Source organism: Clostridioides sp. ES-S-0108-01 (genome assembly GCF_020662285.1).
Taxonomy (GTDB): Bacteria; Bacillota; Clostridia; order Peptostreptococcales; family Peptostreptococcaceae; genus Clostridioides.
In genome coordinates this window covers 230,685-288,355 of sequence record NZ_JADGMN010000002.1, presented here as the reverse complement: position 1 = coordinate 288,355, position 57,671 = coordinate 230,685, and the positions used below count along the sequence as shown (strand labels likewise).

The following is a 57,671-nucleotide window of genomic DNA, read 5'->3' as shown; positions in this document are numbered from 1 at the left end:
CCATATTCAGGCCAGGTATGTATTGTCAAATGAGATTCAGCAATTATAACAGCTCCTGAACCCCCCCAAGGATTAAAATGGTGGAATACAGAATCAACGATTGTAGCTTTTGCACTTAGTGCTGAATCATTCATAAAATTTTCTATAAGATGTGGGTCTTTAAGTATGTTTTCATCACAATTATAGTATTCTACTAGTATATGTCTTCCTAGTGTTTCAAATTTCATTTCAATCCCAACTCCTTTATATTTTTAATAAACTCTATTTAATAAACTTTTAACCTTTCAAAATAAAGTAATTTATTTTATTACTAGTATTCTATCTAAGTTTTTATCTTGTACATCTGTCAGATATGCATTGCTATTTTTTAAGAAAATAATATACTCCATAATTTCTTCTGTTATCAATTCTCCTGGAGCAACAATTGGTATACCTGGTGGATACGCCATTATTGATTCTCCACAAATTCTACCTATACAAGAATTAATTTCTACGCTTTCTTTTGGTGCATAAAAAGCTTCTCTTGGATTAAGTTTAATGGTTGGATTTATTTGTTCCAATAGACACAAGCGCCAGAATATTGTACGAATCTCCTAACTCTACTTGAATTGAAAAATTTTTATATAATAAATCGTAAACTTCAAATCCAGTCAAATTTAATTCTTTTACATTTATACACAATTTTGTTTCGTCTATAAATTTAACACCTTTTTGTTTCAATATTTCAGTAGATAAGACTTTTATTCCATCAATTTTGTTCAATCTAGATTTTGCATACCTAGATAGATTTAATGCTTTTGATAATTGCTTTTCCCCATTTTCAACTAGATTAACTCTAGCACCATCTATACTTGCCATAAGCAAATAAGATGCAGATGTTGATTGTAGCATATTGATTGATTGGAGAACCTTTTCAGACCTTACATTATTTCTATTCAATAAAAGTGCTGAAGATTGTGTCAACGCTCCTCCAGTTTTATGTATACTTACAGCCACCATATCAGCTCCCAAACTTATTGCAGAAGGAGGTAAATCTAAATCCTGTGCATTTCTTATAACTCCATTTGGAGCAGATACATTGTCCATAGTTGGTGATGAATTTATATCCATTTTCATGATACTTTCACCTAGATATTTATTTAATATATCTACACCTCTATTTTTTACATGTCCAGACACATCAAAACAAGCTATATCTTTCTCTGAGTATTCCTTTAATGACTCTAATAATGGAGCACACTCATAGCTTAATTCAACTGCATTTGCAAACTCACTATCCATGATTTTAAATTCATCCCCTCTCTATATTCAAACATTTTTAATATTTATTATTTATTATTTCTATTTTTTATTTTTACTTTTATTAAACTTATGATATTTATTATATTAACATTTCAATATTTTTACAAGTATTTTTTTAAACTCACTCAAAAACATATACCTTAGTTATATCAATATTTATAAACTTTTTTGTTTTTTATTGTTTATATTAATTTTTTTAAAAATTAGTATTTATAAACTTTTTTTTTATTTTTTCAATATTTTTCTTTTTTTTAGATTTAGTAAGCTTTTGAGTTTACTTTTTTTAATTTGTAAGTATTTTATTACTAAACTTTTATATTATTCTTAGTCCATATATCAAAATTCTTAGTTTAGTTAGACTAAATAATTTTCCTATTTTCGTATTTTAATTTTATATTAAAATTTATTAAATTTTTTTAATTGATAAAATAAATTCTATATTTATAATATTGAAATCCTATAAACTTTTTGATTTACGTACGTTTGTTTTAATATACCTATTCTATCATAGTATTTTAGGGTTTCTATTCGTATTTTAAATTAAATTAATTCTTATTTTTATTTTAATAATTAGCAAAAAATAATAAAATTATATAAAAAATAAAGAGAAACTTTATAGAAGCTTCTCTTATTCCATATCTGATATAGGTATCGTTTTCCAATGCTCTTTCAAAATTCTTTCAACATTTACTAAATCATTCTCTCTCATAAATTTTACTACCTCAATATGTTGATTATTACTGTATTCCAGCATTTTATATAACGCATTTTCATTATCACTAGTATATGACTTTGACATAAAATTATATCTTAAAGAGTTCAATAGATTTATTAACACTTGATTATCTGATTTAGTTATGTACATATCGTGAAATTCACTACTTAATTTTAAATAGTTATTGTAATTTTTATACTTTATAGAGACCGTCATCATCTCTGTTAATTCTTCCATTTTTGTTAAGTCTGATTCAGTTAAATTTTGTAATGCTAAAGAACCGGCTAATGCATCCAATACTCCAATTACAGAGTAGGTGTCTAATTTTTCCCTTTCTTGAAATTCTTTTACTACAAATCCCTTATTAGGTATCTTTTCTAGTAAATTTTCACCCGCCAACCTCGTTAATGCTTCCCTTGCTGGTGTTCTACTAACTCCGATAGATCTACAAATCTCAGATTCAGTAATTCTTCGATTTGCTTCATACTCTCCATTTTGGATTTTCTTTGATATATAGTCATATACTTGAGTTGTAAGTGGGTCTACCTTCATAAGATGTTCCGTTACCAAAAATCTATAAATTAAAGATTCCTGTTTCTTTTCTACTTCATAGTGTCTTATTTTGCCTAAGCTACTATAATTTGCTATAACACTCCATAGACTTTTTATACTACCACAATTGCTACACATTTTACTTGAAGGATAGAATGTTGGAACTTGAACGAATTTTATTCCTTTCCACTCTCATTCATATTTTATTTTCTCTATAAATGTATAAAATCCTTGTTGTTGAATTGATTTAGCTAAATGTCTACTTTTCATTATATTCTTAACCCCTCCATCACTACTATTGACGGTTTGATTCTCACCATCTTATTAGTAACTTGGTGCATATGATTTAACCTAATATTTTTAACTTTTCTATGAAGTTTTTTAATCTTTAATTCAATTTTTGAAATGTTCTTAGTTTTTTGGTAACACCCTCCTTTCCTATTATTTTCATATTTTCTTGAATATTGTCTTTGTCAATCTTTTTAATTCATAAAATCTTATCTTATCATATCTACTATAGAGAATATTAAATACCATCAATGCTAAACTTTGAGAAAAATTACAACAGTACTCAAAAGAAATTCAAATACCTACATCTAAATTACTAGATAAAGCTATATCTTTATTATTAAAATCTACTAAAAAATAGTAGCTTCTTTTAGATTTTTACATATTTATTTTAACTGTTTCATCCCTCCATATTAAGATTATAAAAATCTCCCTATAATTTGGGTAAAGAGGTTACGTTTTATCTAACTAATTTATATAATATCACAATTATGACATTTTTTACACTTATTTGTAATATTTTGGAATACTAAAATTCTAGAGATGATTTACACAAAAAAATATAGAAAGATTTTGATAATTCGAAATTTTTCTATATTTTCTGTTTTCTATTTATTTTTTCCAAACTCATATATTTAATTTACTTTAAAAACTCCAAATGATTTAGAGTCTAAATCTACTTTCAATTCATTATTTTTAATTTGTATAGTATTATTTATATTCTTAGGACTATACTTTATAGGTATTTCCTCAATAAAACTACCCTCTATATTTAATGATATATTTTCAATATTATCACTTCTATTTACTAAAATTAATATTCTATCATTATCTTCATTAAATCTAATAAATGCAAATACAGAATCAGTTGTAGTATATACAAATTCTGTACCTCCAGAGCTTAAAAGTTTATTTTTATTTCTAATTTTTATAATATCCTTATAGAAGTTAAGCATATCTTCATCTTCATTTTTCCATGGATATGTCCTCCTATTATCTGGGTCAACGCCTCCACAAAGACCTGCTTCATCTCCATAGTATATATATGGTACCCCCTCAAATGTCATCTGTATAGCTACAGCAAGCTTCACTAAGTCTACATCATCATTTAATTCAGTTTTAACTCTTGTAACATCATGTGTTCCAATTAAATTTAAATTAGACTTAAATGATTCTTTTGGATAATTTTCTTTAATCTGCATATATCTATTACAAAGTTCACATGAATTAATTTCTCCTTTTAAGAAAGAAAACATATTATTTCTAAAAGGATACCCCATAACAGAATCTAATTCTTCACCTAATAGATAGCTTCTTCTTTGCCCATAGCTAATCTTATTTGATGCATCTTCCCATACTTCACCTATAAGAATTGAGTCAGTATCAGCCTTTTTTAGTTCTTTTTTTAGCTCTCTTATAAACTTAGTTGGTAGTTCATCTGCTACATCTAATCTCCATCCCTTAACGCCCATGTTTATCCATTTATTTATAACACTATCTTTATCATATATTATATAATCCATGTAACTATTTTCTAATTCATTTATATTTGGCAATGTCTTAACATCCCACCAACTTTTATACTTTTGAGGAAATTCTTCAAACATATACCATGAATAATATCGAGATTCTTTTGATTGATATGCTCCTAAGCTATTATAATTTCCATACATATTAAAATATTTACTATCTGCTCCAGTATGACTAAAAACTCCATCCAATACTATTGATATACCTTTTTCTTTTGCCTTATTAATAAGTTCTTTAAATGTATCTTCATCCCCAAACATTGGGTCAATTTTCTTATAGTCACCTGTGTCATACTTATGATTACTAGAAGCTTCAAATATAGGGCTTAGATATAGTATAGTTACACCTAATTTTTTTAGGTATCCAAGTTTATTGATTATTCCTCTTAGATTTCCACCATGGAAATCCCATCTTATAATATCTCCTTGACTATCCTTTATGTACATAGGTATATCTTCCCAATTTCCATATATGAAACTATTTTTTTTAGGATTATCAACCTTACCATTACGATTCCCATTATTGAACCTATCTACAAATATATGATAAAGTATTCCTTCTTTGTACCATATTGGTACTTTAAAATCTTTGTAAACAGTAATTTGATATTTATTAATATTATTATAATCATATTCACAAGAGCATCCATTCTCTCTATTCTTTCCATAAAGTATAGTCTTTTTGTGACCATCCATTTCAACATCAACTTTAAAATAATAAAAATAAACACCTGTACCATCAAACTTTTCAATCTTACCACAAAAGCACTTTCCAAGTTTATCATTATTTAATTCTTCATTTAAAGTTATTGTTCTCATTTCTTCTTCTCTATTTATTTCTAGGGAAATAGACTTGACATTGTATCCCTCATTCACTTTAACATAAATGGTCAATTCTTCATCAAATTTTAAAGCTCCAAACGGAGCCTTAAAATTTTTATCCCAAGAGTTATATTCTATTACACTTTGCATTTAATCACACCCTTTTAAACCAAATGTCTTTTGCATACTCAGAAATTGTTCTATCAGAAGAAAAAAATCCAGAGTTAGCTATATTAACTAAAGACATTTTATTCCATTTTTCTTTATCTCTATATAACCTGTTTATATCTGCTTGAGCTTGACCATAATTTTCAAAATCTCTCAATACAAAATACTCATCATTGTAAGTAGTGAGTGAATTATAAATACTTCTTCCTTCTTCGCCAAGATTAGGAATAAATCCATTTATTAAATCATCTACGACCCTTTTTATATTCATATTAGAATGATACAAGTCAAGTGAAGAATATCCACCATACTTATTATAATTCAAAACTTGTTCTGCACTAAGCCCAAATAAAAACATGTTTTCTTTACCCACTTGTTCACATATCTCCACATTTGCACCATCAAGTGTAGCCAAAGTTATGGCACCATTCATCATAAACTTCATATTACTTGTTCCAGATGCTTCCTTTGTTGTAGTTGAAATTTGCTCACTAACATTTGCTGCTGGTATTATTATCTCTGCTAGTGATACCCCATAGTTCTCTAAAAATACTACTTTTAACTTGTCCCTTACTCTAACATCATTGTTTATAGTACTTGCAACAGAATTTATAAATTTAATTATACACTTAGCTAAATAATATCCTGGTGCAGCTTTTGCACCAAATATAAAAGTTCTCGGGTCAATATTTAAATTAGAATTATCAAGCAACTCATGATACATATGAAGCACATTAAATATATTCAACAATTGTCTTTTATAAGCATGTAATCTCTTAACTTGAACATCAAATATTGAACTTGGGTCGATATTTAAATCGTATTTACCTTTTATAAACTTTGCTAAATTTGCTTTATTATCGTATTTTATATCATCAAGTTTCTGTAAAACAGAAGAATCATTTTTAAATTTTTCAATATTCTTTAATTGTAAAGTGTCTTTCTTCCACGAATCACCAATCAAATCTGTAATTAAATTGCTAAGTTGAGGATTTGAACTTATAAGCCATCGTCTATGTGCAATTCCATTAGTCTTATTATTAAATTTATTTGGCTCATCTTTATAGAAGTCTTTCAATACCTCAGTTTCAAGAATCTGAGTATGAAGTTTAGCAACCCCGTTTACACTGTGACTTGTTACAATACATAAATTTGCCATGTTGATGTTGTCCCAGTGTATTATACTCATTCTATTTATTCTATCTTGGTCATATCCTTTATTATTTAACTCCTCTACATATCTTCTGTTTATTTCTTCTATTATCATATAAATTCTTGGTAATAGCTCTTTCATCATACTTACTGGCCATTTTTCCATAGCTTCTGACATTATAGTATGATTAGTATAAGATACTGTTTTTTTAGTTATTTGCCATGCTTCATCCCAAGATAGGTATTCTTCATCAAGCAAAATTCTCATAAGCTCTGGTATACATAACGTAGGATGTGTATCATTTATATGGATAGCTACCTTATCAAATAAATTATTGATATTCAATTTATTCTTTTTGTATTTTCTTATGATATCTTGTATCCCTGCACTTACAAAAAAGTATTCTTGTTTTAACCTCAATAACTTGCCTGCGTAATTTGAATCATCAGGATATAGTACCTGTGATATTTCCTCAGTATAGTACTTATGTTTTAAAGCCTCTTCATAGCTACCAGAATAATTTAGAGCATTTGAAGTAAGTTCACCAAAATCTCTCTTTGGTATTTCACTCTTAAACAATCTTAAAGTATTTATACATTGATTTTGGTATCCGATTATTGGTATATCATAAGGCATTGCCATTACAGGAAGATAGTCTTTATGGATTACTTTTAAGTGACTACCTTCCCTGATTAATTCCACCTCACCACCAAACTTCACCATTGTTGCTTCATTTGGTCTTACAGTTTCCCACGCATATCGTCCTTCTGTAAGCCAGTTATCAGGCACTTCTACCTGATAACCATTTACAAATTTTTGTTCAAAAAGACCATATTTATATCTTATTCCATATCCTTGACCACTTATATTCAAAGATGCCATAGAATCTAAAAAGCAAGCAGCTAATCTACCAAGCCCACCATTTCCTAAGGCTGGGTCTACTTCAGCTTCAATTAAATTATCTAAGTTAATTCCTAATTCTGATAAACCTTCTCTAACTTCTTCTTCAATATTTAAATTTAGTAAGTTAGATTTTAATTGCCTTCCTATTAAAAATTCTAAACTAAAATAATAAACTTCTTTTTTCTTATCTAACTTTGTAGCAACCCATTTTTTTGCTATTTCATCTTTCAGTAGACTACATAATACATTTAACAATTGTTCATCAGTAGCTTCCTTGATAGATTGTGCATATAAGCTATACATTTTTACTTCAAATTTTTGCTTAAACTTCTTTTTGCTTATTGTTACCAAAAAAACCACTCCTTTAATCACATATGTCTCTATACGTTTCTATATACTCCTTAGCTGATTTTTTCCAACTATTATCTGTGTTCATTGCATTTTCAACTAATTTCGTCCATTCTTCTTTATCTCTAAACACTTTGATTGCATTTTGCAAACAGAAAAACATCTCATGAGCATTGTAATTTTTAAAACTAAATCCATTACCTTCGCCAGTAAATTTATTGTAAGGTATTACAGTATCCTTAAGTCCTCCAGTCTCTCTAACTATTGGTAAAGAACCATATCTCATAGCCAACATTTGCCCTATACCACAAGGCTCAAATAGTGATGGCATTAAGAATATATCACTTGCAGCATATATCTGTTGAGCTAATGATGTATTAAAAGTAATTCTAGCTGATACTTTATCTGAGAAATTAGAATCATAATAATTGAACATTGATTGATATTGATGTTCTCCAGTTCCTAAAACGACAATCTGTAAATCTTCTCTCATAAGTTCAGGCATCATATATGCTATTAAGTCAAATCCTTTTTGAGAAACTAATCTTGAAACTATCCCTATCAATGGGATAGATGAATCTTTTTTAAGTCCCAATATATCTTGTAATCTCAATTTGTTTTCTACCTTTTTATCAATAGAATCTACATCATAATGAACAAATATATCTTTATCTTTTGCAGGGTCGTTTAAATCATAATCTATTCCATTTAATATACCTTTTAATTTGTCTGATTCTTTTCTAAGCAATCCATCTAATTGCTCACCATAAAAAGGCGTTTGTATTTCATTTGCATAAGTAGGACTAACAGTTATAATTTTATCTGCAAAATTTATTCCAGCTTTCATAAAATTTATTGAACCATAATACTCTATATCTCCGTTATCAAAGTATTTTTGTGGTAAGCCCAATACATCATCTAAAATATACTTATCAAACACACCTTGATATTGGAGATTATGTATAGTATACATAGTTTTTATATTTTTATACCCCTCAAGGGTTGCATATCTTTCTTTTAGAATTAATGGTAACATACCTGTATGCCAATCATTTATATGTATTACATCTGGGTAAAAATCAATTCTACTTATAGCTTCTAAAACAGCATCTGTAAAGAAAGTATACCTTTCTGCATCATCTCCATATCCATAGATACTCTTTCTTTCATCTTCTCTTCTAAAATAAAATTCATTGTCTATAAAGTAAAATTTTACACCATCTAGTTCCATTTCTAAAAGACCACAGTATTGATTTCTCCATCCAACACGTACACTAAACACAGCAATTTCTTTTAGTTTATCTTTTAAATAACTTGGTATAGTTGAATATTTAGGCATTATAACCCTTACATCTACACCTTCTTTTTTTAATTCTTTAGGCAATGCATAAGAAACATCTCCTAATCCTCCAGTTTTTGCAAAGGGCCAACACTCTGCTGTTACATAAAATACCTTCACTAGTTATTCCCCCTTCTAAAAAATATATTTATATATTTGTATTCTTTTCTACTACAAGAGGATATTTTTCATCTCCTCTTAACTCTTTTCCATTTGATATATTTGTATTTTTATCTAATATTGCATTATATAATTTTGCATTTGACTTTATTACACAATTTTGCATTACTATTGAGTTTTCTATAACTGTTCCTTTTTCAACATTGACCTTTCTAAATATAATACTGTCTTTTACAGTACCTTCAATTAAACAACCTGATGCTATAAAGCTATTTTCTACTTTAGCACTATCTGTATAAATTGTAGGTGATTCATTCTTTTCTTTTGTAAATATCTTTCTTTCAGAATATAATAATTCGTCAGCAACTTCTAAATTTAATAAATCTTTGCTCATTTCAAAATATGATTCAACAGAATTTACACATTTTAAATATCCTGTATACTCATAAGCTCCTACTTTCATATTTTCTGCTTCTTCAATAATGAATTCTTCTAAGTAACAATAATTTCCTTTATTTACAATATTATATATACATTCAACAAAATCTTCACGTTTCATAATATACGTTTCCATACATATATTTGCTCTAGGGAATTTACCTAAATTATTTCCAACATTTATCACCCTATTGTTACTATCTAAATTTAGAGTTAAGTTACCCGCAAAATCTTTATTTGCATTGTTTACATTTTTATATATCATAGTTATATCATTATGAGATTTTTTATGGTATTCCAAGGCATGAGAATAATTTAAATTGCATAGCATATAGCTTGGAGCTATTAAAATATATTCTTCTTCACTCTTTTCTATATAATCCAGATTAGCCAAGATGGTATATATGTCACCTTCTCTATGTGAGTAAGTGTTTCTGTACTTAGTGTTTTCTGGACTAAAAATTGATAGGCCACCTTTTTTTCTACTTAAATCCCAATCTTTACCACTGCCTATATGGTCTGTCAATGATCTGTATTTTTCCTTTGCGAATATTCCAACTTTAGTGATTCCTGAATTTATCATATTAGATAAAGCAAAATCTATTATTCTATATCTTCCAGCTATTGGTGTAGATGCTATTGGTCTTCCATAGTTAAGTTTGTTTATTGCTGGGTCTCCTTTTTTGTTTAAATTTATTATTCCTAAACATTCATTACTCATCTTAAAGACCTCCTTCTATCAATACGCATCTAGGTTCTATATTTTCATACTCAGAAACTACATTTATTTCATTATTTACATTTTTTATCTGAACATTATCATTTATAGTTGCACACTCACCTATCATAGCTTTTTCTATAGTTACATTTTCACCTATTACAACATTTGGCATTATCACTGAGTCAATTACTTTACTTCCTTTACCAACAACAACTCCATGTGACAATACAGAATTACCTACTTCACCTAAAATTCTACAACCATCTGCTATCATTGATCTGTGAACATTTGCATTTTTACCTATATATTGTGGAGGCATTGCCATGGTGTTTGTATATATCTTCCATTTAGGGTCCACTAAATCAAGTGTTTCTGGAGACTTTATTATATCCATATTGGCATCCCATAGACTTTGTATAGTTCCTACATCTCTCCAGTATCCCTTAAATGGATAAGCATACATTCCAACATTATCTTCTAACATTTTAGGTATTAAATTTTTTCCAAAATCATCATAATTTATTTCTGCATTTTTTTCTGCTTCCTTAAAATAACTTCTCAACATTTTCCAATCAAATATGTACACTCCCATAGATGCCAAATTACTCTTAGGTTCACTTGGTTTTTCTTCAAATTCATAGATACTTGAATCTTCATTTGTATTCATTATTCCAAATCTAGAAGCCTCATCCCAAGGAACTTCAATTACTGCTATTGTAGCTTTAGAACCTTTTTCTTTATGAAATTTTAACATCTTGCTATAATCCATTTTATATATATGGTCCCCAGATAGTATCAATACATATTCTGGATTATAAGTATCTACAAAATCCATATTTTGATATATTGCATGTGCTGTACCATTATACCAATTACCCTCTTTTTCATTCATAAATGGTTGTAAAACATATACACCACCATTTATTCTGTCCAAGTCCCAATGACTTCCCATACCTATATGTGAATTTAATATCAACGGTCTATATTGAGTTAAAACACCCACAGTGTCAATACCAGAGTTTGAACAATTGCTTAACACAAAATCAATAATTCTATACTTACCCCCAAATGACACAGCTGGTTTTGCAATTCTTTTTGTAAAAACTCCTAATCTTGAACCTTGACCTCCTGCCAAAATCATAGCTAACATCTCTTTTTTCACTTAATGACACTCCCCTCATCTAGTAATTAATATTTATAATTGCATTTTTACTTTTATAAACTTTATCAGTCAATAAATACTGTGCATAAATGTTGCTTAAATAATACCTTAATAAAAATAAAATAATATCAACTATACAATTGATATAATGTATACCCCATAATAGAGTTGTAGACGTATACATTATTTTCCATAAACACTATAATATTTATTAATATTCAATTCTCAGTTAAAAAATAATACAAATTTTATTTTACAAAGATAAAAAATATTTTTTATAAATCTTTTATTCAATATAAATATGTTTATTTTTTTATTCATTAAATTCATAATAGTAAAACATAATTTTAAATTTGTGAAATAATTATCCAAAAAATTTTAAGTAAGCACTAGATAATTTTATTTTTGCATTAATACTTCTTTGCTGTCATATAAACAATAAATTATAAAATTCCAACTCAATTATTATCTTTCTTAATAGTAACATTGATATTTTTATAACTACATATGTTAATAGTACAAATAGACTAATTAAAACCATTCTCATTCACTATATGTTTTATATACTATTATATAACACTTTTTATATTAGTAAAGGAGAAATTGTATAAAAATTCTGTTAATTCATTTTTATAATTTTGTTTTTTAAATAAAAACTTTAAATAAAAACAAAGAAGAAGACTTAAAAAGCTATAAGTCTTCTTCTTTTCAACGTGCATTTTTGTACTATATCTAATTAATTCGACCTTTAATTTCCATATCCTTCCTTCAATAACAAAACTCTTTTATTTTTTTAATGACTCATTATTACCTAGAATTTCTTTTGCATCTAATATCTCTTTGTTATCATCACTCATAACTTCTTTTATACCTTTAAATGTTCCTAGGAAGTTAACTGCTTCTGAAGGTAAAACTAGTTTCGTTGACTTACCTTCAGCCATTTTTTCAAGAGCTTCCATAGATTTTAATGCTAGAATATTATTGTCAATATCAGATTCTTTCATTGCTAAAAAGACTAGTTTTAAACCTTCTGCTGTTGCTATTTGAGTTCTCTTTATCATTTCAGCTTCACCTTGTGCCTTAGCAATAGCTGTTTGTCTTATAGCTTCAGCCTCACCTTCTGCAACCAATATAGCAGATTCTTTTTCACCTTCTGCTACACGTATCATAGCTTCTTTTTTGGCTTCTGCTGTTAGTATAGCAGATTGTTTTTCTCCTTCTGCTTGAAGTATCGCAGCTGACTTATTACCTTCTGCTTGAAGTATTGCCTCTCTTCTTTCTCTTTCTGCCCTCATTTGTTTTTCCATCGCAACTTGAATATCCTGAGGAGGCATTATATTTTTTAACTCTACTCTATTTACTTTTATACCCCATTTATCTGTTGCTTCATCAAGAATGGTTCTCATTTTTACATTTATTATATCTCTTGATGTTAGTGTTTCATCTAAGTCAAGTTCACCAATTATATTTCTTAGCGTTGTAGCTGTTAAATTTTCAATAGCAGCTATTGGATTTGCTATCTCAAACACGTATCTAACTGGGTCTGTAACTTTATAGTATACAACTGTATCAATCTGCATAGTTACATTATCCTTAGTTATAACTGGTTGAGGTGGGAAATCTATTACAATTTCTCTCAGGTCAATTACATATGCCATATTATCTAAAAATGGTATTAAGAAATGCACACCTGTCTCAGCTACTTTTTGAAACTTACCAAGTCTCATTATTATACCTACTTTAGATTGTTTTATAACTCTTATGCAGGTTAAACTTATTGCTATGACTACTACTATTAATACAATACTTAAAACAATTTTAGTACTCATACTATAAATCCTCCTTTATTCTATTGATTTGTCACACTAGTTGTAGCGTTTACTTTTTTAACAACTAGTTTTACCCCTTCTATTTTTAATACTTCTACTGTAGAATCTTTTTCTATCTTTTCACCATCTATAGAAATAGCCGTCCATATTTCATGTTCAACTACAACCAGACCTGTGTTATTTGGAGAAATCTCTTCTGTAACAATACCTCTTTTAGATATCATAGCTTGTAAATTAGTATTAGACTTGTAACCTTTATCTTTTTTTACAATTTTTTTAGTAGCTAAAATCAACATTGCTATAGAAATTACTGCAAATATTAAAATTTGTAAGAAAATACTCTCTATAAAGCTACTTAAAAATATAAGTACTACAGCTCCTACACTAAACCATATCAGTGTCAAGCTTGGTGTCAACATTTCTGCTATTCCAAATAAGACTGCTACTATCAACCATATTAACTTCATACTATCTACCCTCTTTTCATATGAATTATAAAACCCTATATAAATATATGTTTATACAATGCTTTTGCACATAAATTTAAACTACAAATCAATAAAATAAACTAATTTAAGATTAATTTAATAGTATTATATCAACATACTTTGTTAAAGTTGTTACAAAACAGTATCAAACATCATTAATTATACAATCAAAAACTCTTTCATTGTTAATGAAATGTTACTTATTAAATCTGTGGCATTTACTGTATACATTATTTTGCTCAATTTATCTCCTATATAACCATGTATATATGCTCCACTAACTGTAGCTTCCAATATATCCATACCTTGACCTATAAATGAAGTAATAATCCCAAGCAAACAATCACCCATTCCACCAGTTGCCATACAGCTGTTCCCTGTAGGATTTATATATGTTTTTTTACCATCTGTTATGACAGTTTGATAACCTTTTAAAAGGACAACTAGATTATATTTTTGAGCAAATTCTTTTGCCACATCTACTCTATGTTCTCTTATATACCCAATTGAATCTCCTGTCAACCTAGCCATTTCTCCCAAATGAGGTGTAATTACAAATCTATTTTTCCATTCTAAAAACTTATAACATCTATCCTTCATAACGTTTAATCCATCAGCATCTAATACGATTGGGCAATTAGAATTTTCTATTATTTTAAGTAATTTATCAAATGTTTGATGATTATCTCCCATACCTGGACCAAAACCAATTGCATCACTAGAGCTAAGTAACTTATTCAATCTTTCCTCTTCAAAATTTAAAGTCATTGCTTCAGTAAGTCTACTAGATACCTTATCTTGTACATCTTCAGTACTGATTAGCGTTACAAGTCCACTTCCACTCTTAACAGCAGATTCAGTTGCTATGAAACTTGCACCATAAAATCCTTTTGAACCTGCAACTATAGATACTTTTCCAAAATCACTTTTAAAACCATACATATCTCTTCTTCTAATATTATTTTTTACAAAAGTCTTATCAGTTATGAACTCTTCATCATGGTATTTTCTTGTAATAAAATCTGGAACACCTATCTTTTCTACAATTACATCACCTATAAGTGAACTAGTATCATAGTTTAAAAAACCTCTTTTATAAAACTCAAAACTAATCGTTTTGTTTGCTCTAATACAAGTTCCTAATACATTTCCCTTATCACTATCTATACCAGAAGGAATATCTATAGAATATGTATTTTTACTGTTATCGTTTACTATATCAATAACTTCTTTAAAAATACCAGTTATATCACGTTTTAATCCAGTGCCAAATATAGCATCTACTACAACATCACTTTTGGATACTCTATCTTTAAAAATTGTTAAATTTTTATTTTTTATAATATTTTGTTTCTCGACTTTAATAATTTTATCTACTTCATTTTCATCTCCATCATTTTTTTCACTTAAATCTTTTTTATTAATATTTATAATATTAATTCCCATATTTAAAAGTACATTGTAGTTTATTTTAGAACATTCACTTAGTTTTTCAAGATTACCTACTAAAAATACGTTTACTTCTTTTCCCTTTATATTTAAATGCCTTGCTATTCCAAGACCATCTCCACCATTATTTCCAACACCACATACAACTGTATAACTATTATATATGTCTATATCCATATTTTTCATTGCAGATATAACTGCATTTTCCATTAATACAATCATTGGAATACCTAATTCTTCTACACATGCAGTATCGACATTCCTGCTTAATTTAGATGTACCTATTAGCATAAATTATCACTCCTATAAAGTCAAAGACTTCTTAAATATTTACAAATAAATATCTATTGAAGTCTTTCTAATCTCATAAATATCATAATAGAATCACTAAATAATACAATTGCTAAAACTAAAGTTTTTAAAACAATTTAAAATAACAAAAAATTTTGAATTAAAACAATTATTTAATTTATTATACCATATAATTTGAGTTATTATGTTGTTTTAAAGCCTATTTGCACTAATTATCTAAATATTTCTTTACTTTTTACAATCTTTTGTGACTTATTCATATTTTTTATTTTTATTTAAAAAACAATAATTAAGAATATTACTATATTCTGCACATAAAAATTTTTTTATTTAAATTCAATTTTCTGATAATTCGATAATTTTTCAAAATTTATAGTTGACTTTTATTTTTTACTGTATTAAACTAATTACTATACAAAACGGAAAACAAAATTTTCAAAATTATTAAATTAAAAGGAGAGGTAAATATGAAGACTTTATTAAACAAACAAGTACGATTTTTTAGTAGCCAATTTAGTTAGGGTTTGTAGCTAAGTTAAGACAAATTGTCATAACATAGATACAAGCCCCTTAGGATTATGATTTTTAAGGATTGTATCTATGTTGGCTATAGTAATTGTTGTTAAAGTTTTTATTTTATCATCATAATATAGAGCCACATGGATTATACTGTGTGGCTTATTCGTGTTTTTGCCATACAGTTATATATACTGTGTGGTTTTTTTATATCAAAATTAAATTTAAAAAATTATTTTAAAATATTTTCAAAGGGGTGTTTTATCTATGACAGGTATTATATCTGTAATGACGCAAAGTTTAATTTTATCGATTATGGCACTGGGGGTTTATATAACTTACAAAATCTTAGATTTTCCAGATATGTCTGCTGATGGTAGTTACACAATGGGTGCTTCTATCGTAGCATTTTCTCTTACTAATGGTATTTCTCCTGTAGTAGCAACTTTAATGGCTATATTATGTGGTTGCACTGCTGGTCTTGTTACTGGAATTCTTCACATTAAGTTTAAGATATCCAACCTACTTTCTGGTATTTTAGTCATGGGAATGTTGTACTCTATCAACTTAAGAATAATGGGAAAATCAAATATCCCTCTATTTAGTTTTAAGCACTTATTTAATGGAGAAATATCTCCTATAGTTTTAGCCTTAGCTTTTGTATTTATCTGTAAAGTTCTTTTAGACTTATTCTTAAAAACAGGTCTTGGATACACTTTAAAAGGTGTTGGTGATAACTCTCAAATGATTAAATCTTTGGGTATAAATATCGGTTCTATAAAAATACTAGGACTTATGATTTCAAATGGACTTATTGCTTTATCTGGTAGTCTTATGGCTCAGTTTTTGGGATTCTCAGATGTAAATATGGGTATAGGAACTTTAGTTCTTGGAATTGCCTCTATAATAATTGGTATTACACTATTTAAGAAGTTTACTTTTATCAAAGATACTACTGCAATAATTGTTGGCTCTTTTATATACCAATTCACTATATACTTTGCAATGAGTTTAGGAATGTTATCAACTGACTTAAAATTAATAACTGCTATAGTTATAATAGCTTTCTTAGCTACTGGCAACTTAAACATTTCACTAAAAAAAAACAAGTACAAAGCTAGTACCAAAAATAAATCAGAAAAAAGAGGTGTTGTAGATGTTACAAATTAAAAATCTTTCAAAGAGTTTCCCTAATCCATACGGTGAACCTAATACTATATTTGAAAATTTATCAATCGATATAGAAGATGGTGAATTTGTAAGTATCATAGGTAGTAATGGAACTGGTAAATCTACTTTATTAAATATAATATCTGGACTTATAAAAGAATCTTCTGGACAAATTACGTTAGACAATACTACTATAACAAACCTAGCTGAATACAAAAGAACTCAAATAGTAAGTAGAGTTTTTCAAGACCCTAGTCTAGGAACTTGTCCTTCTATGACGGTTAGAGAAAATTTATCTCTGGCACTTAATAAAGGCAAGCTATTAAACTTAAAGAGATGTCTTCGTCATAAAACGAACGACTTGGAGCACTTGCTTGAAGGAATTTCTTTAGATTTAAAAAAATACTTAGATATTAAAGTACAATATCTTTCAGGAGGTCAAAGACAATCACTTTCACTGATTATGTCCAGTTTAGCAAGCCCTAAAGTTCTATTGCTAGATGAGCATACAGCAGCACTTGACCCAAAAACATCAAATGAAGTAATTAAATTAACAGATAAAATTGTAAGAGAAAAAAGTATAACTACACTTATGGTAACTCACAACTTAAAACATGCTCTTCAATATGGAGATAGGCTAATAATGCTTCATAAAGGCGAAGTTGTCTTAGATGTAAAAGATAAGGAAAAAGAGGAATTAACAGTTGAAGAAATCTTAGAAAAATTTGAATATGCAGTTTAAGAAACCAAAATACAGTCTTAGGTACGCATACTTATAACCTATTATATGAATATATGAACAAATATAATTTTTAAATTTTAAGGGAGAAAAATAAAATGATAAAAAGTAAAAAAATATTAAGTTTAATTACCGCAGGGATACTTGGATTATCAATGCTTACTGGATGTTCTCAATCTGGAGGTCCTGATGGTTCAAAAGACAAAGAAAAAACAGATGATGGTAAGGTAAAAACTATAGGTATCACTCAGTTAGTAGAACATCCATCTTTAGATAAGGCAAAGAAGGGATTCATAAAAGCACTCGAAGATAAAGGCTATAAAGACGGAGATAATATAAAAATAGACTTTCAAAACGCTCAAAATGATATGCCTACTACACAAAGTATTGCAAGTAAATTCGTATCAGATAAAAAAGATTTGATATATGCTATATCTACTCCATCTGCTCAAGCAGCTTATAATGCTACTAAAGATATACCTATAATCATGACTGCTGTTACAGACCCTGTAGAAGCTGGACTTGTTAAATCAATTGAAAAACCAGGCGGAAATGTTTCCGGTACATCAGATTATCTTTCAATTGATAAAACATTGGAATTAGTTAAGACACTAACTCCAAAAGCAAAAAAAATAGGTGTTATATACAATACTAGTGAAGTTAATTCAAAAACTCAAGTTGACTCTCTACACGATTATGCTAAGAAAAATAATTATGAAGTTGTTGAAAAAGGAGTCAGTTCTTCAAGTGAAGTTAATCAAGCTATTTCTAGCTTAGTTGGCAAGATAGATGTTTTATATGTCCCTACTGACAATTTAATAGTTTCTTCTATGCCTATAGTTTCTAAAGTTGCCAATGAGAACAAAATTCCTATAATAGCTTCTGAAGAAGGCTCTGTAACTTCTGGTGCTTTAGCTTGTTGTGGTATAGACTATGTAAAGCTTGGTTACAAAGCTGGAGAACTTGCTATTGAAGTGTTGGAAGGAAAATCTGTTGGCGATATACCAATTACTATGTTAGATGAAACTGAAATAATAATTAATGAAGATACACTAAAAGCACTTGACATGCAAAAGTTATCAGCAGATAATATAAAGTATATAAAGTCAGATGAAAATGCAAAATCTACAGAATAACACTTATTGATTTCAAAAAAGTAGGTAATATGAAAACTTTATATAATAAGTACTCTTATCCACCCTAACCCTTTGAAAATTGTGCTTATTGTAGCAATTTAAATATTGCATATAAAGTTATTCATTTTCCATAAAAGTCGTCTTTATTGACGACTGATTATGAAAGTTATATAACTTTCTAATCACTACTTGAGCTGTCCAAAAGAATTTTAACATTCTTTAGACAGCTTTTTTTATGAAATTTGATTGATATATATTCCATATTCAGTAAATATTTCGATAAAATTTTCATACTTATACACAAGCTAGAATAACGTTTTTTTCAACTGGTACATTAATTTAAAAGTATTCTAGGTATACATTATTTAGTATTTTAATTAAATTTAGCAGTTGACTTTTATTGTGGTATAATTTATAATTTATAACAAGTCAAGAATACATATAATTTTCTGACTAATTAAAATATTAAAAGGAGAGATAATTATGAATACTTTATTAAACAATAAAAAATATTATTATTATTATAGCCACTATTTTTAGGGTTTGTACCTACGTTTTAACATAGATACAGACCCCTTAAGACTATTAAAATTTTGGGATTGTATCTATGTTGGCTATATTGTTTATAAAGTTTTCATTTAACTATATAAGAGCCACATAGATTAAACTATGTGGCTTATTCTTGTTTTTACCACATAGTTTTGTATACTATGTGGTTTTTTTATACACAAAATTAACAATTAATTAAAATTATAAAAATATTTTCAAAGGAGTGTTTTATTTATGTCAGGTATTATATCTGTAATGACGCAAAGTTTAATTTTATCGATTATGGCACTGGGGGTTTATATAACTTACAAAATCTTAGATTTTCCAGATATGTCTGCTGATGGTAGTTACACAATGGGTGCTTCTATCGTAGCATTTTCTCTTACTAATGGTATTTCTCCTGTAGTAGCAACTTTAATGGCTATATTATGTGGTTGCACTGCTGGTCTTGTTACTGGAATTCTTCACATTAAGTTTAAGATATCCAACCTACTTTCTGGTATTTTAGTCATGGGAATGTTGTACTCTATCAACTTAAGAATAATGGGAAAATCAAATATCCCTCTATTTAGTTTTAAACACTTATTCAATGGAGAAATATCTCCTATAGTGTTAGCCTTAGCCTTTGTGTTTATCTGTAAGGTCCTTTTAGACTTATTCTTAAAAACAGGTCTTGGATACACTTTAAAAGGTGTTGGTGATAACTCTCAAATGATTAAATCTTTGGGTATAAATATCGGTTCTATAAAAATACTAGGACTTATGATTTCAAATGGGCTTATTGCTTTATCTGGTGGTCTTATGGCTCAATTCTTAGGATTCTCAGATGTAAATATGGGTATAGGAACTTTAGTTCTTGGAATTGCCTCTATAATAATTGGTATTACACTATTTAAGAAGTTTACTTTTATCAAAGATACTACTGCAATAATTGTTGGCTCTTTTATATACCAATTCACTATATACTTTGCAATGAGTTTAGGAATGTTATCAACTGACTTAAAATTAATAACTGCTATAGTTATAATAGCTTTCTTAGCTACTGGCAACTTAAATATTTCACTAAAAAAAAACAAATACAAAGCTAGTACCAAAAATAAATCAGAAAAAAGAGGTGTTATAGATGTTACAAATTAAAAATCTTTCAAAGAGCTTCCCTAATCCATATGGTGAACCTAATACTATATTTGAAAATTTATCAATTGATATAGAAGATGGTGAATTTGTAAGTATTATAGGTAGTAATGGAACTGGTAAATCTACTTTATTAAATATAATATCAGGTCTTATAAAAGAATCTTCTGGTCAAGTATTATTAAATAAACATAATTTATCTAACTTAGCTGAACATAGAAGAACTCAAATAGTAAGCAGAGTTTTTCAAGACCCTAGTCTAGGAACTTGTCCTTCTATGACAGTTAGAGAAAATTTATCTTTAGCTCTTAATAAAGGTAAATTATTAAACCTAAGAAAATGTCTTCGTTACAAAAGAGATTTCTTAGAAAATTTATTAGAGGGTGTATCTCTTGATTTAAAAAAATATCTTGATGTTCAAGTACAGTTTTTATCAGGAGGTCAAAGACAATCACTATCACTAATTATGTCTAGTTTAACAAATCCTTCTGTTTTATTACTTGATGAACATACAGCAGCACTTGACCCTAAAACATCAAATGAAGTTATTGAGTTAACTAATAATATTGTAAGAGAAAAAAATATAACTACACTTATGGTAACTCACAACTTAAAACATGCTCTTCAATACGGAGATAGGCTAATAATGCTTCATAAAGGTGAAGTTGTCTTAGATGTAAAAGGTAAAGAAAAAGAGCAATTAACAGTTGAAGAAATCTTAGAAAAATTTGAATATGCAGTTTAAAATATATCTATTACATTAATTTAAGTTTATTTCTAAAATAAACTCAAAATTATAATAATTATACTAACTTTGTAACAATTCATATGAATATATGAACATATATAACAAAAAAAATTTAAAGGGGATATAAAAATGATTAATAAAAAAAGATTAGCAAGTTTAGTTTTAGCTGGTGCTCTTAGTGTATCCATGCTTACAGGATGTTCACAAGGAGGAGACTCTAGTAATTCAAAACAAGAAAATACTTCTAAAAATAAAGAAGTTAAAAAGATTGGGATAACTCAATTGGTTGAACATCCAGCACTAGATGCTACTAAGACAGGATTTGTAAAAGCATTAGAAAAGAATGGATTTAAAGATGGAGAAAATATTGATATAGACTTCCAAAATGCTCAAAATGATATGCCTACTACACAAAGTATTGCAAGTAAATTTGCATCTGACAAAAAAGATTTAATATTTGCTATATCTACTCCATCAGCTCAAGCAGCTTTCAATGCTACTAAAGATATACCTATACTTATGACTGCTGTCAGTGACCCTGTTGCTGCTGGATTAGTTAAAACTCTTGAAAAACCAGGTGGAAATGTATCCGGAACATCAGACTTTGTTTCTGTAGACAAAGGTCTAGAACTTCTTAAAATATTTGCTCCTAAAGCAAAGACCATAGGAGTTATGTACAATACTAGTGAAGTTAATTCAAAGGTTCAAGTTGATGCTTTAAAAGAATATGCATCTAAAAATGGTTTCAAGGTTGTTGAAAAAGGTATAACTACTTCAAATGAAGTTAACCAAGGGATTTCTAGTTTAGTTGGCAAAATAGACGTCTTATATGTTCCTACAGACAACTTAGTAGCTTCTTCTATGCCTATAGTTTCTAAAATAGCTACTGAGAATAAAATTCCTGTTATAGCTGCTGAATCTGGTCCAGTTGAAAAAGGTGCTCTTGCTTGTCAAGGTATCAACTATGAAAAACTAGGTTACAAAACAGGTGAAATGGCTGTTAAAATTTTAAATGGTGAATCAGTATCTGATATGCCTATAGCCACATCAGACGACACAGATATCATTGTTAATGAAGATATATTAAAAGCTTTAGGTATGGAAAAATCTTCTAACGAGAATATTTCTTACGTAAAGACTAAACAAGAATAGCTATAATAGTAAAAGAAGAAATGGTAAAAGGAAGAGCATTAGCTTGTCAAGGTATAGATTATGAAAGATTGAGTTATAAAACTGGTGAAATGGCTGTTATAGTACTAAAAGGAGAATCTAAAGTTTTAGATATGCCTAAGTTTAGATGGCAATAATATAGTTTATGTTAAAACTGAAAATAAATAATTTAACTACTCTAGTTTAAACGATATAAAATTAAATATATTTTCTCTATACGATTAATATTCCTGTTTCTATAAATTTTTATTTAAAGAATACACATAAATATTTCCAGACTCTTTTTATAGAAACAGGAGTATATTTTTTCTTTAATATCTTATTTATTCAAAGATTATATGTAAATACTCTTAATTTATTTTTATAAACTTTATTTGTATATATTTTACATAATCAAATTTATTCTTCTATTTTCTTTATTACTCTGCATGGATTTCCAACAGCTACAGTATCTGATGGTATATCTTTTGTCACTACACTTCCTGCACCTATTACTACATTATCACCTATAGTAACTCCTGGTGTTATGATTACTCCCCCACCTATCCACACATTATCTCCTATTTTTACAGGAGAACCATACTCTATACCTGAAATTCTAAGTTGTGCATCAATTGGATGATAGGCTGTATAGATTTGAACGTTTGGAGCTAGCATTACATTATCACCTATTTCAATTTTACATACATCTAAGAAAATACAATCATAATTTGCAAAGAAATTTTCACCTACATATATATTATATCCATAGTCGCATTTAATGCTTTGTTCCACATTTATTTTATTACCGACTGAACCAAATAGTTGTCTTAAAATAGCTTCTCTTTTTTCATATTCATCCTCTAAAGTATTATTAAATAATCTAGTTAATTTTTTACAATATTCTCTTTCTTTTACTAGCAATTCATCATTTGCATAGTAACCTTTCCCTGACAACATTTTTTCTTTTTCAGTCATATAAATTACTCCTTTTCGTTATAATTGTACTTAAATAAAAATAAATATTCCTGTGGAAAATCTAAGTAAATACTGTCTCCATTCTTAAATCTCATCTTATTTTTTTCTACTTCTATTTGAATAGGCATATACTCACTAGATAAATCATGCTTTCTAACATATATAGTATATGTAAATGGATTTTCTATAATGTTAATCAATTCAAAGCACAACTTTCCATTTAAATATTCATTAGAATCCAAGACCTTAATATGATGCTCTCTAATTCCCACATATTCTACATTATCACCTATTTCTCCATTTAATGTCAACTCACATCCCCAATCTGTAGCATAAATAGTATTTTCATCTATCCTGTTGAATTGAGATATATTTTTACATCCTGTTATCTTAACTTCTATAAGGTACTTTGGAGATTCAAATAGCTCTTTTTTAGGTCTCTTTGGAAGACCTTCTCCCTTGTTATATACCATAATATCATCACAAACTCGGTAAGCTTCCTCAATATCATGAGTAACAAATAATATATCTCCCTTGTAGTCTTTTAACATGTTCATAAGTTCTTTTTCCATATTACTTCTTAAATGATGGTCCAGTGCTGAAAAAGGCTCGTCTAAAAGTAATATATCTGGAGATGTTGCCAATGCCCTAGCTAGTGCTACTCTTTGTTGTTGACCACCAGATAATTGCCAAGGATATCTACCCTCAAACCCATTTAATTTAAGTATATCTAAATACCTTACTACTATTTCTTTTTTTTCACTCTTGTTCAGTTTTAAAAGCCCAAGCTCAATATTTTGACTTACAGTCATATGTGGAAACAAGGCGTAGTTTTGAAATAAAAAACCTACTTTTCTATCTTTTGTTGATAAATTTATCTTTTTTTCAGAATCAAATAATACTCTATCATTTAATACAATCTTACCTCTTGTTGGTTTCTCAAGCCCTGCTATACATTTTAGTGTCATACTTTTCCCAGAACCAGATTCTCCTAAAAATCCCAGAATTCCTTTTTCTTGTTCAATTTCTACCTTTAATTTAAAAGAGGATAAATCTTTTTCAATATCTACATATAAACTCAACTATCTACACCTCTTTCCTATAATTTTCTGCTGAAATTCCGACCAATAATTTAATAATAAAATCATTGCTATAGATATTGCTACAATAATCATAACCCACATCATAGCTTTATTCATGTCCCCGCCTTCAACCGCAAAAAATATAGCTATTGGCATAGTTTGAGTTTTTCCAGGTATATTTCCAGCTATCATAAGTGTAGCACCAAATTCACCAAGAGCTCTGGCAAACGACAGCACCAATCCACCAATTATTCCAGGCCAAGCTAATGGAACTGCAATCTTAAAAAATACTTTCCATTCATTAAGACCTAGTGTCCTAGCAGCTGACAGCATATTATTGTCAATCTGTTCAAAAGCTGACCTTGAAGTTCTATACATCATAGGAAAAGATACCACTACTGCTGAAATTACAGTTGCTGTCCAACTAAATATTAAAGTCTTGTCAAAACTTAATAAAAACTTACCTACAGACCCATTTTTCCCACATACCAATAATAAAAAAAATCCTACAACTGTTGGTGGCAAAATTAATGGAAGTGTAAATAGCCCATCTATAAGCCCCTTCCACTTACCTCTATAATTAGCCATAATATATGACACAAATATTCCTATTATAAAAGTTATTGCTGTTGATAAAAGAGATGTCTTAAGCGATATCCATAAGGGTGACCAATCTGTTTCCATCTTTACCTCCTCAATTTTAAATGGAAATAGTGAAATTAATAACTCTATTAATTTCACTATTTCCATTTTATTATAATATACAATTATTTTCAATTTTCATTTATCTATAAACAATTTATATTTGGTTATACATAATTATTCTACTTTTTTATATCCAAATTCTTCAAAAATCTTTTGACCTGCCTCACTTAATAAAAATTCTTCAAATTTTTTAGCAGAATCTACATTTTTACTGGCTTTAATCACTGAAACTGGATATGTAATAGTTGAATGAGTTTTTTCGTCTATTTTTTCAACTACTTTTATCCTATCATTATTAACAGTATCACTAAAGTAAACGAATCCAACATCAGCATTTCCTGATTGTACCCATGCTAAAACTTCTTTTACATCCTTTGCAAATACTAGCTTATCTTTTAAATTATCTTTTAAATTTAAATTAGTTAACACCTCATCTGCATATTTCCCTGCTGGTACACTTTCAGCTTCTCCAACAGCAATTTTTTTCACTTTATCTGTAGTCAAATCTTTCATGCTAGATACATCACTATCAGTAGAAGAAATAAGAACTAAATCATTTTTTACTAAATCTTTCATAGTATCAGAAACTAATAACTTCTCTTCATCCAAAGCCTTCATTTGTTTTTGACCTGCTGAAATAAATAAATCACAAGGTGCTCCTTGTTCTATTTGCTGTTGCAATGACCCTGACGCCCCATAATTAACTGTCAATTTTATATTTGAATCAACTTTTTTGTACTCTTCTTCAATCTTTGCCATTGCTTCTTTTAAACTTGCAGCAGCCGATATATTTAACTCTACTGAATCACTACTTTTATTTGTTTTTTCTTGTTTTCCATCATCTTTTTTACCTTCACTACTATTGCATCCAACAATCCCTAAAGTTAAACATGCAACTAGCCCTAATATTCCCAATATTTTTTTCATATCAATCTCCCTTTTTGTAAATTATATATATATTTTAACACGTTTTATCACGTTTTATCATGTTTTATTATGTATAATTTAATTATATATACCTGATAATAAATTTTCAAGTAATTTATTTGTACTGCTTTTAAATATTTTTCTACACTTTCCTTCTTTTAATGTTAAAATAACCTTATATGGAGGTGGATTATGGACTCATTATCATCTTTGACACCTGTTGAGGTAGCTGAATTATTAAAGATAACAAAAAATACTGTATATGAATTAATCAAAAGAGGTGAACTTCCTTCTTATAAAGTAGGAAAAAAAATAAGAGTTGATATTAAAGACGTTGAAGAATATATCAACAGCCAAAAAACTGGTAAAGTAAAAGATACACATTTCAGCAATAAAAATATAGATATAAATAATAATTTCAAAATTATTATCTCTGGTCAAGATGTAGTATTAGACATTTTAGCTAGGTCTATTGAAAAAAAATTAGATGGAATAAATACATTTCGCTCTTATATAGGCAGTTATAATGCTTTGTATGAGTTATATAATGGAAGAGTTTCTATAGCATCATCCCATCTATGGGATTTTGAAACAGACGAGTATAATAGCACTTTTGTTAAAAAACTATTGCCAGGAATACCATGTGTACTTATAAATCTAGCTTATAGAATGCAAGGTTTCTATGTTGCTAAAGGAAATCCTAAAGAAATAAATACTTGGGAGGATTTAACTAGACCAAACATAACCCTTGTAAATAGAGAAAAAGGTTCTGGAACTAGAGTTCTACTAGATGGTAAACTTAGGCTTATAAACTTTAATGGTAACTATATAAAAGGTTATGATAATGAAGAGTTATCGCATCTTGGAGTTGCAAGTACTGTTTCTCGTGGAATAGCTGATGTTGGCTTAGGAAATGAAAAAGCTGCTTTACAAGTAAATAACATTGACTTTATTCCTCTTCACAAGGAACGTTATGATTTAGTTATTAAAAAAGAAGACTTACAAAATCCAGTTTACCAAACTATAGTTAACATAATAAATTCAGCTGAGTTTAAAGCTGAACTTCAAGGTCTTGGTGGATATGATTTAACCGATACTGGGAAAACTATAGCAAAAGTTTAAGATTAAAATCGCAATCTATTTTATAGGATTTATAATTTTTCACAAAATTTATAGCTTAAGCACAAAATAAATTGCGATTTTTAGTCTCAAAAAATTTATATCATTAAATTTACACTCTAATACAAAATTCAATATACTTAAATATGTAAATATATTACATTAGTATATATTTACATAATAGTATTTTTCCTTAATATAGATTAACATATGACATGCTTTAATCACCAACACTCTTCCTTGCTTATATATATGTGGCAATACGTATGAATTTAATAGGTTATATACAACATTGCTTTCTTCTTGTATTTTTTCAACTAATAAGTTATTTATAAAATTATTCTTCTCATTTTCAATAATCTCACTCCAATTTATCTTAACTTTTAATACATATCTTCCCACTAGGTATATACACTCCAAAATAAATAATAAAAATACAATACAATCAGTACCTCCTACCTTATATAAACTCCCTGATACTAATGGTTTAGCAAAGAAATTATAAAAATTTAAAGTATCTCCTGTATAATCAAAAAGTATTAATAATAACCCTAAAACTCTTAATACCTTCATATTCAACTTGTCTTTATTATTTTTGTTTTTCATATATACTACCTCTCTTTTCTTTAGATTTTATTGTAATCTAATACTAACTCTTTTATTTGAGGTACAAGTGAATTTAATTGGTAGTTATTTTCATTTTTGCTAGAAATTAATTCACATTAATAAATGTTATTTATTTTTCGACATAAAAATAGCTTATTTATTTTTTAATACATGCCAAAATAAATAAGCTATTAATATTCAACTAATTTTTATCATTAATAATATTACTATCTATAAATTTAAAAATTTTATTAAAATATACTGTACTATCATGCTCATATCCATCAGCATGACCAATACCTTTTATAAGCCACAACTCTTTTTTATCGTATTTAACTAAATCATACCTTTCATAAAGACTAAATGTACAATTTACCTCCTCCACTGTTACCTGTATTTCTTTAATTATAAATTAGTACATTATAACCTTTATCTAAGTATCCATATACTACCTTTAGCATTTCATAGTGACAACTTCCTATCCCATGAACCAGTAGTATCGTTTATCTTTATATTTGAAGTTATAAAAAGACTTTCTAGTCTATAATTCTATTAGATAATACTATTTAAATATTCTTCTATATTTCTCTTCTTCCTCTTCAGTAAACACATTAAACACAACTTTCAAATTTTTCTCAGGATTTTCTTTTAGCCATAATCTAACCCTACTTACAGCAAGATTAGCTGCTTCTTTTTTTGGATAACCAAATACTCCTGTAGAAATTCCACAAAAAACAATATTTTTTATTTCATCAATTTCTTTTATGGTATTTAAACATGATTTGTAACAATGAAGTAGTTGTTTTTCTTGTTCTTTACTTGGTTGACCACCAGATACAATAGGTCCAACAGTATGTACTACAAACTTTGCAGGTAGACAATAACCTCTAGTTATCTTAGCATCTCCAGTATATTCTAAATGTCCTTGTTTTTTTATTATTTTGTCACAATCCTCTCTAAGTCTAGGACCTGCGCATGAATGTATCTCATTATCCACACATAAATGTAGTGGTTGTAGACACCCTAATAACTTATTATTTGCAGCATTTACTATTGCATCTGCTTTTAAATTTGTTATATTTCCTCTCCATATAGCAATACCATCTTCTACTTCTTCTATATCATTTACATCTACTAACTCTCTTTCTTCACATTCAATTAACAATAAATTATGTAACATATTAAGTATCTCTGGAGCAATTTCTTTTGGTGGATATACGTTCAAAAGTCCTCTAAGTATATCTCTAGGCTTAATTTCATCATTCGATAAATTGTATATTTTAGAAGGAACTTCTTTTGAAAAATATGCAATTAAAGTGTCTATATTTTTCTTTCTTTGTTCGTCAGTTAGAGGCTTGATACTTTTATCAAAACCCTCAAATAAATTTACATCATCAGCATAATCTCTCCACTTCATAGCCATCTCTCCATTCTCATATTTTATGATTAAAAATAATTATGTATTATGTACATGTTTATTTATTTCTATAAACACTTACATAAATCCTGTTAAAAGTTTAAATTTTTTATTATGCAACTTCACAAATTATTTCTAGTGATTTATTTGTTGATGTCTTTATATTAGATATTAAGTTTATAGATATAAATTATTATTCCACTAGCAAATATAATTTCAATTTAATATTTTACATAATTTTTACTATATTTTAAATAGATTAGATTGTATTTATCTAGTCAAACAGCTCTAACCGTCAACCTATATAATTAGAATGTATAAGGGAGGATAATCATAGAATAAAGTTAAATACTATAAATAGCAAATTCTTTGCAAGCTTTGAAGAAGTAAGAGTGTCAATAAACAAGCTTATAAAATCATAAATAAAGTTCCTACAAATATATTCAAGTACATTAACTAGACTATATACTAAACTGTAGGAACTTTTTTAAAAGATAGATTATTCTTAATTAAGTTCTGGCCAATAATTTTTATTTGCTTCAATTAAATCATCTAATAATTCTTTTGCAACTGTCGCACTTGGAACTGTCTTAGATAGCATAAGTGCTTGCCATAATTTATGGTATGACTTCTCAATCCAAGCATCAACCACTAATTTTTCAACTGCTAATTGTTGTTCTATTAAACCTTTTTGGAATGTTGGTATTTTACCTATTGATAATGGTTCATACCCATCTTTTCCAACTATACATGGAATCTCAACCATAGCATCATCTTGTATATTTTCTATAGCTCCATTATTTTGAACTATTAATAACATACGTTCTTGAGTATTAAAAGCTAGAGCTGTCGCTAAATCAACTATAAACTCTGCATGTATTCCTATCTTAAGCCCACTGCCATTAGAATGACCTTGCTTTTCTATTAATGCACATGAGCCAAAAACTTCTTTTTCTCTTCCATCAATCACTTCATTAGCACGAGTGTAATTTACATCTGAATGATTTACAACATAATCTGGAAATAGATAGTACTTTAAGTAACTACTTGGTATTGTAGTTAAATCTGTCTTTACTATTTCTCTAGTAAATAAATTAGTTTCAAACCAACTATCTCTCTTGTCATTTTTCATTCCTTCTTCACCATTTATAAATCCATACTCTTTTATATGTTCTACTAATTTTGGTAAAAGTTCATTTCCTTTTTTGTCTCTAATTGAAGTGTACCAACCAAAGTGATTTAATCCAAAGTATCTTATATCCATATGTTTACGAGATTTAAGTCCTGCAATCCTTGCTATATTATGTTCCATACCTATTGGCATATCACAAATATTTATTACTCTAGAATTAGGTCTTAACCTTCTAACAGCTTCTGCTATTATAGATGCTGGGTTAGAGTAATTTAACATCCAACAATTTGGAGAATACTTTTCCATATAGTCTATATTTTCAAGCACACCTTCTATAGACCTCATTCCATAAGCTATTCCACCTGGTCCACAAGTTTCTTGACCAACTACCCCATGTTTTAGAGGTATTTTTTCATCTAGTTCTCTCATTTCAAGCTTTCCAACTCTTATATGAGCCAAACAAAAATCCACATCTGTATAAGCTTCTTTAGGGTCTGTTGTTGCTAAATACTCTATATTAGGGTCCTTTTCTTTTATTAGTATTTCACAAGCTTTAGCTACTTTATTTTGTCTTTCTTCATCATTATCATACAATTTAATCGCTCTTAACGGTAACCTCTCTAGGTTATCTAACAACATTAATATGATTTCTGGAGTATATGTGCTTCCCCCTCCAGCTATTACTACTGAAAACTTCTCCATAACAATATCTCCTTTTCTATCTAAAAATTTACTATATTTATAAATAACTTTATAAATACTAGTACTTTAAAGTAAAAGGGAGTTCATTTATTAAATCTATTAACTTAATAAACTATAGCCAAACTTCAAGCACTATTTAAAAGAAAATTAATTCTTATCAATTCTTGGGTCCATCATCTCAAATATATCTACAAGTTCAGATACTAAAGAGTGAGCAAATAATGCATTTGAATAATGGTCTTCAGAGTGTACAACTAAAAAATCAGTTCCACTATCCTCACTATTCATAGCATTTGATAGTAATTCTAAATGATGCTTTGATGCCGTTTGTATTTTCTCTGATGCTGAGTTTAAAAGGTGTTTTGCTTTATTATAGTCGCCTTTTTTTATTTCTTTAAGAGACATCATTACATCACTTTTAGCATCCCCCGCTTCTGATATTATACTAAATACTTTTTCTTCTATTTCAGGTATCATATCCTTCTCCTTCTAATGACTTATTAAAAATCAAAGCTATCATCATTTAATGTTGTAGTTAATTCTGCACTTTTATTTAATTCTTCTTTTTCCATTATCTTAAAGAATGGATAATATATCAAGGTCATAAGTATTATACTTGCAAATACTAATACTATTGCCTTCCAGTCCAATGTCATTAAAAATGCTGCAACCCCTGGAGGTAAAAAGCCTGGTGGTTCTGCAATAGGTAAGCCTACTAATCCTACCTTTAAGGCCATAAAGTTAAGTGCTCCAACCAATACAGGTCCAAATACAAATGGTACAAACATATATGGGTTCATAACTATTGGTGTTCCAAATATTACTGGCTCATTTATTCCAAATAATGATGGTAAAAGTACAACTTTTCCCATACTATTAAAACTCTTACACTTACTTCTCGACATAAGGTATACTAGCCCTAAAGTTATTCCTGAACCAGTTACTTGTAAGAAACCATAATAAAAACCTATTGTAAACACATATTTTGGGTCTCCTCCTGCTGCTATTAGTGTTGCATTTTCTGCCATATATGTAGCTGCTATTGGCATCCATATACTTGAAGTTATTGCTGCTCCATGAAGACCAAAAAACCATAATAATTGAGTTATAAATAGTATTATAGTTACTGCAAAAACATTATCTACACTGCTTATAGCTGGTGCTAAGAAATTCATTATAATAGCTGGTAATGGTTGCCCTAATACATTTTTAGTTATTGCTGCTATTGCTGTAAATAACATTATACATACTATCATCGGTGTTAAATTTCTAAAACTTTTATTTACTACACTCGGTACTTCTTTTGGAAATCTAATTACAAGGTTTTTATCATTCATAAACTTAGTAATATCAACTACTAAAAGTGCTACTAATATACTTACAAATAAACCTTGAGCATCTAAATAACTTGTATCTAACACACCATCTACTACTTGTCCACATACAACAAGTTGTGCTACAACTGCTGTCATACCTATTTCTACATGATTAAGATTATATTTTTTAGCTAGTGCTTGAGCTATAAAAAACGCTGAATATATAGATAATAAACTCATAGTAAATTTATTTGGAATAAGTAATATATCCATATTTTCAGATAATAATGTCTTTGCACTTCCTTCAGGTAACATATTGTTTAATGCCATAAATAACATACTTAAAGAACCAACAATTATTATTGGGGTAATGCTTATCATACCTTCTTTTATAGCTTGAAGATGCCTTTGTTTTTCAATCTTTTGTGCTATTGGAAGAAGAAATTTTCTCAAATTATTTTGAAGTGCTTCCATATTTATTCCCCCCAATTATCTATTTTTATATAATTCGATTGCCAACTTCATAACAGAAGGAGCATCCATACGACCATAATGTTTAGTATCTATTAAACCAACTGCTATTTTATGATTTTTACAAGCTTCAACTATATCATCTTCCTTGAACCTAATTTGTGGTGCTACAAGTACTACATCTGTATCATTAGCTTGAATGTACGATTTTAGATTCTCAAATGATGTTGCTTCTATATTTATAGTTTTAGTTTTTAGCTTTTCATGCTCACTACAAAAACTTTTCATCTTTTCCACAAGTACACCTGTTGAAGCTCCATTTGCACATACCAATAAAATATTCATAATAATTTTCCTCCTGCAATATTTAACCTCTTTTATTTTCTAATTTTTTATCGAGTAATTTTTACTTTAATTCTTAGTACTGCCAGTGATTAAATTTAAAAGCTGTATCTATAACTTTCTCTGGCTTATATTCTTCTAATATTTTTAAATATCTTTCTTTATAATCATTATCTACTTTTTTTTCTGGTATTACTATACTAGCTTCATTTAAGAAGTGGAATGAATCTCTTCCCATTTCTAATCCTCTATATGTGTGCTTATCAAGTGCTACGTCCATAATTTCTGGAACTTTACCCATTGCAAATCCTTTTATAATTATATTTTTTAATAAGTCACTTGATCTATCTTTTTCACATGCACAAAGATATCTTATCGCATGTATGAAAAATAGAGGTCTATCTCCATCTGCATATGAATATTCTTTTCTTACTTGATTTAAATTATTTATAATTATTATAGCTGATGGGTCTCCCATTCCTATATCTTCAACTGATATTGTAAGTATTCTTCTCCATAGCTTGTCTTCTAATTCTGGTGATGATATATATAGTTCATAAGCAAATTCACAAGCTTCTTCAACCATATTTCTTCTTATAGCTTTTTGAAATGACGATATTATTTCATCTGCACTAAATCCGTTTCTTGTAGTCATTCTTGCCCATGGGTCATTTGCCTTTTTATCTCTTAATATTTTCTCTTGCATATTATTTACTCCTTTTGATTTAAATTTTAATTACTTACATTACTTATTAATAATGTAAGCAAGTATTATGCCAGTTTTTTAGACACTTTAAAATGTTGTTATTTCAATCTTATTTATTATCAATCCTTAGATACTTTGTCTAAGTCTATTTATATGTGTCTAATATTAATGTTATTTTAGACTAAAAAAAGATTACCAAATAAGTTTTTATACTCATTGGTAATCTTTTTCGTTTATTTATGCATACTCTAATATTAATAATATTTGATAACACTCTTTTTCATTAATTTCTATATTATATTTTTTATCCAATTGAGATACTATATCTTTTATTTTCCTTAAGCTCTTGTGGTAGTTAAGTATTTTTTCTTTATCAAGCTGTTCAATCTCTCTAGTATTTCCAATCAATCCATCTACCATGAAAGCTAAATGCATTATAAGCCCAATTACTTTATCATATTTTTTTTCTACATTAAACACTAAGAATAATTCATCAGACACATATTTTATATCTTTAAATATTCTATTATAATTAGAGCTTTTTAAGGATGCCTTTAGACCTTCAACTACATCATCATAACCTATACTTATCTTTATGATATTTTTTAATTTGTTTATATTTTCATCCTTATCTATACCTTTTTTGCTAATATAGTCGATTCCTCTAATATTAATTCTTTGTTTATTGATTACTGCTACAATATTGCTACTTTCTTTTAGCTTTGTAATATTTAAACTTAAGTCTTTTTCTGTTTTATATGGGACAGATATAATATCTATTCCATCTAAGTACCTATTCATTTTTTCCTCTAGTATTTTCCTTGTTTTATTATCTACACCTTCTGAAACATGTGATGCTATAATAATTGTTTTAGATAGATTTACTTTATTTTGAACTTCACTAGTTCCAAAATAGTACTTTCTTGTATTAACAATAGAGTTGTATACATCATTTAAAGATAGTCCCATATTAGCTTTTTGAACTGCTTCTAACACAGTTAATGTTGTCACCATAGGAATTACCCTTACTCCACACTTTTTTTCTTTCTTTATAATTTCATCAAAGGAATTTAATGAGCCCATATCTGTAAATAGCAGTACATCTTTATTGTCTATATTGTTAATTAAATTTTTAAAATCTACAATAACTTCATCATAGCTTTTATCTAACTTCATATCAAAAGAAATAGCACTACACTTTCCAATAATGTCATCAACTGCCTTAACCATGCTACTTGCTGTAGTTTCTCCATGCATAGCAACTATAATATTAACGTTATTTACTATTTTATTTTGCTCATCTTGTTTAGCTTGTACTATAAATAATGTAATATATGCTACAGTTTCTATAGACAAAAACAAATCAAATTCATTTTCAATTATTCCAACTATTTTTAATGCTGTTTTAAACTCACTTCTATTATTTCTTCTAATTTGATTTAAGTCTATATTATTTGTGGAACTACTTTTATCTAATACATTTTTTATATAAATCGCCATTGACTTAAATATTGATTCACTTATATCTATTTCTTCATCCTCTTTAATAATTTGTCTTATTGTTTCACACATGGCTTTAAATTTAACATTATTAAATAGCGAAGCATCTGCTATATTCATTTCTACTGACTCATTAAGATTAGCATTTACTGCATTAATAATATTTATATCATTGTAGTTAATAACTTCTTCTTCTCCTAATGGTGTAAATATAAAATATTCTATATTATGCGTTATAACTTCATCTGCTTTAATAGACTTCTCTCTATAATCATCACTTACTTGATTTATGGATTTATCAAAGTATTTTTTCTCTATATAAATTGGTTCTTTATTATCTATTTTATATCTTAAATATCCATTTGCAACAGCTAATTTTATGTCATTTTGAAGTTGACCTACATTATTTTTACAATCATAAAGTAGTAGTGATTTAATTATTTCTTTATGTACTTTTATTGAAATAGAAATACTTTTTGATTCTTCCTTGAAAAAGTTTTTAACTAATTCTATTCTTTCAATCATTGTTCTATCTCTTAGTGATGGTATTTCTATTTTCATTGGTATTCTTCTATTGAACGTATCTAATAGTGTTGATGTCGGATTTTCTGTAGTTGCACATATAATTAATACTTTAGATTCTCTTTCCTTAGTTGCATCTCCTAGTCTTTTAAATGTTCCATTATCTATAAAAGTAAACAACATTTCTTGACCTTCTGCTGGTAGTCTATGAATTTCATCTAAAAATAATATCCCTCCATTTGCAATTTCCAAAAGCCCTTTTCTAGAAGATTCTGCACCTGTGTAAGCTCCTTGTTCTACTCCAAAAATATGTCCCATAAGTAATTGTGCATTATTGGCATAATCAGCACAATTAAATGTTACAAAAGGAGCTTTATTTTTTCTAATACCACTATCTATAGAATAATCGTACATGTACCTAACAATCATACTTTTTCCTACTCCTGTTTCTCCATAGATAATAGTATGAAGTCCATTTGTAGGATAAAGCACTGCAACTTTACATTTTTCTATTATAGGTCTTAAACTGTGCTCTTTACCTATTAATGTTTCAAAACTATCTTTTTTCATTTTAGTTTCTATTTTTATTTCTTTTTGTGTATCAAATAACTCCTCTTTATTAAGGCTAAGATTTGCAGGGATATAATATACAGGTCTTCCTTTTATCTTTGTAACCATACCCTCATTGAATAATTGGTTTAAGTATGTACTTATATTGTTTCTTGCAATTCCTGTCTTCTCTGATAATTGGTTAGCTGTAATCCCTTTTTCATTTTCCCTATATGATGATTCTAAAACTTCCATTACTTTATCTTTTTTATATATCATTACAAGCTCCCCTACATTATAATATTTTATTAACTAAAAATTTTATACTCACTTTATTCTTTTAATAAACTCTTATTCTTTAACTCCGATTATAATTTATCAAGCTTACCTTATTTTACTTATAGAAAATTCTTGTAGAAAAAATAAAGTTATTGGTCATTTTTTCTATATTACTATTTTTTAAATTTATGGTATCTTCTTAACAATATATTTTTCTTGTTTTTAATTTTATTATATTTGAATTTATTATATTTGAAAAGTGGAAATAAAAAACCCTATTTTGGAGTAGTTTTAAAATTTGTCCAAAAATAGGGTTTTAGTTTGTATTTCAAATGAACACTTATTCAGTGATTTTATACTAAACAACTTTTAAATTTTGTTGATATTTACTTATATATGATTTAGAAGAGTATACAAAATGCCCATCTGAAACCTCAATCCAGCTTAAGGACTTTTCACTTGAACAATCATATACATTAGAATTATACTCTATTCTATTTCTTGACTTAGCATATCTAGGGTCAGGAATAGGAATTGCAGAAAGTAGTGATTTCGTATATGGATGAATAGGATTATTATACAATTCACTTGAATCTGCTAATTCTACTAATTTCCCATTATACATAACTCCTATGCGGTCACTAATATGTCTCACCATAGATAAATCATGAGCTATAAATAAACAAGTTAAATTTTTTTCTTGTTGCAACTTCCTAAATAAATTTACTATTTGTGCTTGTATAGACACATCCAAAGAAGCTATAGGTTCATCAGCTATTATAAATTCTGGTTCTACTGAAAGAGCTCGTGCTATGCCAATACGCTGTCTTTGACCACCTGAGAAATCAGAAGGATACTTATTTGCATAACTTCTATCAAGTCCTACTAGATTTAGCATCTCATATACTTTATTCATTCTCTCTGTTTTGTTTTTACAGATACCTTGAATTTTTAGTGGTTCTGAAATTATATCTGCAATTGTCATACGTGAATTTAATGATGAGGTAGAATCCTGAAAAATAATCTGCATACTTTTATTTACATCTTTCTTTATAAATTTGTATGTCTTTTTATCTGATATACAATTTCCTTTGTAAATTACTTCTCCGCCAGTAGATTCATGTAGTCTTATTATAGTTTTACCAGTTGTAGATTTTCCTGAACCTGACTCTCCTACCAAACCAAATATCTCACCCTTATATATATCAAAACTTATATCATCAACTGCTTTTACAGTAGTGCTTTTATCTAAATGAAAATATTGTTTTAAGTTTTTTATTTCTAGTATTTTTTCTCTATTCATTAGAAATCACCCTTCCACAATTTACTCTAACTGGTATATCTACTTTTGGAGCATCTGGATGCAATAACCAAGTTGCTGCACTATGTGTATCATTAATTTTAAACATTGGTGGTTCTTTTTCATAATCTATTTTAAGTGCATTCTTATTCCTTATTGCAAAAGCATCTCCTTTTGGAGGGTTCAATAAGTTTGGAGGCATTCCAGGTATATTATATAGATACTCATCCTGTGAATCTAAAGTAGGTAATGAACCTAATAATCCCCAAGTATATGGATGTCTAGGGTCATAAAATATATCTTCTACTGTTCCTATTTCTATAATCTTTCCTGCATACATGACTGCTATTCTATCAGCTATAGTTGCAACTACACCTAAATCGTGAGTTATAAATATTATTGATAAGCCTATCTTATCTTGTAAATCTTTTATTAAATCAATTATTTGAGCTTGTATAGTTACATCTAAAGCTGTTGTAGGTTCATCAGCAATCAATACATCTGGATTGCAAGCAAGTGCTATAGCTATTACTATACGTTGTCTCATTCCACCTGAAAAATGATGTGGAAATTGCTTAAATCTTTTCTCAGGATTATCTATTCCAACTAATTCAATAAGTTCTATAGCTCTCTTTTTTGCTTCACTTTTACTTATACCTTTATGAATCATTATAGCTTCTGCTATTTGCTTTCCTATTGATATAGTTGGATTGAGAGATGTCATAGGGTCTTGAAATATCATTGATATATTCTTTCCTCTTATGTCTTCCATCTCTTTTTCAGACTTCCTAACCAAATCACTTGATTTAAGTAAAACCTCTCCATTTTTAATGTATCCATTGTATGGGAGTATCCTCATCAAACTCTTACAAAGTACAGATTTCCCACAACCAGATTCTCCAACTATAGCTAACGTCTCACCTTTTTTTAGATTAAAAGATACGTTTCTTACAGCCTGAACTTCTCCTTCTTCTACTTTAAAACTTACAGATAGATTATTAACCTCCAATAAATGTTCCAAAAACCATCAACCCCTATGCTATTCAAACCTTAGGGATATACTTTTATCCCTAAGGCTTCTAATTAATTTCAATACTATTCAATTGTCCAGTCAGCTATGTTCCAGAATATACCTACACCATGATGTCCTAAAACTGTATCAGGTGTTAATCCTTTAATATTTGGTTTTCCAACATATATTGCATCTATGTAAGCAATAAATGTATAAGGCATATCTTTAGTCATTTCTACTTGGAATTGTTTATATAACTTTAACTTTTCATCTTTATTTTCTGTTTCTCTTGCTTTTTGAAGTATTTTATCTACAGTAGGATTAGAGTAAGCACTGTAATTTGCACCTTTATCTGTTCCAAAAACTTTATATGTATGGTCATCTGGGTCAAATGGACTTCCCCAACCTATTAAATGAGCATCTTGATTAGCCCAATCTGTTTCAGTTACAACAACAGCTTTAGCATCAACACCGATTTCTTTTAACTGTTGTGCACATATTTTAGCCATATCAACTCTAACTTGGTCACTCTCACCTGCTGTTATCTCGAAAGCTAATTTAGTACCTTCTTTTTCATAGATTCCATCAGAACCTAATTTCCAACCTAGCTTTTCAATTTCTTGTTTAGCTTTTTCTGGGTTATATTCAAACTTTTCTATATCAGGATTATTATATTCTCCCATTTGTAAAGGTGAATAGGCTGGCACACCATGTCCTAATAATACACTATCAACTATTGCTTTTCTATCTATTGCATAACTTAAAGCGTTTGGTAATCCTTTAGTTTTTTCATCTTTAAAGAACTTAGAATTAAAATTGTATAATATACCTCTATAATCTGCTGTTTTCATTATATTTACTTTAAAATTCTTTTCATCTTTTTCAAAGTTAGACATATCTTTAGGAGTTACTTGAGCTAAGTCTAATTCTCCTGATTTTAATTGCATTGCTTTAGCTTTATCATCTGGAACAATTTTAAATACTACTTTATCTAAACCTGGTTCTTTTACAAAATAATCATTATTCTTAATAAGTGTTATACTTTGACCCTTATCCCATTTTTCAAGTTTAAATGGTCCAGTACCTATTGGTTTTTGATTAAATTCATCAGTAGCTATATCCTTACCTTCTAATGCATGCTTTGGTAATACTCCTACTGTTAGGTAATCAAGCATTGCTGTATTTGGAGCTTTTAAAGTGATTTTTATAGTATTATCATTGACCACATCAATTTTTGTTATATCTTCATAATTTGATGCTATTTCAGAAGCATTGTCTGGATTCATTATAGTTTCTATTGTAAACTTGACATCATTTGCTGTAAATGTCTCTCCATCATGCCACTTAACATCATCTCTTAAATTAAAAGTATATGTATTTGTCGCCTCATCAAATTTCCAGTCCTTTGCTAAACAAGGAACTACTTTATTATTTTCATCATGAACTGTTAATCCATTAAATATTAGTGAATTTATTTCTCCATGTTCATATAGTGCAGGATTTATACTTGTATAATCATTACTTCCATAAACAAGTACCTTGCCATCTTTAGGTGTATCTGCTTTTTTATCTTTGTCTCCTCCACTAGAACAACCTGCCATTAGACTAAGTATCATTACTAAACTTAAAACTCTTAACTTCTTTAATTTCATGATGCTCCCCCTTTTGCTTTTTATAAAATATTTTTCAAAGCTTTGACCCGATTTATTTAAATAGATATTTCAAATACCTCAGTATTTGCTTATTTAGTACTCAAATATTAATTTATAAATTACTAGATTTTTTATTATTATTCTTTCTTATATAATTACCTATATTAGTTATACACACCAATGTAGTAACCAAAAATATACCTGGAATCAGTATAATCCACCACCTATTTGAAAGTAATGCTTCCTCTGATAAAGATAACATACTTCCCCAAGAAACAATTTCTATAGGTAGACCAATTCCTAGAAAGCTAAGCGTTGATTCGGTACCAATAGCTGCACCTATGTTTGTTACAACCATGAACATTATTGATGCCACAAAATTTGGAAGTAAATGTTGCCTTAATATATAAAAGAATCCTCCCCCCATACTCTTAGCTGCTAGTATGTATTCGCTATTTCTTATTTGTCTAACCTCTGTTCTTACTATCTTAGATATATTCATCCAACTTGTTATCCCTATTACTATAGACATAGATACTGGATTTGAATTTCCAAGTATAGATTGTACAAATATTATAATTAATATTGAAGGTATACTAAGTATGATTTCTGTAAATCTCATCATTGCATCATCTACAAGTTCAGATGCAAAGCCACTTATACTACCATAAATAATTCCTATAACAGTTGATATTACAGTGGAAAATAATCCTATAAATAAAGATATTTTTCCTCCATACCATATCATAGAATATATATCTCTACCCATTGAGTCCGTTCCAAACAAAAAAGTTTTATTTGGAGCTAGATTAGAACTTGCTAAATCCATGTATGTTGGCTCATGTGTCATTATGAAAGATGAGAATACACTTCCACTAACTACGATTAATAAAATAATAATCGATATATATGGTAATTCTTTAATTTTTTTAAATAAGGTTTTCTTTGTTTCTATATGTTCATCTTCTGCTAATAAAATATAATCTTCTCCTACAATTTCAAAATCACTATACTGTGGCTTCATTAGCATCACCTCTATCATATTTCATTCTAGGGTCTATTTTATTGTTTATAATTTGAGCTAACATATTCCCAAATACTACTAAAGCCCCTGTTATTAAGCATAAAACTAATAACATATTATAATCATGATACTTTGCACTTTCAAAACAAAGAGTTCCTAACCCAGGATAAGAAAAAACTTTTTCAACTACATAAGTTCCTCCCAATATATGAGGTATCGAAATAGCCATTATGCTAATATACGATGGCATTATATTTCTCAGGCAATGCTTAAAAACAATGGTTCTATTATTTAAACCTTTTGCTTTACATAAAAGTACATAATCTTCTCTTATTTCCTCTAGCAATTTATTTCTTATCATATATGTGTAATACCATAAATGGCTCAATACAAGTACTATAAGAGGTAAGATTAAATGCGATATCCTACTTAATATGCTAGACTCTTCTCCCATTGCATAAGCACCACTGCTTGGAAGTATGCTTAGGTTTATACTAAATATAAGTATAAGTACTAAAGCAACCCAAAATGATGGAATACAGTTGGTTATTGTCCCTAGCTTACATATAATTCTATCAATGAGCTTATCTTCATGTAGTGTACAAAATATTCCTAACAATAGGGCTAACACAAAGGTAAGTATATACCCTGAACCACCTAATATTATAGTGTTTATATAGACATCATTTATAACAGAAGTAACATTTTGTTTATATTTAAATGAAATCCCAAATTCTCCTTTTGACGCATTTGAAATCCATTTTATATATTGACTGTATATTGGTTCGTCCAAACCAAGTTTTTTCATAGCATTTTCTTTTTCTTGAGTACTCATTCTTTCTACTCCATCGCCATAGTAAGAAATTAATGGGTCTCCTGGAGCAAGTCTTGCCATGTAAAAAACAACAAAAGATAATAAAAACATTACTAAAATAAACTGCAACAACTTTTTCAGTATATCTTTTAACAAACCCCAATCCCCCCTTTGTTGCAATAAAAAAAACCACATAAAAGCAAACGTCAAGTAACGTTAAAACCTTCGTGGTTCTATTATCATTAAACAAAATTAAATTTTCAATATTTATCTATGAGTTAATTTTAGCATCATTTATTCACTGTGTAAACAAACTTTTTAAAAATTGTTAAAATTTCATCAAATTATTTTATTTATACCTAAAATAAATTTTTTATGTTCTGTTGTTCATTATTTACTACGAAATTATAAAATTTTAGGTTGACTATATAAGAAAATTATACTATATTAGTTTCTATGCAAACTATTTAAGAGGTGATTTTATTGAAAACTAATTATGACTGTTTTAGAATAGCTATGCTTTTAAAAGAACTCTATTCTAAAACTATGTACACAGTAGAAGAAAATTTTAAAGAGAATGGATTAACACATCAACAGATTATAGTTATAAAACTGATAGCTTATAATCAAGAGCTTACTATATCACAATTATGTGAAGAGATGTCTTTGGCTAAAGGGACAGTTTCAGGTATAATCAGCAGATTAGAACAGATTGGATATATAGAAAAATTCAAAAAATCTGATGATAAAAGAAATACATACGTTAAATTTACAACAACAGGGCTTGAGTTTGCCACAAATTTTAAAATTAAAATGCAAGAAAGTTTTGATGACATCTTTAAAAACTGCGATGAGCAAGAATTAAACGATTTAGTAAAAAATCTTAGAAATATATTAGTAAAAATAAAGGAGAGATAATTATGAATTCTAAATTAATACTTGCAATAGTATTTATAACGTCAGCTTTAATTTTCTACACTATAGGTGTATTTGGAGAAAGAAAGGCTAAAATTTTAAAAAAGAAACATGTAATCATATTTTGGCTTGGTTTGATATTTGATACTTTAGGAACATTTACAATGAGTAACATAGCCAATAGCCACTCTTTTGAAGTAAAATCTGTTTTATCACAAAAACTTCATAGTATTACAGGTCTTCTTGCAATTGTGCTTATGCTTTTTCATGCAAGTTGGGCTACTTTTGTCTTATACAAAGATGATGAAGAGAAGAAAAAATTCTTTCATAAGTTTAGTATAGTTGTATGGATTATATGGCTAATTCCATACCTTATAGGTATGTTTATTGGTATGGCTGGATAACAGGGTCTTTAAAATAAAGTGTGTAAGAAATACTGTAGGTGAATTTATGTAAAACAAATTTATCTACAGCCTTCTTTCACACTTTTACATATTTATCTATAATATTTCATTATTTCTTCATACATATATAATATTTTATTGTTTCTACAATATTTCACTATTTTTCTCATATTTTTTCATATGTATTTATAATGTTTCACTATTTTTTCATACTTCTTCATATCTGTTCATAATGTTTCACTATTTTTTCATACTTCTTCATATCTATTTATAATGTTTCACTATTTTTTTCATACTTCCTCATACCTATTTATAATGTTTCACTATTTTTTTCATACTTCCTCATATCTATTTACAATATTTCACTATTTTTCATACTTCTTAATTAGATACTTATATATAGCATATATTTAGTGAACTCCAACTATTAAACACCTAATACTTGAGTTACTCCTGGAACTTCACTCACCAAGACATTTTCAATAATAGCTTTGATTGTCATAGTAGCTCCTGGACACCCACTACATGCACCTTGTAGTCTAACTAAAACTACGCCATTTTCATTTACATCTATAAGCTTTACATCTCCACCATCTCTTTGTAATACTGGTCTTATCTTTTCTTCAAGCACTTTTTCAACTTTTTCTCTCATAGCTATTCCCCCCAGAAATATTTTATTACCAAAATTATACCAATGGTTTAAATTTTTGTCCATCTAATGATTTATCAAATTCAATTTTTGCTTCATCAATAATTTTAGTATCCATAAATACATCATAAGCACTACAAGCCAGTACCTTAGCTGAATTTATCATAGCAGAAAATCCTATATTTGAACCTGCTGATGAACATGACTGCCATGTATGACTTGCAATTCCAACTGGCCATGCTGCCATTGCAAATTGAGCCACTGGTATAACATAACTTACATCTCCAACATCAGTAGAACCAGCTAATCCTTTATCTTTGTCTCCATCAACTATCCCCTGATGTATATAGCTTTCTACAATAGATTTATCATTTTGGAATGACGTTGCTACACCTAGTCTTTCTTCTCTAGTAAGAGTATCACATAATTTTTTCGCAAATTCTTCTTCTTCAGGAGTAGTTTTAGGGCAACCAACAAAAACCATATTATTGTAAACCAAATCAGTCAAGCATTGGTTTGGTATATAATCATATATTCCATCTGTAACCTTATACTCCATTTCAGTTTCTGTCATCATTGCTGCTCCTTGAGCTACTTTTATTAATCTATCAAGAACGTGTTCTGCATCCTTTGCTTTTTTACCTCTAATAAAATACCAACTTTCAGCAAAACCAGGAACTACATTAGGTCTTCCACCACCATTAGTTATGACATAGTGCATTCTTATAGAGTCAATAACATGTTCTCTCAAATAATTAGCTCCAACATTCATAATTTCAACAGCATCAAGTGCACTTCTACCATTATGAGGAGCTTGGGCTGCATGGGCTGTTATACCTTTAAATTTGAATTTAACAGATAAGTTTGCTAGACTTCCACCTCTCCAAGGTGCATTTATATCAAAAGGATGCCATGTAAACGCACAATCCACATCATCAAAACAGCCATTTACACACATAACAGTCTTTCCTCCACCTTCTTCTTCAGCAGGACAACCAAAATATTTTATTGTTCCATTAAATTTATTTTCTTCTATTAACTTTTTTATAGAAACAACTGCTCCTACACCTGCTACACCCAATAGGTTATGCCCACATCCATGTCCAGCTTCTCCTTCTACTAAGGGCTTTCTTTCTGCACTCACACATTGTGATAGCTCTGGCAAAGCATCATACTCTCCAAGTATTCCAATCACAGGTTTACCTTCTCCAAAACTTGCTATAAATCCAGTAGGTAAATTTTCTACTTCTTCAATTTTAAATCCTTTTGATTTTAAGTATTCTTTTTGAATGCTACTTGCATACTTTTCTTCAAAAGCTAATTCTGGATTTTCCCATATTTTCTTAGATAAATCTATTAATTCTTCTCTTATTTCTTCAATATTATTTATGATATACTCTTTCATAATTTTCCTCCAGATATATGTATTTTTAATATGCTTTATAGATTATATTATATACTAACATTCTATTTATTCATAATTTTTTGTTAATTAATTTTATTCATATGTTCTTCTATGGAGTGTATCTTATCTTCACTTTGATTACTTATGAATTCAATGTATTCCATCTTCCATAAAGTAGTTTCAGTTTTCTTATTTAATATAAATTCTAATAAATTAATTTCTTTCATTCTTATATCCTCATAAAATACTACACTACCCAATATTGCCAATTCTAATTCACTTAATGATGCAAACAATATTGAATACTCTTCTCCAAATAAACATTCAGATTCGAGAATATCGATAAAATCTTTTTTAGCATTTATATTTTCCTTTATTATTCTTATTTTTTCAATTATAGATGCACTATCTAATATTTTATTAAATATCTTTCTAAACGACTCATCATCCAATTTGCTTTCATCATCAATAATATAATTTTCTAAATGTTCATTTTTACTTTTACTTACAGTTACCATACTTTTAAAAGTATTACTTTTTATTGAGCTTATTACAGATTCAATAAATATCTTTTCATATTTTTTAATATATCTTATTAACACTTCGTCTTCTATACTTAATCTTTTTATCAATCCTTCAATTGCTTCCATAAGTAGTAAGGTTATTTTTTCATTTATTCTAATTTCTCTATTAATTTCTTCAAAATCATTATAATCCAAGTTATTATCTGCTTCGATGTCTAAGTTATCACCTACTTCAATTAATTCAATTATATTACTTTCTTCATAACCCCTAACTTCATCTTCAGCAATATTATTGTATATATTTTTAAATTGTTTTTCTAAAAACTCATATTCATATTCTGAAATTTCTAGATTAGTTGCTTCATTTCCTAAAATCGTAGAAAAAATACAATTGTTTATAATGAGTTCAAACAAATTTACAAGTATAACATCACAATCTATTTTATAGGTCACTCCATAATCATAAAATAATTTTTCTCTATCTTTTTTCTTAAATAAGTTACAAAATCTATTTTCTATATCTATACTCTCAATATAATTCTTTACATAATAAATTCCTTGAACATCCATATCGTCTAATGCCAATGGATAATCTATACTCACTGGAATGTCATGAGCTTCAAATTTTATAACATAATTTTTAAAGAAGCTTGATAACTCTATCAAAGTATCATTATATGCTATTGAGTTGGTATTTAGCTTTCTACTCATCATTAGCTCATAAAAATCTTTTAGTCTGACTAAATCTTCCTCTAATATTTTAATACCTTCCAAGTACACTTTTTTAACATTCTTAGCAGTCAACTCTACAACTCTTTTTTCTATATCTCCAAGCTTATTTATATACGCATCAATAGCGTACCATATTGAAATCAATAGTTTTTCGGCAACTTCTGTCTTTACTGATGTGCTTTGACCATTTGTATATTTTTTAATCAAATCTATAAGTATTAGAGATATTTCTTGTTGTATGTTATATACTTCTCTTTCATCTATAACTTTACAATCTAGACATTCCTTAAGTAAAGATATGGAATATTGGTTTTTTATTAAATTATTTTCGTTTATATTAATATTACTTAGATTATTTGACATACCAAATCTCTCCTATCATACATTAAACTTCTCCAAATTTAAAGTTCTTCACAAATTCATCTACTTCTCCTTTTACATTGTCTATATTGCCTGCAAACTTTTCATAAAGTTCATACAATCTTTCTATAATCTCATCATCACATATCTTATCATCAGTTTCATTTTTTAAATAATAAAAAATTTCTTGCATATCATTAATAGTCTCTAAATAATCATCCATATTTGTAAACTGTGATGTATATATGTTTTCTATCAATTGTTTTGTAACTTTTATATCCAATTCTATTCTTCCATACCCCTTTAAAGTATCATTTCTTGAAGTTATTATATCTTTTACATCAGATTCAGAAAGAGTTAGACCATAATATCTAGATTCTATATTAGTCTCAAGCAATTCATTTCTTTCTATTTCTCTTAAATTCCGATTTATAGAACTCAAAATTACTACCTCAATTAAACTTTTCAATTTTTTTAATAAAAAAATACCATCATTTAGATATATAATTTTCTATAACAACTTTTAATCCAGTGGTTATTTACTAAAATCTAAACAATGATATATTTATTAATTTTATTTATCTTTTTTAGCTCTACTTCTACTTTTCTTTACATTTGAACAATTTCTACAAGAAGGTGAGCAGTATTGAGATTTAGAATTTGTAGGAATATAAATCTTACCACAGTACTTGCATTTATTTATAGAAGAAGGTTCACTTGTAATTGCAAAGGCATAAATAGTCTCAATCGCTGTTTTCAAAGAATCAAACTCCCATGCAATAGTTGGTTTATCCAGTTGACTTATAGAAAATCCTATCTTTTTGGGATTAAACCCTCCAGACATAATAGTAACACTTTCAGTTAATAGATTAGATGTATTTTTATATACACAAATTTGATTAAAGTGTTTACACATATCTTTAGCAAAGCTTACAATCCAGTCCAGTTGTTCAGTGTAGAACTTTGAAAATACTAAATCTAAAATTAATGGTCTCTTTCCAAAAAACTTGGGAGATTCCTCTCTCTTTGATACATCTATACCTCTTCTATACTTTTTAAAATACACATCTTCATCACTTGCAAATGGTATAAACATATTTACATATTCATCAGTACTCAATATATTTTCTTTTGTAATATAATTCTTTTCAATCATCAGTACTCTTTCTTCTCCAACTATATCTCTATTATATACACTTGAATATATTAAACCCAATAATCCATATTTTTTTACAAATTCAAGTACTTCTTTTTTTAATCTCATCTCTTTCGTCTCTTTTGGTATATCTTGTAGTGCCTCTTGTCCTATACGAATTATATCTACTATTATATCATCTGCAACATCAAATGGATTGTACATAGTAAATACAGCATCTTCAGTTGGTACTATATATAATTCATCTTCTTCAGTAATTTTATATTCATAATCACTATACCTAATCCAATCACTTGCAAAATTCCCTATTAATTCTATTTTTTTATTCATAATAATTATTAACTCCTTTCAATGTAATATATAAACCTATGATTACTATTACATTTTCAGTTTATTCTATATTTTATATATTGTCAACTATTCTTTTTATATTTCTATCATGTTAAAATTTATAATAATCTTTACAACGAACTTATTAACCTAAATACCTTACTTATTAGCAACTAATTCATAATTAAATTTATAAAAACTATTTACATATGAAATTAATATCTTTATAATTAATATGTAATATATTTTCCTTATTACATATTAATTATAAAGAGAGGTATATAAAATCATGGATAGAAAACGTGAATTAAAACAATTATACAAAGAAATGAAATTTGACACAGGCGTATTTATAATAAAAAATGATATTACTAAAAAGCAAATTTAACTCCCTCAAATTCCAACTTGGTGCTGGCTCATGTATGATAAAAGATTTAAATAATGATTGGAAAAAATACTGAGAAAAAGCTTTTACATTTGAAGTCTTAGAACTTATAAAACATGATAACAAGAAAACTGAAAAAGACTACTTAGAAGAACTAGATATTTTAGAGCTGGTTTGGTTGGAAAAGTTAAATGAAGATAATTCTTATGAAATTTATTCTATATAGAAATTGTGTAATATAAGTAAAGAATGAGGTGTCTCAAAAGGAATTTTTTGAGACAGCCTCTTCTTATATAACCTATACCACTATAAATAAATATACTAATTTTTCAAGATGCATATTCATTTTGCTAATAACACTCTATTACTTTTTTACAGCATTCAAACACTGTTCTATAATATTATTATCACTTATATCTATTGCTGTTACTTTATTAGCTCCCTGTAATATACTCTTATCACTTTTATTTGAAACTAAAGCAACAGGAGCATTTTTTGCAAGTGGTGATGCAACTAAAGCATAAACTAAATCGTCTCCACTTGTTACATAGAACTCTTTTGCTCCATTATAAAACTTTTCAATAATATTTTTATTAGTTTGATATCTATCAACACCACCAATTCTAGTTGCTCTGTATCTACTCACTATGTAATCACTTAATGTAGACTCTCCTCCAATAGCATATACTGGAACAGGAGAAACTCCAAACCATGGGTCTAAATCCGTATCTTCTTCTGCTGAAGGTATATCTTTTGTCAATATTATAGGAGCTCCATCTCTATACGCAACAGACGCAACACTTACTGCATCAGCTTCATCTTTAAATCCATTTACTAAAAACATCTTATCACTGCTTTTAATCTTTTCTATTTCAGCTGCAATTTTATAACTTGTATCCACTCTATCTACTCCATCAATTCTTATAACTTGCATCCTTCTCATAAGCAACATTTTTTCTACATCTTTGCTTATAGAATTCTCTCCACCTATTACATATATCTTAGTAACTCTATTCAGTCTTTGAAGTGTTGCTTCTGGTATATCATCCTTATTAGTTAATAAAATAGCTGCATTGTTTACTCCTGCAAGACCACTGGAAGCAATGCCATCTACCATTGTAGAATCCGCATTGATAAGGATTGCTGTTGTAAAATCTTGATTGTCTGAAATAAGTCCAGCAGTTTCATATTTATCTACCCCTTGAATATTTTCAATCTTATTTAGTGCATTTATTGATATTGGAAAACTAACACTTAACAATAGTGCTGAAATACCTAACGCTAATACCTTTTTACTAATCCTCATAAATTACCTCCCTGAAAACAAATATATTTAGTACTAGTATAATATAAAATCACTTAAAAATAGTATAAAAATAGTTACACTTTTTATAATTAAATAATTCTAAACTAGGCATAATTCATCCATTAAAATAACTTCATTCATTCTACATGCTAAGCCATCCCACGTTTTTTTTGACATATCTATAGATGTTTTCTTGTTTGAGTTATTCAATAAAGATTGTATTTTAGAATCTATTGAATTATACAAATTATTTTCAAAAGCATATAATTCTTCATCTTTTAAAATACCTTCTTTTTCCATAAAAGGTAGAGGAACGTACTCTATCTTTCCAGAATTATTAATCTCGCTACCAATCCATTCTTTAACACCAAGAATATCAGTAGTGATTACATCCGTACCACAAGATAAAGCTTCTAAAACAACAACTGGTAATCCTTCATAAAATGATGGTAACACAAATATTTGTGACCTGTTGAATAATTCAGCTAGGTCTATCTGTTCTAATTTGCCTAGGAAATTCATCTTAAATGGAGACTTACTTGCAAGTTTGACTATCTCATTATATGATTCGATATCACTTCCAGTACCTGCGAAATTGACCTCGATTAAATCTTTACTATATTTTAATTTAGATATAGCTTTTATAAATGGAATCAGTCCCTTTGACTTGCATATCTTACCTGCAAATACTATTTTTATTTTATCATATTTTCTTTTATAATGTTTGTTATAAAATATATCATCATTATAACCACTACCAATTACAACTACTTTACTTTCACTTACACCAAAAGCCTTTATAATATCATATTTTTGATTTTCATGAAGAGCAAATATTAAGTCTAACTTTCTTATATTTGATATTATGTATTCTTTCTCCAAATCAATGGTATTTAACTGTCTCAAACAAGTCCCATGACAGATAGACATTACCTTTATATCTTTTACAGTCTCTCTAACAAATGCAGTTAATAAATATAAATGGTGGCATATTATAATGTCTGGCTTAAAATCATTCATAGCCTTATCTATATTTACTTTAAATTGATACTTTAATCTATTTATCATGTCTATATTTAAATCTTTATATCTTGTACTTTCATATGGCATAGAATCACTCATGCCTACAACAGGAAAATTTAACTCTCCACAATTATACTTTACTGGATAAAAACTTACATCACTTGAAAAACAATTTACATCATCCTTCACATCTATCCCTGCAATTACAGCCTGCTTATGACCTATCTTTTCAAATCCTTTTATCATACCAGACAAATATATACCACTACCTGTACTATTTGGTTTTTGTGTTATTATATGAAGAATTTTCACTTTTACCTACTTCCCTTCTAAAATTAAATGGTTTCATATAGTCTAATCATTATATATATCTAAATATAAACAAGATGAATCATCTTTTACTTTAAACCTTGGCACTTTAACCGCTTTATAGTCATTATCTTCAAAATCTCTTACTTTATTGTGTATATATCCTATACCAAATTTTTCTGCTATACGTATCAATTCTTCTTCTTTTATTAGATTATATCTATCACATACACTTGTAAAACCATCGCTCGTTAACATCAATTGAAAATCTTTTTTTATTTCAATGTATCCATATATAGAATTTTCCACAGCTTCCTCATCAAAACCCAATATCCAATATCCATCTTTCGTATTTTTCTTTAATCTATTGCTTACTATTGTATCCATAACGCTAGTTCTAATCTCATCAAATGTCATTTCCTCCAAATTAGAAAGTTTACTGATTTCATCAAATACAATATTGTCAAATTTAGAAATACTTCTATCTTTTATAACTTTGGAATCTCCATTTTTAATAAACAAAGCACAATCTCCTAATAAAAAATACTCTACTTTATTTTCATGAAATTTTACAATAGCTATAGAACTTGATGGTAAATCTAATTTTTCTACTTTAATTCCATTTAACCTTAGCTCATACTCTTTTTTTACTTCTATTATTCCACTATTAACAATACTCCTCAATGATTCTTCTCTATTTATATTTTTATATAGATACCTATTCCACCACTGAACATACCATCTTGCATCACTTTCATTTGACACTAAGTTTTTTCCATTAAGCCCTGTAGCACCGTCTAAAATCCATGCACCAAATGGATTTATACCGACTACATCTTCATTAAACTTAGATGTGCCTTGACTACATAGTAGGCTATAATCTCTTACATTTAAAGCCATATCAACCTCCAAATTGAATATCTAAAAATAAAGTTCTATTTAAAATTATACAGAAAATAAAAAAATCTACAACAAAACTTGTTGTAGATTTTAATTTAATCCATATTCGTTTTACATTTTTTATACTTTAATGATGGAATAATCTATTTTTAGTAAATGCCATAACTATATTATACTTATTACAAGTTAATATAACATTATCATCACGAATAGAACCCCCTGGTTGTGCTATAAAACTTACCCCACTTCTTTTTGCACGTTCTATATTATCTCCAAACGGGAAAAATGCATCAGAACCAAGTGCTACACCTGTTAAAGTTTTAAGCCATGCTCTTTTTCCTTCTCCAGTTAGAGGCTCTGGTTTTTCTTCAAATAAATTTTGCCATATACCATCAGCAAGCACATCCATATAATCATCAGAAAGATATACATCAATAGTATTGTCTCTATCTGGACGACCTATGTCCTTTTTGAATTTTAAGTTTAATACTTTAGGATGTTGACGAAGATACCAAGTATCAGCTTTATTACCTGCAAGTCTAGTACAATGAATACGTGATTGTTGACCTGCACCTACTCCTATTACTTGTCCATCTTTAGCATAACAAACAGAATTTGATTGTGTATACTTTAATGTTATTAATGCTATAATTAAATCACGTTTTGCATTATCTGTAAAAATTTTATTGTCAGTTGGAATATCTTTTAACAACTCTTCATTTATTAATATCTCATTTCTACCTTGCTCAAAAGTAATCCCATAAACATCCTTTGTTTCAATAGGCTCTGGAGAATAATTTTCATCTATTTTTACAATATTATAGTTACCTTTACGCTTTCCTTTTAATATTTCAAGAGCTTCGTCTGTATATCCTGGAGCTATTATACCATCAGAAACTTCTCTTGCTATAATAGTCGCAGTCTCTTTATCACATACATCTGAAAGTGCTATAAAATCACCATAAGAAGACATTCTATCTGCTCCTCTTGCCATTGCATAGGCACAAGCTAATGGAGAAAGCTCTAAATCATCAACAAAATATATTTGCTTTAAAGTATCTGATAAAGGTACTCCTACTGCTGCCCCTGCTGGACTTACATGTTTAAATGAAGTTGCTGCTGGAAGACCTGTAGCTTCTTTTAATTCTTTTACAAGTTGCCAACTATTAAGTGCATCTAAAAAATTTATGTATCCAGGTTTCCCATTTAATACTTCTATAGGGAGTTCTCCATTTTTCATATAAATCTTTGATGGTTTTTGGTTTGGATTACAGCCATACTTTAATTCTAGTTCTCTTGCCATATACTCATCCCTCTCTATAATAAATTAATCATAAGTTTGATTAACTCTATATTAATTAAATTATTCGTACTAATAAAATTATATGGCATATTTATCCATTAATCAATTATATTTTTTAAAACTCCTATTCCTTCTACTTTACACTCAACTACATCGCCATGTTTTAAATATACTTGAGGATTCATTCCCATAGCAACACCTGCTGGAGTTCCAGTTGAAATTATATCTCCTGGCTTTAGAGTCATTCCTCTTGACAAATCACTTATTACAGTAGGTATATCAAATATAAAGTATTCTGTATTAGAATTCTGTCTTACTTCTCCATTTACCACACTACTTATATCTAATTTTAAAGGATGTTCAAATTCTTCTTTATGTACTATGCAAGGTCCCATAGATGTATGCGTGTCTAAACTTTTACCTCTAAACCATTGAATATGTTTATCTTGAAGTGCTCTTTCACTTATATCATTCACTATTGTATATCCAAATATATATTCATTAGCATCTTCTTTTGATATGTTTATGCCCTCCTTGCCTATAATTACTGCAAGTTCTGATTCATAATCCAACTTTTCAACCAAATCACCATGTAATCTTATCTTATCATCCACTCCAATGATTTTATCTGCTCTCTTAGAAAAATAAATTGGATAATCCGGCATAACTACATTTTTTATAACTCCATCTGGGATTTCATTAACATGGTCTCTATAATTAAGACCTAAACATATTATATCTTTCTTAGGTCTTACAATTGGAGAACATAATTTAACTTCTTCTAATTTATAACACTTAGCACTTTCAAATGAATTCTTCTTTATTTTTTCTAACTCTTCTGTAGATACATTTTCAATAAAATCATTCATATCCATATAGATTCTACTTAACCCCAAACTATTTATTTCATATATACTATTTGTTTCTGAATTAAATACACCTATTTTTTCTTTATTACTACTACAAAAAGTCACAAATTTCATTTTTATTCCTCCATTCAATAAGTTGATTAATATTATTTTATTTTTATTTTATATAAATTGTAACAGGGTTTACTGTTACCTTTCTATTTGCATAACCTATTTTTAATTCTAAATTTTTCTCTATATAATTAAATATTGAACTTTGAACTGCCATTAATGGTATTTCTGGTATTATTTCAAATATAAAGTAATCTTTATCTAAAATAACAGCTTCTCCATTAATTTTTCTAAGTCTTTCAACTGATATAACCTTAGTTTTCGTGTCTATATCTAACTTTTTACAAATTTCTAAAGGCATAATTTCCTTTTTGTTTTTAAGTACATCTATTTCTGTATCCAAATTTTTATTTCTTTGTAATTCGTCAAAACTAATTAGCCCTGCCCCTTCTATTTCAAACTTATTTATATCTAAAACAATAGCACCTTTACCTTGCTTTTTTTGTATAAAACCCTTTTCTAACAAAAGAGCTTGTGCTTTTCTAATAGTTTCTCTTGATACTTGATATTTTTGAGCAAGCTTTACTTCTGTTGGCAAAAGTTCTCCTATTGCATATACATTATTTCTTATATCTTTCTCTAAATCTAAATATATTTCATAAAATTTTTTCAAGTAAATCACTCTCATTCATAATTAGTTTTCATGCTTATCCCATTTTATATAAATATCATATTATAGACTAAACTGTCAAATATTATTAAATTTCAAAAATAAATTACTTTAGTGAAATAATTGAGTTATTGCTTATTATGAAAAATATATTTATGTCTCATTTATTTTTACAGTAGTTTATTAAGTTTTTATATAGATTACTTAAAATAAGTATGTACAAAAAAATAAACTCCAAATATTAGAGTTTATTTTTTATTTATAATTATCCCTAATTATTTTGAAATACAGATTACAAAATAAACATTCTATTTAATTATATTATTTGCCTAATAAAAATAGAAAATAGACTCCTCAACAATATGCAAAAACCTACATCTTTGAATCTTGATTTAACAATTCCAAGCACAATACCAAAAACAGTACCTATCATTATTTTTGAAATAATAACGTCAGATGTATAACTTGAATTGTTATATAATGTTATATAATTTCTTATAACATCTATATATCCTATATTATAAATACCAGATAATATAGATGTTATACAGATAATCTTACTCTTTGACTTTATAAAATTACTTAGATAGTTCCACATATATTCTCTAAAAAATAACTCTTCAAATATTGGAACTATAAATATAAACAAAATCATCATAGTTACATTAAAAAATACATATCCCTCAGTACAATAAGTTGATATTATTGCTAAAGATAAAACCACTATAAAAAGTATCAGCTTACATTTTTCAATAAGTATATTGTTTTTATTTTCTTTAAAAGCTTCAGTGATTTTCCTATTTCTAATCTTGTTATACAAAGAATTGTCTTTTAAAAATAAAATTAATGATAAGCCAACTAATGTAAAAGAAATTAAGTTTATAATATTAAAATTTTCAAGAGTAAATTCAAATTGACTTAGAAGTATGTAATTCAAAATCATCCTTAATATTTGAACTATAATCATCAATAAAATAGAATCTATTATACATTTTTTGTAACTATACTTCATCCCAATTTAAATCACCCCATGTATATGCTAATCGTAAAGTCCATTTAATACTCTACTTACAGTTGCTTTACTCCAACTTGTTTGATTTGAAATTTCTTTATAACTTAAGCCATCTCTTCTTAAATTTTTTATATTATTTATATCATCATCAGTAATTTGTTTTTCTTTTGGCTTAAGACTATTTTTATAGCTTCTTAGTCTATCTAATTCTGATTTCAAACTGTCTACTTCAAACTGTTTTTTTTGAAGTTTACTCTCATAAGAGTCTCTCATTTCATTAAATTCTTTAATGTAGTTTACTTTCCAATCCTCATCAATTTTTGTTTTAAATATACCCATATTTTAACCTCCTTAAATTTTGTTACTCAAGTTATGTATCGATTATAAACATTAATTTCTATATTTATCTTTAAAATCCTTGTACATAACCCCTA

General features: G+C 28.0%; 53 protein-coding genes and 1 pseudogene (1 of these 54 only partly in view). 11 read left to right on the top strand and 43 right to left on the bottom strand.

Features of this window, described 5'->3' with window-relative positions:
* The 4 genes from speD to IR152_RS03700 form a co-directional block, all read right to left on the bottom strand.
* Positions 1 to 227, bottom strand: partial view of an adenosylmethionine decarboxylase gene (speD, locus tag IR152_RS03715; protein ID WP_227450461.1) — the 5' portion only. It extends 187 nt beyond the left edge of the window; only the first 227 of its 414 coding nucleotides appear in the window; the start codon lies at positions 225 to 227; the stop codon falls past the left edge of the window.
* A 72-nt stretch (positions 228 to 299) separates the two neighbouring features.
* Positions 300 to 560 carry a hypothetical protein gene (locus IR152_RS03710; RefSeq protein WP_227450460.1) on the bottom strand — a complete coding sequence of 87 codons (261 nt, stop codon included), beginning with the start codon at positions 558 to 560 and terminating at the stop codon, positions 300 to 302.
* Entirely contained in the window at positions 535 to 1,281 is a 747-nt protein-coding gene (locus IR152_RS03705; RefSeq protein WP_227450459.1) for a hypothetical protein, read from the bottom strand. Before IR152_RS03705 ends, IR152_RS03710 begins: the two co-directional genes overlap by 26 nt.
* A 649-nt stretch (positions 1,282 to 1,930) precedes the next feature.
* Complete coding sequence (locus IR152_RS03700) at positions 1,931 to 2,569, bottom strand: GntR family transcriptional regulator (protein WP_311315424.1); 639 nt, start codon at positions 2,567 to 2,569, stop codon at positions 1,931 to 1,933.
* A gap of 565 nt (positions 2,570 to 3,134) precedes the next feature.
* Here IR152_RS03700 and IR152_RS03695 point away from each other — a divergent pair.
* A pseudogene (locus IR152_RS03695) lies at positions 3,135 to 3,218 on the top strand (ribbon-helix-helix domain-containing protein); the annotation flags it as partial.
* A 274-nt stretch (positions 3,219 to 3,492) separates the two neighbouring features.
* Here IR152_RS03695 and IR152_RS03690 read toward each other — a convergent pair.
* The 8 genes from IR152_RS03690 to IR152_RS03655 form a co-directional block, all read right to left on the bottom strand.
* The gene (locus IR152_RS03690; RefSeq protein WP_227450457.1) at positions 3,493 to 5,358 is read right to left on the bottom strand and encodes a glycoside hydrolase family 13 protein; all 1,866 of its coding nucleotides are present in this window, start codon (positions 5,356 to 5,358) and stop codon (positions 3,493 to 3,495) included.
* A gap of 4 nt (positions 5,359 to 5,362) precedes the next feature.
* The gene (locus IR152_RS03685; RefSeq protein ID WP_227450456.1) at positions 5,363 to 7,783 is read right to left on the bottom strand and encodes a glycogen/starch/alpha-glucan phosphorylase; all 2,421 of its coding nucleotides are present in this window, start codon (positions 7,781 to 7,783) and stop codon (positions 5,363 to 5,365) included.
* Between the two features lie 13 nt (positions 7,784 to 7,796).
* Positions 7,797 to 9,239: a glycogen synthase GlgA gene (glgA, locus tag IR152_RS03680; RefSeq protein ID WP_227450455.1), complete on the bottom strand. Its 1,443-nt coding sequence runs from the start codon at positions 9,237 to 9,239 to the stop codon at positions 7,797 to 7,799.
* A 28-nt stretch (positions 9,240 to 9,267) separates the two neighbouring features.
* Positions 9,268 to 10,398 (bottom strand): glucose-1-phosphate adenylyltransferase subunit GlgD, encoded by a 1,131-nt coding sequence (gene glgD / locus IR152_RS03675; RefSeq protein ID WP_227450454.1) that lies wholly within the window; start codon positions 10,396 to 10,398, stop codon positions 9,268 to 9,270.
* Position 10,399: 1 nt separating this feature from the next.
* On the bottom strand, positions 10,400 to 11,560 hold the full coding sequence (locus IR152_RS03670; protein ID WP_413927465.1) for a glucose-1-phosphate adenylyltransferase: 1,161 nt from the start codon (positions 11,558 to 11,560) through the stop codon (positions 10,400 to 10,402).
* A gap of 785 nt (positions 11,561 to 12,345) precedes the next feature.
* Entirely contained in the window at positions 12,346 to 13,389 is a 1,044-nt protein-coding gene (locus IR152_RS03665) for an SPFH domain-containing protein (protein ID WP_227450453.1), read from the bottom strand.
* Between the two features lie 20 nt (positions 13,390 to 13,409).
* Entirely contained in the window at positions 13,410 to 13,856 is a 447-nt protein-coding gene (locus tag IR152_RS03660) for an NfeD family protein (protein ID WP_227450452.1), read from the bottom strand.
* Positions 13,857 to 14,036: 180 nt separating this feature from the next.
* Positions 14,037 to 15,617 carry an NAD(P)H-hydrate dehydratase gene (locus IR152_RS03655; protein WP_227450451.1) on the bottom strand — a complete coding sequence of 527 codons (1,581 nt, stop codon included), beginning with the start codon at positions 15,615 to 15,617 and terminating at the stop codon, positions 14,037 to 14,039.
* Between the two features lie 804 nt (positions 15,618 to 16,421).
* Here IR152_RS03655 and IR152_RS03650 point away from each other — a divergent pair.
* The 7 genes from IR152_RS03650 (at position 16,422) to IR152_RS19905 (ending at position 22,937) form a co-directional block, all read left to right on the top strand.
* Positions 16,422 to 17,324, top strand: coding sequence for an ABC transporter permease (locus IR152_RS03650; RefSeq protein ID WP_227450450.1), 903 nt, complete (start codon positions 16,422 to 16,424; stop codon positions 17,322 to 17,324).
* Positions 17,311 to 18,066, top strand: coding sequence for an ABC transporter ATP-binding protein (locus IR152_RS03645; protein ID WP_227450449.1), 756 nt, complete (start codon positions 17,311 to 17,313; stop codon positions 18,064 to 18,066). Before IR152_RS03650 ends, IR152_RS03645 begins: the two co-directional genes overlap by 14 nt.
* A 95-nt stretch (positions 18,067 to 18,161) precedes the next feature.
* Positions 18,162 to 19,199: an ABC transporter substrate-binding protein gene (locus IR152_RS03640; protein ID WP_227450448.1), complete on the top strand. Its 1,038-nt coding sequence runs from the start codon at positions 18,162 to 18,164 to the stop codon at positions 19,197 to 19,199.
* Between the two features lie 783 nt (positions 19,200 to 19,982).
* Entirely contained in the window at positions 19,983 to 20,885 is a 903-nt protein-coding gene (locus IR152_RS03635) for an ABC transporter permease (protein ID WP_227450447.1), read from the top strand.
* A complete protein-coding gene (locus IR152_RS03630) occupies positions 20,872 to 21,627 on the top strand; it encodes an ABC transporter ATP-binding protein (protein WP_227450446.1) in 756 nt (251 codons plus the stop codon). The genes IR152_RS03635 and IR152_RS03630 overlap by 14 nt, the downstream gene beginning before the upstream one ends.
* Positions 21,628 to 21,759: 132 nt before the next feature.
* Complete coding sequence (locus IR152_RS03625; protein ID WP_227450445.1) at positions 21,760 to 22,782, top strand: CD0873 family tyrosine ABC transporter substrate-binding lipoprotein; 1,023 nt, start codon at positions 21,760 to 21,762, stop codon at positions 22,780 to 22,782.
* Positions 22,783 to 22,802: 20 nt separating this feature from the next.
* A complete protein-coding gene (locus tag IR152_RS19905; RefSeq protein ID WP_255624398.1) occupies positions 22,803 to 22,937 on the top strand; it encodes a hypothetical protein in 135 nt (44 codons plus the stop codon).
* A gap of 262 nt (positions 22,938 to 23,199) precedes the next feature.
* Here the strand turns inward: IR152_RS19905 and IR152_RS03620 are convergent, their stop codons facing one another.
* The 4 genes from IR152_RS03620 to modA form a co-directional block, all read right to left on the bottom strand.
* Positions 23,200 to 23,757 carry a sugar O-acetyltransferase gene (locus IR152_RS03620; protein ID WP_227450444.1) on the bottom strand — a complete coding sequence of 186 codons (558 nt, stop codon included), beginning with the start codon at positions 23,755 to 23,757 and terminating at the stop codon, positions 23,200 to 23,202.
* 5 nt (positions 23,758 to 23,762) lie between these two features.
* Entirely contained in the window at positions 23,763 to 24,839 is a 1,077-nt protein-coding gene (locus IR152_RS03615) for a sulfate/molybdate ABC transporter ATP-binding protein (RefSeq protein WP_227450443.1), read from the bottom strand.
* On the bottom strand, positions 24,840 to 25,523 hold the full coding sequence (modB, locus tag IR152_RS03610) for a molybdate ABC transporter permease subunit (protein WP_227450442.1): 684 nt from the start codon (positions 25,521 to 25,523) through the stop codon (positions 24,840 to 24,842).
* Positions 25,524 to 25,658: 135 nt separating this feature from the next.
* Positions 25,659 to 26,471 (bottom strand): molybdate ABC transporter substrate-binding protein, encoded by an 813-nt coding sequence (modA, locus tag IR152_RS03605; RefSeq protein WP_227450441.1) that lies wholly within the window; start codon positions 26,469 to 26,471, stop codon positions 25,659 to 25,661.
* Between the two features lie 192 nt (positions 26,472 to 26,663).
* On the opposite strand from modA, the gene IR152_RS03600 reads away from it, so the two are divergent.
* Positions 26,664 to 27,593 (top strand): helix-turn-helix transcriptional regulator, encoded by a 930-nt coding sequence (locus tag IR152_RS03600; protein ID WP_227450440.1) that lies wholly within the window; start codon positions 26,664 to 26,666, stop codon positions 27,591 to 27,593.
* A gap of 159 nt (positions 27,594 to 27,752) precedes the next feature.
* Here IR152_RS03600 and IR152_RS03595 read toward each other — a convergent pair whose 3' ends face one another.
* The 14 genes from IR152_RS03595 to IR152_RS03530 all read right to left on the bottom strand — a co-directional run bounded on the left by IR152_RS03595 (position 27,753) and on the right by IR152_RS03530 (position 43,090).
* The gene (locus IR152_RS03595) at positions 27,753 to 28,196 is read right to left on the bottom strand and encodes a hypothetical protein (RefSeq protein WP_227450439.1); all 444 of its coding nucleotides are present in this window, start codon (positions 28,194 to 28,196) and stop codon (positions 27,753 to 27,755) included.
* 202 nt (positions 28,197 to 28,398) lie between these two features.
* Positions 28,399 to 28,581, bottom strand: coding sequence for a hypothetical protein (locus IR152_RS03590; RefSeq protein ID WP_227450438.1), 183 nt, complete (start codon positions 28,579 to 28,581; stop codon positions 28,399 to 28,401).
* Between the two features lie 177 nt (positions 28,582 to 28,758).
* Positions 28,759 to 29,613, bottom strand: a complete 855-nt coding sequence (locus IR152_RS03585; RefSeq protein ID WP_227450437.1) for a protein-ADP-ribose hydrolase — start codon at positions 29,611 to 29,613, stop codon at positions 28,759 to 28,761.
* A gap of 505 nt (positions 29,614 to 30,118) precedes the next feature.
* Positions 30,119 to 31,447 carry a 6-phospho-alpha-glucosidase gene (locus IR152_RS03580; RefSeq protein ID WP_227450436.1) on the bottom strand — a complete coding sequence of 443 codons (1,329 nt, stop codon included), beginning with the start codon at positions 31,445 to 31,447 and terminating at the stop codon, positions 30,119 to 30,121.
* A gap of 147 nt (positions 31,448 to 31,594) precedes the next feature.
* On the bottom strand, positions 31,595 to 31,924 hold the full coding sequence (locus IR152_RS03575) for a PTS lactose/cellobiose transporter subunit IIA (RefSeq protein ID WP_227450435.1): 330 nt from the start codon (positions 31,922 to 31,924) through the stop codon (positions 31,595 to 31,597).
* A 23-nt stretch (positions 31,925 to 31,947) separates the two neighbouring features.
* Positions 31,948 to 33,237 (bottom strand): PTS sugar transporter subunit IIC, encoded by a 1,290-nt coding sequence (locus IR152_RS03570; protein ID WP_227450434.1) that lies wholly within the window; start codon positions 33,235 to 33,237, stop codon positions 31,948 to 31,950.
* Positions 33,238 to 33,252: 15 nt separating this feature from the next.
* A complete protein-coding gene (locus IR152_RS03565; RefSeq protein ID WP_227450433.1) occupies positions 33,253 to 33,579 on the bottom strand; it encodes a PTS sugar transporter subunit IIB in 327 nt (108 codons plus the stop codon).
* Between the two features lie 73 nt (positions 33,580 to 33,652).
* Positions 33,653 to 34,282: a hypothetical protein gene (locus tag IR152_RS03560; protein ID WP_227450432.1), complete on the bottom strand. Its 630-nt coding sequence runs from the start codon at positions 34,280 to 34,282 to the stop codon at positions 33,653 to 33,655.
* 237 nt (positions 34,283 to 34,519) lie between these two features.
* Positions 34,520 to 37,132: a sigma 54-interacting transcriptional regulator gene (locus tag IR152_RS03555; RefSeq protein ID WP_227450431.1), complete on the bottom strand. Its 2,613-nt coding sequence runs from the start codon at positions 37,130 to 37,132 to the stop codon at positions 34,520 to 34,522.
* A 358-nt stretch (positions 37,133 to 37,490) separates the two neighbouring features.
* A complete protein-coding gene (locus IR152_RS03550) occupies positions 37,491 to 38,435 on the bottom strand; it encodes an ABC transporter ATP-binding protein (protein ID WP_227450430.1) in 945 nt (314 codons plus the stop codon).
* Positions 38,428 to 39,453: an ABC transporter ATP-binding protein gene (locus IR152_RS03545; protein ID WP_227450429.1), complete on the bottom strand. Its 1,026-nt coding sequence runs from the start codon at positions 39,451 to 39,453 to the stop codon at positions 38,428 to 38,430. The genes IR152_RS03550 and IR152_RS03545 overlap by 8 nt, the downstream gene beginning before the upstream one ends.
* A gap of 74 nt (positions 39,454 to 39,527) precedes the next feature.
* The gene (locus IR152_RS03540; RefSeq protein ID WP_227450428.1) at positions 39,528 to 41,096 is read right to left on the bottom strand and encodes an ABC transporter substrate-binding protein; all 1,569 of its coding nucleotides are present in this window, start codon (positions 41,094 to 41,096) and stop codon (positions 39,528 to 39,530) included.
* 112 nt (positions 41,097 to 41,208) lie between these two features.
* Positions 41,209 to 42,120: an ABC transporter permease gene (locus IR152_RS03535; RefSeq protein ID WP_227450427.1), complete on the bottom strand. Its 912-nt coding sequence runs from the start codon at positions 42,118 to 42,120 to the stop codon at positions 41,209 to 41,211.
* Positions 42,104 to 43,090, bottom strand: coding sequence for an ABC transporter permease (locus IR152_RS03530; protein WP_227450426.1), 987 nt, complete (start codon positions 43,088 to 43,090; stop codon positions 42,104 to 42,106). The genes IR152_RS03535 and IR152_RS03530 overlap by 17 nt, the downstream gene beginning before the upstream one ends.
* 318 nt (positions 43,091 to 43,408) lie before the next feature.
* Here IR152_RS03530 and IR152_RS03525 point away from each other — a divergent pair, with 318 nt between their 5' ends.
* Complete coding sequence (locus IR152_RS03525; RefSeq protein ID WP_413927464.1) at positions 43,409 to 43,852, top strand: MarR family winged helix-turn-helix transcriptional regulator; 444 nt, start codon at positions 43,409 to 43,411, stop codon at positions 43,850 to 43,852.
* A gap of 2 nt (positions 43,853 to 43,854) precedes the next feature.
* Positions 43,855 to 44,253: an HsmA family protein gene (locus IR152_RS03520; RefSeq protein WP_227450425.1), complete on the top strand. Its 399-nt coding sequence runs from the start codon at positions 43,855 to 43,857 to the stop codon at positions 44,251 to 44,253.
* A 427-nt stretch (positions 44,254 to 44,680) separates the two neighbouring features.
* Here the strand turns inward: IR152_RS03520 and IR152_RS03515 are convergent, their stop codons facing one another.
* The 13 genes from IR152_RS03515 to IR152_RS03455 form a co-directional block, all read right to left on the bottom strand.
* A complete protein-coding gene (locus IR152_RS03515) occupies positions 44,681 to 44,905 on the bottom strand; it encodes a NifU family protein (RefSeq protein WP_227450424.1) in 225 nt (74 codons plus the stop codon).
* A 34-nt stretch (positions 44,906 to 44,939) separates the two neighbouring features.
* Positions 44,940 to 46,307 carry a M20 family metallopeptidase gene (locus tag IR152_RS03510; RefSeq protein ID WP_227450423.1) on the bottom strand — a complete coding sequence of 456 codons (1,368 nt, stop codon included), beginning with the start codon at positions 46,305 to 46,307 and terminating at the stop codon, positions 44,940 to 44,942.
* Positions 46,308 to 46,390: 83 nt separating this feature from the next.
* Positions 46,391 to 47,926, bottom strand: coding sequence for a DUF6179 domain-containing protein (locus IR152_RS03505; protein ID WP_227450422.1), 1,536 nt, complete (start codon positions 47,924 to 47,926; stop codon positions 46,391 to 46,393).
* A 22-nt stretch (positions 47,927 to 47,948) separates the two neighbouring features.
* Positions 47,949 to 48,392, bottom strand: coding sequence for a DUF6323 family protein (locus tag IR152_RS03500; protein ID WP_227450421.1), 444 nt, complete (start codon positions 48,390 to 48,392; stop codon positions 47,949 to 47,951).
* Between the two features lie 105 nt (positions 48,393 to 48,497).
* Positions 48,498 to 49,409 (bottom strand): recombination protein NinG, encoded by a 912-nt coding sequence (locus IR152_RS03495; protein ID WP_227450420.1) that lies wholly within the window; start codon positions 49,407 to 49,409, stop codon positions 48,498 to 48,500.
* Between the two features lie 749 nt (positions 49,410 to 50,158).
* On the bottom strand, positions 50,159 to 51,100 hold the full coding sequence (locus IR152_RS03490; protein ID WP_227450419.1) for a cell wall-binding protein Cwp25: 942 nt from the start codon (positions 51,098 to 51,100) through the stop codon (positions 50,159 to 50,161).
* A gap of 99 nt (positions 51,101 to 51,199) precedes the next feature.
* Complete coding sequence (locus IR152_RS03485; protein ID WP_227450418.1) at positions 51,200 to 52,435, bottom strand: glycosyltransferase family 4 protein; 1,236 nt, start codon at positions 52,433 to 52,435, stop codon at positions 51,200 to 51,202.
* Between the two features lie 42 nt (positions 52,436 to 52,477).
* Entirely contained in the window at positions 52,478 to 53,332 is an 855-nt protein-coding gene (locus tag IR152_RS03480) for a hypothetical protein (protein ID WP_227450417.1), read from the bottom strand.
* A 127-nt stretch (positions 53,333 to 53,459) separates the two neighbouring features.
* A complete protein-coding gene (locus IR152_RS03475; RefSeq protein ID WP_227450416.1) occupies positions 53,460 to 54,635 on the bottom strand; it encodes a phosphoribosylaminoimidazolecarboxamide formyltransferase in 1,176 nt (391 codons plus the stop codon).
* A gap of 98 nt (positions 54,636 to 54,733) precedes the next feature.
* Positions 54,734 to 55,618, bottom strand: coding sequence for a fumarylacetoacetate hydrolase family protein (locus IR152_RS03470; RefSeq protein WP_227450415.1), 885 nt, complete (start codon positions 55,616 to 55,618; stop codon positions 54,734 to 54,736).
* Between the two features lie 43 nt (positions 55,619 to 55,661).
* Entirely contained in the window at positions 55,662 to 56,228 is a 567-nt protein-coding gene (locus IR152_RS03465; protein ID WP_227450414.1) for a UTRA domain-containing protein, read from the bottom strand.
* Positions 56,229 to 56,541: 313 nt separating this feature from the next.
* On the bottom strand, positions 56,542 to 57,237 hold the full coding sequence (locus tag IR152_RS03460) for a CPBP family intramembrane glutamic endopeptidase (protein WP_227450413.1): 696 nt from the start codon (positions 57,235 to 57,237) through the stop codon (positions 56,542 to 56,544).
* Positions 57,238 to 57,264: 27 nt separating this feature from the next.
* The gene (locus tag IR152_RS03455) at positions 57,265 to 57,576 is read right to left on the bottom strand and encodes a helix-turn-helix domain-containing protein (RefSeq protein ID WP_003418538.1); all 312 of its coding nucleotides are present in this window, start codon (positions 57,574 to 57,576) and stop codon (positions 57,265 to 57,267) included.
* Between the last annotated feature and the right edge of the window lie 95 nt (positions 57,577 to 57,671).

What these genes read in the sequence shown, in the direction of transcription:
- IR152_RS03705 (WP_227450459.1), bottom strand. Translation starts at nt 1,281, where the DNA reads ATGGATAGTGAGTTTGCAAATGCAGTTGAATTAAGCTATGAGTGTGCT.
- IR152_RS03700 (WP_311315424.1), bottom strand. Translation starts at nt 2,569, where the DNA reads ATGAAGGTAGACCCACTTACAACTCAAGTATATGACTATATATCAAAG.
- IR152_RS03690 (WP_227450457.1), bottom strand. Translation starts at nt 5,358, where the DNA reads ATGCAAAGTGTAATAGAATATAACTCTTGGGATAAAAATTTTAAGGCT.
- glgD (WP_227450454.1), bottom strand. Translation starts at nt 10,398, where the DNA reads ATGAGTAATGAATGTTTAGGAATAATAAATTTAAACAAAAAAGGAGAC.
- IR152_RS03665 (WP_227450453.1), bottom strand. Translation starts at nt 13,389, where the DNA reads ATGAGTACTAAAATTGTTTTAAGTATTGTATTAATAGTAGTAGTCATA.
- IR152_RS03660 (WP_227450452.1), bottom strand. Translation starts at nt 13,856, where the DNA reads ATGAAGTTAATATGGTTGATAGTAGCAGTCTTATTTGGAATAGCAGAA.
- IR152_RS03655 (WP_227450451.1), bottom strand. Translation starts at nt 15,617, where the DNA reads ATGCTAATAGGTACATCTAAATTAAGCAGGAATGTCGATACTGCATGT.
- IR152_RS03650 (WP_227450450.1), top strand. Translation starts at nt 16,422, where the DNA reads ATGACAGGTATTATATCTGTAATGACGCAAAGTTTAATTTTATCGATT.
- IR152_RS03645 (WP_227450449.1), top strand. Translation starts at nt 17,311, where the DNA reads ATGTTACAAATTAAAAATCTTTCAAAGAGTTTCCCTAATCCATACGGT.
- IR152_RS03640 (WP_227450448.1), top strand. Translation starts at nt 18,162, where the DNA reads ATGATAAAAAGTAAAAAAATATTAAGTTTAATTACCGCAGGGATACTT.
- IR152_RS03635 (WP_227450447.1), top strand. Translation starts at nt 19,983, where the DNA reads ATGTCAGGTATTATATCTGTAATGACGCAAAGTTTAATTTTATCGATT.
- IR152_RS03630 (WP_227450446.1), top strand. Translation starts at nt 20,872, where the DNA reads ATGTTACAAATTAAAAATCTTTCAAAGAGCTTCCCTAATCCATATGGT.
- IR152_RS03625 (WP_227450445.1), top strand. Translation starts at nt 21,760, where the DNA reads ATGATTAATAAAAAAAGATTAGCAAGTTTAGTTTTAGCTGGTGCTCTT.
- IR152_RS19905 (WP_255624398.1), top strand. Translation starts at nt 22,803, where the DNA reads ATGGTAAAAGGAAGAGCATTAGCTTGTCAAGGTATAGATTATGAAAGA.
- IR152_RS03620 (WP_227450444.1), bottom strand. Translation starts at nt 23,757, where the DNA reads ATGACTGAAAAAGAAAAAATGTTGTCAGGGAAAGGTTACTATGCAAAT.
- modB (WP_227450442.1), bottom strand. Translation starts at nt 25,523, where the DNA reads ATGGAAACAGATTGGTCACCCTTATGGATATCGCTTAAGACATCTCTT.
- modA (WP_227450441.1), bottom strand. Translation starts at nt 26,471, where the DNA reads ATGAAAAAAATATTGGGAATATTAGGGCTAGTTGCATGTTTAACTTTA.
- IR152_RS03600 (WP_227450440.1), top strand. Translation starts at nt 26,664, where the DNA reads ATGGACTCATTATCATCTTTGACACCTGTTGAGGTAGCTGAATTATTA.
- IR152_RS03595 (WP_227450439.1), bottom strand. Translation starts at nt 28,196, where the DNA reads ATGAAAAACAAAAATAATAAAGACAAGTTGAATATGAAGGTATTAAGA.
- IR152_RS03585 (WP_227450437.1), bottom strand. Translation starts at nt 29,613, where the DNA reads ATGAAGTGGAGAGATTATGCTGATGATGTAAATTTATTTGAGGGTTTT.
- IR152_RS03580 (WP_227450436.1), bottom strand. Translation starts at nt 31,447, where the DNA reads ATGGAGAAGTTTTCAGTAGTAATAGCTGGAGGGGGAAGCACATATACT.
- IR152_RS03575 (WP_227450435.1), bottom strand. Translation starts at nt 31,924, where the DNA reads ATGATACCTGAAATAGAAGAAAAAGTATTTAGTATAATATCAGAAGCG.
- IR152_RS03570 (WP_227450434.1), bottom strand. Translation starts at nt 33,237, where the DNA reads ATGGAAGCACTTCAAAATAATTTGAGAAAATTTCTTCTTCCAATAGCA.
- IR152_RS03565 (WP_227450433.1), bottom strand. Translation starts at nt 33,579, where the DNA reads ATGAATATTTTATTGGTATGTGCAAATGGAGCTTCAACAGGTGTACTT.
- IR152_RS03560 (WP_227450432.1), bottom strand. Translation starts at nt 34,282, where the DNA reads ATGCAAGAGAAAATATTAAGAGATAAAAAGGCAAATGACCCATGGGCA.
- IR152_RS03555 (WP_227450431.1), bottom strand. Translation starts at nt 37,132, where the DNA reads ATGATATATAAAAAAGATAAAGTAATGGAAGTTTTAGAATCATCATAT.
- IR152_RS03550 (WP_227450430.1), bottom strand. Translation starts at nt 38,435, where the DNA reads ATGAATAGAGAAAAAATACTAGAAATAAAAAACTTAAAACAATATTTT.
- IR152_RS03540 (WP_227450428.1), bottom strand. Translation starts at nt 41,096, where the DNA reads ATGAAATTAAAGAAGTTAAGAGTTTTAAGTTTAGTAATGATACTTAGT.
- IR152_RS03535 (WP_227450427.1), bottom strand. Translation starts at nt 42,120, where the DNA reads ATGAAGCCACAGTATAGTGATTTTGAAATTGTAGGAGAAGATTATATT.
- IR152_RS03520 (WP_227450425.1), top strand. Translation starts at nt 43,855, where the DNA reads ATGAATTCTAAATTAATACTTGCAATAGTATTTATAACGTCAGCTTTA.
- IR152_RS03515 (WP_227450424.1), bottom strand. Translation starts at nt 44,905, where the DNA reads ATGAGAGAAAAAGTTGAAAAAGTGCTTGAAGAAAAGATAAGACCAGTA.
- IR152_RS03510 (WP_227450423.1), bottom strand. Translation starts at nt 46,307, where the DNA reads ATGAAAGAGTATATCATAAATAATATTGAAGAAATAAGAGAAGAATTA.
- IR152_RS03505 (WP_227450422.1), bottom strand. Translation starts at nt 47,926, where the DNA reads ATGTCAAATAATCTAAGTAATATTAATATAAACGAAAATAATTTAATA.
- IR152_RS03495 (WP_227450420.1), bottom strand. Translation starts at nt 49,409, where the DNA reads ATGAATAAAAAAATAGAATTAATAGGGAATTTTGCAAGTGATTGGATT.
- IR152_RS03490 (WP_227450419.1), bottom strand. Translation starts at nt 51,100, where the DNA reads ATGAGGATTAGTAAAAAGGTATTAGCGTTAGGTATTTCAGCACTATTG.
- IR152_RS03480 (WP_227450417.1), bottom strand. Translation starts at nt 53,332, where the DNA reads ATGGCTTTAAATGTAAGAGATTATAGCCTACTATGTAGTCAAGGCACA.
- IR152_RS03475 (WP_227450416.1), bottom strand. Translation starts at nt 54,635, where the DNA reads ATGGCAAGAGAACTAGAATTAAAGTATGGCTGTAATCCAAACCAAAAA.
- IR152_RS03470 (WP_227450415.1), bottom strand. Translation starts at nt 55,618, where the DNA reads ATGAAATTTGTGACTTTTTGTAGTAGTAATAAAGAAAAAATAGGTGTA.
- IR152_RS03460 (WP_227450413.1), bottom strand. Translation starts at nt 57,237, where the DNA reads ATGAAGTATAGTTACAAAAAATGTATAATAGATTCTATTTTATTGATG.
- IR152_RS03455 (WP_003418538.1), bottom strand. Translation starts at nt 57,576, where the DNA reads ATGGGTATATTTAAAACAAAAATTGATGAGGATTGGAAAGTAAACTAC.